The following is a 57,671-nucleotide window of genomic DNA, read 5'->3' as shown; positions in this document are numbered from 1 at the left end:
CCGGTCCTGTCGGCCGCGCGGAACGCCGCGTCCCGCACCGCGACGCGGGCCCTGGTGTGCGCCATCCAGGCCCGGGTCTGCCGGTCGGTGTCGGCGACGATGCGGTCCGTGGCCTCGGACCGCTCCGCGGTGTAGTCGTCGAGCAGCGAGGCGGGGGAGGCCCCGCAGAGCACGGCGGCCAGTTTCCACGCCAGGTTGGCGCCGTCCTGGAGGCCGTTGTTCATGCCCTGCCCGCCGGCCGGGCTGTGCACGTGCGCACTGTCCCCGGCCAGGAACACCCGGCCGCGCTGGTAGTCGGTGGCCGTGCGCGCGTGCACCCGGTAGACCGTCTGCCAGACCGTTTCGGTGATGGTCACCCCGCCGGGGCCGCGCTCGTCGAGGAGGCGCTGCATCATCGGTGCCGTGACGGCCCCCGCGCCCTGCGGCTGGACGGCGAGGATCCGGAACACGCCGTCCGGCAGCGGCGCGATCATCAGGGTGCCGGAAGCGGCCTGGTAGTAGAGCAGTTGGTCCGGGGGGAGCGCGCCCTCGACACGGGCGTCGACGAGCGCGAACGACAGCGGGTACGTGCTGCCCTGGAACCCGGCGCCGAGCGCGCCGCGCACCCCGCTCCCCGCGCCGTCGGCGCCGACGACGAAGGAGGCCCGGACGCGCCGCACCCCGGCATCGCCGTGCTCCACGACGGCGGTGACCGCGTCCGTGGCGTCGACGCGCCCGCTGTGGTCGAGGTCGTCGAAGGCGAGGAGGCGCGCCCCGCGCTCGACCTTCCCGCCGAGCTCGTGCAGGCGTTCGGTGAGCAGCCGCTCGGTCTCGTGCTGCGGCAGGTGCACGGGGCGCAGCTCAGGCGGGATGGTGAACCGCGCGAGCGGCGCACCCGCGGAGAAGTAGCTGAAGCCCGCGATGGGCACGGCGGCCGCGCGCAGGGCGGGGCCGACGCCGAGGTCGTCGAGGAGGTCGAGGGCGCGCGGCCACAGGGCGAGCGCCTTCGGCGTGGTCGAGGGAACGGCGGCCCGGTCGATCAGTCGTACGCCGACACCCCGCCGGAGCAGTTCGCACGCCGTGAACAGGCCCGTCGGGCCCGCGCCGACGACCAGTACGTCGGTGGACTCGTTCATCCGGTCCGCTCCAGGCGTTCGTGGAGGCGCCGGGTCAGCTCGATGCGCTGCACCTTCATGGTCGCCGTACGCGGCAGTTCGGACAGCGGCAGTTGGATCGGGTCGGCGAGCTGGGGGAAGTCGACGACCGCGCGGCGCCAGCGGATGGGGTCGAGCGGCACATTGTCCTTGGTGCACACCACGGGCAGGGGCTCCTTGTCCGGGCCCGGTACGAGGACGAGCTCCAGGAGTTCGTCGAGGCGGCCGAGCACGGCGTCCTCGACCTCCAGGGTGCTGTCCACGTTCGGGATGACGTCCACCGCGCGGTCGAGCACGTGCACCCGGCCGAGCCGGTCGCGGTAGCCCACGTCACCGGTGCGCCACCACGTGCCGTTCAGCTCCTTCCGGTACCGCTCGTCCTCGGCGTAGTAGGTGACGGCGCGGCCGTCGCTGAGCACCTCGATGAAGCCGGGGGTCCGCTTCGTCGGGCGCCGGCCCTCGCGCGGGACCACCCGCACATGGGTCATCCCGGGCAGCGGGTAGCCGAGGCAGCGGCCGTTGGCGGAGAGCGCGTTCTTCTTCGTGTACCAGCGGGCCACCAGGGGGCCGCACTCGCTCTGTCCGTAGAACTGGAAGAACAGCGGGTTGGTGCGCCGGGACCCGCTGAGCAGCTTGTGGATGGTGGGCGGGTGGATCGCGTCGAACGTTCCGCTGAAGTACTTGACGTTGGCCAGAGGCTTCAGCGGGTGGTCCGCCAGCTCCGCCCACTCCACGTAGGTGTTGGGGTGGGTCTCCACGATGCCCGGCCTGGTGCGGGCGAGCAGCGGGGCGACCTCGTCCGGCGCCCCATGGTCGATGACCACGACCGGCATACCGCGCTCCAGCATCACCGCGAGGGCCATGTACATCCGCGAGTGCACGAACGACACATGGACGGCGTACGTCTCGCGGCGGCGGATCAGGCCGACCAGGTAGTCCTGCGGGCGGTAGCGGCCGCGCAGCGAGAGTGCCGTGTGGACCACGAGCTTGGGGATGCCGGTGGTGCCCGAGGTGTGCGTCATCAGGGCCGGGTGGTGGCCGTCCAGGAGCACCGGCGCCCGGCGCGGCGAGCCGGCGAGCGACTCCAGGGACACCGTGCCGGGGCGGTCCCCGGACGGCACCACGACCGCCGCGGCGGCCTCGGCGAGGTCGAGTCCCGCCAGCTCGTCGGCGAGCTTGCCCTCGTCGGTGAGCAGATGCGGACGCTCCAGGCGGTCGAGGAGCGCGCCCACCGTGGGGCCGTCGAGGGCGGGGGAGAGCAGCACCGGGACCGCGCCGAGCCGGGACGCCGCGCACGCGAGGACATAGATGTCGAAGTTGTGCGCCTTGTACAGAGCCAGGTGCTCGCCCGCCCGCACCCCCGCGGCCCAGAGGCGGGCGGCCATGTCGTCGACCAGGTCGGCGAGTCCGCCCACGGTCAGCTCACGACCGGCGGCGGGCGCGGCGTCCATGTCGTGGTCGAGGACGAGGGGGGTGCCGGGGTGGCGGGCGGCGGCCTCCTCGGGGATCATGCCGAGGCGCAGCGGGCGCCTGCTTGCGGGGAGATGGAGCGGCATCATGCCTCCTGGAGGGGGGTGGGCGAGGGCTTGGGGGACTTCGAGGCCCCCTGGGACGCCAAGAACGCCAGGCGGCGGCGCAGCAGGTGCGCGTCCCGGTCGGTCAGCCGGATGGCGAAGGTGCCGCGAAGGAGGTCCACCACCTCGTCGGCGGTCAGGGCGGTCCGCTCGATGACGTCGTCGGCGTGACGCGTCGTCAGCTCGCGGTCGCGCAGGGTCTGCTGCACGTCCTCGGTGCCGCGCATCGCGACCACCTTGCCGGTGAAGGCGGAGCGCGCGTGGTGCGCCGTGTAGTGGTTGGACACCTCGAAGTCGGGCGGGAAGTGCTGCTCCACGCGGAACGCGTACAGGTCGAACCAGTCGCCGTCGCGCAGGGTCTGAAGGACCCACTGGTCCACTTCGCGCAGCACCCGCCAGCTCCAGGCACCTGCTTTCGCGACGCTCCCGGAGTGCAGCGGAACGGGCTCGATGAGGCCCTCGGCGCCGAAACCGGCGTCGGCGAGCCACAGTTCGTAGCCCGCGCCGACCGCCAGGACGGTGTGGGCCCGGTAGCGGATCTGCCGGCGGCCGAGCCGGACGCGGGCCAGGAGCCGGGTCACCGGGAATCCGAGGCGTTCGAGGACGGCCGCGAACAGCAGGTTGTGCTCGAAGCAGTATCCGCCGCGGCCCGAATCCACCAATTTGCGCTGCACATCATCGAGCTGGAGGGAAACGCCCCGCTCAAGGGCCACGTCCAGGTTTTCGAAGGCGATGGCCGCCTTGTGCATACGGTGCAGGTCGAACAGCGTTTCCACGGTTGCCGTGCGGGGTCCCTCATATCCGATGCGCCGCAGATAGGCATCGAGATCCAGCAGGTCCCCGCCCCACTGCGGATCGGGCGCGGCGGCCGAGGTACCGGGGCCGACGGCCGTAGCACCGGGGCGGGCCGCCGCTTCCGTCTCCCTTTCGAGGGCGCCATTTTCCATAGCCATGCGCCGGATACTGAAATGGCGCGGGGCGCCGGGCAACGGCCGCCCGCGCACTCCGTCAGGTCGCGTCGGTGACCTGACGGACTTCCGTGTCACTTGACGGAATGTACGCCGACGCATTGGTGGGCCCGCCGGGCCGGGCGCAGGATCGGCCAGCGACTCGTGGCGCGCCGTAGTGGCGGCGCGCCCGCCCTCTCTTCCTTCGGCCCGGCCGAGCCGACGCGATATCGGCCCCCGCACCCTCTGCCAAGGAGCTGCTATCGCGATGAGCAATCCCGCCCCAGTGGCCCGCACCCCGGCCGGCGACCTGCGCGGCACCCGGGAGACGCACCGAGGCCGCCCCCTGGCCGTGTTCCGCGGCGTCCCGTACGCCGAGCCCCCCACGGGCCCGCTGCGCTTCGCCTCGCCACGCCCGCCGCGGCCCTGGCCGGGGATGCGCGACGCCACCCGGTACGCCCCCGCCTTCGTCCAGTCGGGCAACCCCGACAGCGCGGAGGACGCGCTGTACGCCAACGTCTGGACACCCGCCACGACGGGCCGCCGTCCGGTGCTCGTCTACCTGCACGGCGGTGGCTGGCACGTGGGCGCGGGCAGCGTGCCCACCTTCGACGGTGCCAAGCCCGCCGCCCGCGGCGACATCGTCGTCATCAACTTCAACTACCGCCTCGGCGCGTTCGGCTGGGGCCTGCACGAGGACCTCGCCGACCCCGACACCGGGCACTGCGCCAACTGGGGACTACAGGACCAGCTCGCCCTGCTGCGCTGGGTGCGCGAGAACGCCGCCTGCTTCGGCGGCGACCCGGACGCCGTCACCCTCTGCGGCACCTCCGCGGGCGGCTCGTCGGCCCGGCACCTCGCCGTGCTGCCCGAGGCACGCGGGCTGTTCTCGCGGCTGATCACCCTTAGCGCGCCGTCCACCCGGGCACCGGCCTGCGCGCTCACCCCGGAGGACGCCACCGCCGTGTACGAGGCGCTGGCCAAGGAGTGCGGCACGACCGTCACCGGCCTGCGGGAGACACCGGCCGCCCGGGTGCACCGGGCCTGGCTGGACTTCTTCGCCGCACCGCCGACCCTGCGGGCGGTCACCAGCGGCCGCGAGTACCGCGGTCCCGTACGGGACGGCCGCACCGTACCGGCGTACACCGAGGACCTGCCGGTGCCGGCGGTGCCCGTGATGAGCGTCCACAACCACACCGAGGGCTCCTTCTTCACCGACCCCCTCTCGCCGTCCTTCCCCCCGGCACCGCCCGCGCCCACCGACGACGCGGAGCTGCTCGCCGCCGTCCACGACGTGCTGCTCAAGTGCGCGGCCCGGGTGCCCGATGGCCTCGCCGACGCCTGCGTACGCGCCTATCGGCAGGCCGCAGCCGACGACGGCCTGCCCGACGACCCGCGCACCCTGTGGACCGAGGTCTGGGGCGACGCCCTGTTCCGCCACGGCATCGTGCGCGCGGCCGAACGGCACGCCCGCGAAGGGAGCACGCCCCAGTACGTCATGGAGTTCGCCCACCCCGTACGCCCACCGCACTACGGCACCCCGCACGACGCCACGTCCAAGTTCCTGTTCGGCACCCACGGCCATCCGCTGAACGCCGCCCAGTTCGGGGACAGCCCGCGCGAGCGGCTGCTCTCCGACACCTTCGCCGACCTCGTGACCTCGTTCGTCCGCGGCACCGCGCCGAGCAGTCCGCACGCACCGGCCTGGCCCGTCTTCGCGCCGCAGGAGCCCACCACCATGGTCCTCGGCGGCCCCGGCACGGCGCGGCTCGCCCACACCCCCAAACTCCGCCAACTGCGCTTCTGGGACGGGCCCGGCGCCCGCTCGCAACGCTGACCCGCCCGGCGGTCCCGCGCCCCTTCGCGCAGGCAGAGCCGCGCCTTTCTAGGGAGAAATCTGTGGACAACGTTCCGCGCCTCATCCGCTCGCACCCGGCCCGCCAGCAGCCGCGGTGGGACGACGCGGCCGCGCTGCGCCGGGTGACGGACGACCTCGCCGACCGGCCCGCCGTGGTCAACGCCGCGGACGTCCGGGTCCTGTGCGGCCAGCTCGCCCAGGTGGCGGCAGGCGAGGCCCATGTGATCCAGGCCGGGGACTGCGCCGAGGACCCCGCCGAGTGCAGCAGCGGCTCCATCGCGGCCAAGACGGCGGTCCTCGACCTCCTCGCCGGCACCATGCGGATGGCGAGCCGTCGCCCGGTCCTCCGGGTCGGCCGCATCGCCGGGCAGTTCGCCAAGCCCCGCTCCCGCGACACCGAACACGTCGGCGGCCGTGAACTGCCCGTCTACCGCGGGCACATGGTGAACGGCCCCGAACCCGACGCGGACCGCCGCCGCGCCGACCCGCGCCGCATCCTGATGTGCTACCAGGCTGCCCGCGACGCCGTGAACAGCCTGGACTGGTATCTGCCCGCCGAGCGTACGCGCATCGACTCACCGGTGTGGACCAGCCACGAGGCGCTGCTCCTCGACTACGAACTGCCGCTGCTGCGCCGCGACCCCAGCGGGCGCCTCGTACTCACCTCCACGCACTGGCCGTGGGTCGGCGAGCGCACCCGCCAGCCCGACGGCGCCCATGTGAAGCTGCTTTCCCTGGTGAGCAACCCGGTCGCCTGCAAGGTCGGCCCGGGCATGACGACCGACGAACTCCTGCGCCTGTGCGCGGTGCTCGACCCCGACCGCAGGCGCGGGCGCCTCACCCTCATCGCCCGGATGGGCGCCGACCTGGCGGCCGATCGGCTGCCGCCGCTGGTGGCGGCCGTACGCGCGGCCGGGCATCCGGTGATCTGGCTGAGCGACCCCATGCACGGCAACACGGTCACCGCGGCCGACGGCCTCAAGACCCGGTTCGTGGAGACCATCCAGCGCGAACTCGTGGCCTTCCAGGAGGCGGTGCGCAGCGCGGGCGGTGTCGCAGGCGGCGTCCACCTGGAGACCACCCCCGACGAGGTGACCGAATGCGTCGCCGACGTCCGCGCCGTCGATCAGGTCGGCGACAAGTACACGACGTTCTGCGATCCGCGGCTCACCCCGCGGCAGGCGGTCGACGTGCTGTCCGTGTGGACGGGCTGAGACCCGGCGCGGGACCCGACGAGGAGAGGACCCCCACCCCATGAACGAACAGACGCAGCCCCGCACCGCGATCGTGACCGGGGCGGCGGGCGGCATCGGTGTCCAGGTCGCCCGCACGCTCGCGGCCCGCGGTCTGACCGTCGCCGCCGTCGACAAGGACGCCGCACGCCTCACCGAGACGGTGGAGAAGCTGACCGCCGACGGGCTCGCCGTGACGGCGTTCCCGGCCGATGTCACCAGCGGCGCCGCCGCCGACGACGTGGTCGAGGCCGTCGAACGCGCCCTCGGCCCGGTGGAGTACCTCGTCAACGCCGCCGGTGTGCTGCGCCTCGGCGAGGTCAGCACCTACCGCGACGCGGACTGGCACGACACCTTCGCCGTCAACGCCACCGGTGTGTTCCTGATGTCCCGCGCCGCGGTCCGGCGCATGACGGGCCGCGGCCGGGGCGCCATCGTCACCGTCGCGTCCAACGCCGCGGGCACCCCCCGTACCGAGATGGCCGCCTACGCCGCCTCCAAGGCCGCCGCGGTCATGTTCACCAAGAGCCTGGGGCTCGAAGTCGCCCGGCACGGGGTGCGCTGCAACATCGTGGCCCCCGGCTCCACCGACACCCCCATGCTCACGTCCATGTGGACCGACGAGTCGGGCCCCAGGGGCACCGTCGAGGGCCGACCCGAGGCGTTCCGCGTCGGCATCCCCCTCGGCCGGATCGGGCGCCCCGAACACGTCGCCGACGCCGTCGACTTCCTGCTCTCGGAGCGCGCGGCCCACATCACCCTGCACGAACTGACCGTGGACGGCGGAGCCGGACTCGGTGCCTAGGGAGACAGTCATGAGATTCTCGGCCGGAATTCCCGCCATCGAGCCGTACGACCCCCCGGCCACCGCCGACCTGCCGGTCAGCGTGGCCCGCTGGACACCCGACCCGCGCCGCGCGGTGCTCCTCGTCCACGACATGCAGCGCTACTTCCTGCGCCCCCTGCCCGCGCGCCCGCGGGACGCCCTCGTGCGCAACGCCGCGCACCTGCGCGAGCACTGCGCCGCCCTCGGCGTCCCCGTGGCGTACACCGCGCAGCCCGGCTCGATGACGGACGCGCAGCGCGGGCTGCTCAAGGACCTGTGGGGCCCGGGCATGCGGGCCGAGCCCGCCGACCGGCGGATCGTCGACGAGCTCGCGCCCGCCGACGGCGACTGGCACCTCACCAAGTGGCGCTACAGCGCGTTCCACGACTCGGGCCTGCTCGGCCGGATGCGCGAGGCCGGGCGCGACCAACTGATCGTCTGCGGGGTGTACGCGCACGTCGGGGTCCTGATGACGGCCCTCGACGCGTTCTCGAACGACATCGAGACCTTCCTCGCCGCGGACGCCGTCGCCGACTTCAGCCGCGCCCACCACACGCTCGCCCTGGAGTACGCGGCGGGCCGGTGCGCGGCCGTCGCCGACACCGACACCCTCCTGGAGCACCTGGAGTACGCCGGGTACGCGGCGGGGCACCGGCCCCGTACGGCCGACCACCAGCGGTGGGCCGTCGTATGAGCGGCGCGACAGGCGGGCCCGCCCCGCTCCTCGACGACGTCCTTGCCCTGCGCACCCCGGCCTTCGCGCTCCTGCACCGCCCCGAGCGGGCACCAGGGCGCCTCGATGTGCTCGCAGGGCCGGTGAGCACCCCGGGCTCGCTCGCCGAGCTGCCGCTGCCCGGGCCCGGCCCCGGTCCCGGCGCCACCGAAGGCCAAGCCGTGGAGCCGCGCCACGACACGCTCATCCTCGTGCCCTACCGTCAGTTGGCGGAGCGTGGCTTCGCCTGTGCCGACGACGGCGCCCCGCTGCTCGCGCTCAGCGCCGAGCGGCAGGAGTCACTCCCGCTGGACGAGGCCCTGACCCGCCTGCCGCGGCGGCCGATCGCGCTGTCCGGCGGGCACTTCGACACCTCCGACGACGCCTACGCCGACATCGTGCGCCGCATCGTGACGGACGAGATCGGCCAGGGCCAGGGCGCCAACTTCGTGATCAAGCGGTCCTTCGTGGCCGACGTCGGCGACTACAGCCCGTACACCGCCCTCGGCGTCTTCCGGCGCCTGGTGGAGAACGAGTCGGGTGCCTACTGGACCTTCCTCGTGCACACCGGGGAGCGCACCTTCGTCGGCGCCACCCCGGAGCGGCACGTCAGCCTGGACCGCGGCACCGCCGTGATGAACCCGATCAGCGGCACCTACCGCTACCCGCCCGGCGGCCCCACCCTCCCCGGAGTGCTCGACTTCCTGGCCGACCGCAAGGAGGCCGACGAGCTGTACATGGTGGTCGACGAAGAGCTCAAGATGATGGCCCGGATCTGCGCGGACGGCGGCCGCGTCGTCGGCCCCCGGCTCAAGGAGATGGCCCGGCTCGCGCACACCGAGTACGTCCTCACGGGCCACAGCACCCAGGACCCGCGCACCGTCCTGCGCGAGACGATGTTCGCGCCCACGGTCACCGGCAGCCCGCTGGAGAGCGCCTGCCGCGTCATCGACCGCTACGAGACCGAGGGCCGCGGCTACTACAGCGGGGTGATCGGACTCCTCGGCCGCGACGCCGAGGGCGGGCACGCCCTGGACTCGGCCATCCTCATCCGCACCGCCGACATCGACGCGGGGGGCAGGCTGCGCATCGGCGTCGGCGCCACCCTCGTACGCCACTCCGACCCCCGCTCGGAGGTCGCCGAGACCGCGGCGAAGGCCGCGGGGCTGCTCGGCGCCCTCGGCGGCACCGGCACGGCCCCCGCCGCGCACCCCGCGCGCCCGCGCGGCGGCTTCGACGCCCACCCGGACGTGCGCCGCCGACTGGAGCGCCGCAACGACTCCCTGGCGGACTTCTGGTTCGCCGACCCGCGCCGCCGCTCCGTCGCCGCCGATCCCGCGCTGGCGGGACGCCGGGTCCTGATGGTGGACGCCGAGGACACCTTCACCGCCATGATGTGCTGCCAACTGGCCGCACTCGGCCTGGAGGTGACGGTGCGCCGGTTCGACGAGCCGTACGACCCGGGGGGCAGCGACCTGGTGGTCCTCGGTCCCGGCCCCGGTGATCCGCGCGACACCGGTGACCCGCGCATCGCCCATCTGCACTCCCTCGTCGGCACTCTCCTCGACGAGGGCAGGCCGTTCTTCGCGGTCTGCCTCAGCCACCAGGTGCTCAGCCTGCGCCTCGGCCTCGACCTCGTCCGCAGAAGCACCCCCAACCAGGGCGTGCGGCGGGACATCGACCTGTTCGGGACCGCCGAACGCGTCGGCTTCTACAACACGTTCACCGCCCGCAGCGAACACGACAAGGTCGACGTCATGGACGCCGGGCCCGTGGAGGTCTGCCGGGACCCGGACGGCGACGAGGTGTACGCGTTGCGCGGCCCGCACTTCGCCTCGATCCAGTTCCACGCGGAGTCGGTCCTCACCGAGCACGGCCCCCGCGTCTTCGGAGCACTGCTGCGCGGCCTGCTGTGACCGGGGAGCCCGCGTGGCCGATCGCCGCAGGACGCAGGACACCGCCCTTCGCGCCCGTTCACCCTTCGCATTCCACTCGGGGAGCTGACCCAAGATGACCATCGCCGAACGTGTCCGCCCGCACCCGCGGGACCTCACCGCGGGCACCCTGCCCGACATGCTGAGGCTGCGCGGCCGCGTGCAGCCCGACAGGACCGCCTTCGTGTTCCTGACCGCGGGCGAGCAGCCAGGACCGCCCCTGACGTACGGGCAACTCGACCGGGCTGCCCAGGACCGGGCCGCCGCCCTTCGCGCCGCCCGCCTCTCGGACCGCCCGGTGCTGCTCGTGTACCCCGCGGGCCTGGAGTTCGTGAAGACGCTCTTCGGCTGCATGTACGCCCGCAGCGCCGCCGCCCCCGTCCAGGTGCCCAGCAGGGCCAGGGGCCTGGAGCGGCTGCGCAGGATCGCCGACGACGCCGGCACCACGACCGTCCTGACCTGCGCGGAGGTACGTGACGAACTGCTCGCCAGGTTCGGCGGCTCGCCGCACCTCGACGGGCTCACGCTCCTGGCCACCGACGAACCGGGCGCCCTCGCCCCGGAGCCGGAACCAGGACCGGCACCGGCGCCCGCGGACACCGCGCTGCTGCAGTACACCTCGGGCTCCACCGGCGGCCCCAAGGGTGTGATGGTCACCCACGCCAACTTCGTGCACAACGTCCTGGAGACCGAGGCGCTCTGGCCCACCGGGCCCGACGGCGTCTTTGTCTCCTGGCTGCCGCACTTCCACGACATGGGCATGCTGTTCAACATCGTCCTGCCGGTGTGGACGGGACGCCCCTCCCACCTGATGGCGCCCGAGGCGTTCATCCGCCGCCCGCTGCGCTGGCTGGAGGCGCTCTCCCGGCACCGCGGCACCCACTCGGCGGCACCCAGCTTCGCGTACGAGACATGTGTGCGCGACGCCGCACGGCACGGCCTGCCCGCGAACCTGGACCTGTCGTCCTGGCGGGTCGCGGTCAACGGCGCCGAACCGGTGCGCCACCAGGTCGTCGAGGACTTCAGTCGCGTCTTCGCCGCCGCCGGTTTCACGCGGCGCGCCATGTGCCCCGCCTACGGCCTCGCCGAGAACACCCTCAAGGCCACCGGCTCGCCACCGGACCGCGAGCCCACCGTGGTGTGGGCCGACCCCGAGGCGCTGCGCGAGGACACCCTGCGCGGCCGCGGCCCGCACCGCGGCGGCCGCCCGCTCGTCGGCTCCGGTGTGCCGGTGCTCGACGCCCGGGTGCGCGTCGTCGACCCCGCGACCTGCCGTGCCCGCGCCGACCGCGAGGTCGGCGAGATCTGGCTCGGCGGCCCGTGCGTCACCGGCGGCTACTACCGCAAGGCCGCGGCGACGGCCGAGGTGTTCGGCGCCCGTATCGAGGGCGACGAGGCGGCGGGCCCCTTCCTGCGCACCGGCGACCTCGGCTTCCTGCACGAGGGCGAACTGTTCGTCACCGGACGGATCAAGGACGTCATCATCCGCAAGGGACGCAACTTCTATCCGCAGGACATCGAGCTGTCCGTGGAGCGCACCGACGTCCTGCTGCGCCCCAACTGCTCCGCCGCGTTCTCCGTCGACGACGGCACGAGCGAGCGCCTCGTCGTGGTCGTGGAGGCCGACGGGCGGGTGCTGCGCGCGACGGACCCGCAGGAGTTCGGCCGGCGGATACGCGAAGCCGTGCACGACGGACAGCGCCTCCACGTCGACGACGTGGTCGTGGTGCGGCGCGGCTCACTGCCCAAGACGTCCAGCGGCAAGGTGCAGCGCCGCGCCTGCCGTACGCGGTATCTGCGGGGCACGCTGAGCCCGGCCGTGGGACGGGCGTCGTGAACCGGCCGCTGCGCGTCGCCGACCCGAGCCCCGGCTCCCGCATCCTGGGGGTGGGCTCCTACCGGCCGACCCGCGTCGTGGACAACGCCGTGATCGCCCGCGCCATCGACTCCACCGACGAGTGGATCACCCGGCGCACCGGCATCACGAGCCGCCGCCACGCGGGCCCCGACGAGACCATCGTGACGATGGCGGCCGAAGCCTGCCAGAAGGCCCTGGCCGCCGCCGGGGTGGACGCGGACGGCGTGGACATGGTGCTGCTCGCCTCCATGTCCAACCTCCAGCAGTCACCCCCGGCCGCCCCGCGCGTCGCCCACCTCGTGGGCGCCCGCAACTCCGGTGCCATGGACACCGGCGCCGCCTGCGCGGGCTTCTCCTACACCCTGGGCGTGGCCGACGCCCTCGTGCGCTCCGGCGCCGCCCGGCACGTGCTCGTCGTCGGCGCGGAGCGCATGAGCGACATCATCGACCCGCACGACCGGGGCACGGCCTTCCTGTTCGGGGACGGCGCGGGCGCCGTGGTCGTCGGCGCGTCCGACCGGCCCGGCATCGGCCCCGTCGCCTGGGGCGCGGAGGGCGAGAAGGCCGGGCTGCTCGCGCACAACAGGTCCTGGCTCGCCGTCCGCGACGCCCCGCACCCGTGGCCGACGATGCGGATGGACGGGCCCAAGGTCTTCCGCTGGGCCGTGCACAGCGTGCCCGACACCGCCCGCAGGGCCCTCGACCTGGCAGGACTGCGCCCCGCCGACCTCGACGCGTTCATCCCGCACCAGGCCAACCTCCGCATCATCGACGGCATGGTGAAGGACCTCGGCCTGCCCGACGACGTGGTCGTGGCCCGCGAGATCGTCACCCTCGGCAACACCTCGGCCGCCTCCATCCCCATGGCCATGGAGAGCGTCCTGTCCCTGGGCTCACTCCCCACCGGCAGCCGCGCCCTCCTGGTCGGCTTCGGGGCGGGCCTGCTGTACGCGGCCCAGGTGGTGGAACTGCCCTAGCCGGTAGGGCCCGTGCCCCCGTCCCGCCGCGTTCCGTGCGGCGAGGCGGGGGCACACGCACGCCCGCCGCGAACTCCTGCCCGCAACGTACGAGGGCTGCCCACCCCCGGGCGCGGGGTGGGCAGCCCTGTCCTGTGGGCGAGGGGCTCACAGGTCCTTGGCGGAGACGATCCTCGGCTCGGGCACGGGCACGATGAACCGGCCCCCGTTCTCCAGGAACGCGCGCTCCTTGCGCAGGATCTCCTCCGCGTAGTTCCAGGCCAGCAGCAGATAGACGTCCGGCGGGTGCTGCGCGCCGTACGCGGGGGAGTGGATCGGGATGTGGGCGCCCGGCTGCAGCTTGCCCTGCTTCAGGTCGGTGGTGTCGATGCAGAACTCCAGGTCGTCGGAGCCGAGGCCGCACACGCCGAGCAGGGTGTTGCCCTTGGCGGGGGCGCCGTAGCCCGCGACGCGCTTGCCGTCGGCGACCAGGCCCCGCACCAGCGGCGGCAGCGTCTCGCGGATGTGTTCCACCCGCCCCGCGAAGGCGGTGTACGTGTCGTCGTCGAAGAAGCCCGAAGCACGCTCCAGGCGCTGGAGTTCGGCCACCGCGGGCCGCTGCTCCCAGGGGGAGTCGTCACGGCAGGCGAAGACGACGATCGAACCGCCGTGCACGGCCGCGCGCTCCACGTCCACGACCCGCATGCCGTGCCGCTCGAACAGGGTCGCCAGCGTGCTCACCGCGTAGTACGAGAGGTGCTCGTGGTAGATCGTGTCGAACTCGTTGTGCTCCAGCATGTCGAGGGCGTACGGCACCTCGATCGCGAACACGCCCTCCGGTTCGAGGAGTTCGCGTACGCCACGGGCGATGTCGCCGACATCGTCGATGTGCGCGAACACATGGCGGCCGAGGACGAGCCGGGCGCGGCCGTACTCCTTCGCCACCCGCGCGGCGGTCGCCGCGGAGAAGAAGTCGGGCAGCGTCTCGATGCCGTGCTCGGTGGCGAGCGCCGCGAGGCTGCGCGCCGGGTCGACGCCCAGGATCTCCATGCCCAGGTCACGGAAGGCGGCGAGCTGCTGGCCGGTGTTGCTGCCCATCTCGACGACGAAGCCGCCTTGGGGGATTGCGAACCGCTCGACGCACAGCTCCGCGATCGTCCGCATGTGCCGGGTGATGGTGTCCGAGTCGGATGTGACGTAGAAGTACGTGCGGTACAGCACCTCCGGGTCGACGGTGTGGGTCAGCGACATCAGCCGGCAGGAGCGGCAGGAGACGACACCGAGCGGATGGCGGGGCTCGTCGTCGAAGGAGTCGGCCGGGTCGAGGTAGCTGTTGGCGAGCGGCAGCGCGCCGAAGGAGACGACCTCCTGCCAGTCGGCTCCGCCGCACACCCGGCAGGCCTCGACCGGCCGCGCGGGGTCCCTTGATTCCTCGCTCATGTTCCAACCTTTCGCAGGGGTGTCGGCCCGCCGGGCGGCCGGGCGTCTGAGTGCCCGGCGGAGCGGACGAGACGGGTGAAGGCGTTCTCCGGCCCCTGGTCGGGGCCGGGCGGCAGGGCTTCGCGGAGCATGTCCTGCCAGTGCGCGAGCGGCGCGAGGCCGGCCAGCGCCCAGCGGTCCTGTCCGAGCACCGCGTACGGGGGCCGGACGGCCGGGGTGGGAAAGTCCGCGGTGGCGCAGGGGCGGACGCGTGCGGGGTCGATGCCGAGGCGGGCGAGCAGGGCCCGGGCGAACCCGAACCAGGTCGTCCGCCCGGCGGCGGAGCCGTGGTAGATCCCGGCCGCGGCGCGGTGGCCGAGCGCCCGCCGGCCGAGCTCGACGAGGCGTACCGCGAGCGCCCTGGCGCACGTCGGCTGCCCGTACTGGTCGTCGACCACCTGGACGGTGTCCTCGGTGGCGAGCCGGTGCAGGATCTTCTTGGCGAAGTTCGTGCCGTGCAAGCTGTACAGCCAGCAGGTGCGCACCACGTACCCCGTGTCGGGCAGCACCCGGGCCACCGCCCGCTCACCGGCGAGCTTGCTGCGGCCGTAGGCGTTGAGCGGTCCGGTGGCTGCGTACTCCGCGTACGGGAACGTGCTCCGTCCCGCGAACACGTAGTCCGTCGAGACATGGATCAGGGGGACGGCGGCGGCCGCGCAGGCGGCTGCCAGGTCGCCGACCGCCTCGCCGTTGACCGCGAGGGCCTCGGCCTCGTGGGTCTCGGCGAGGTCGACGTCCGTCCACGCCGCGGTGTTGACGACGATGTCGTGCTCGGCGACCCGGGCCCACACCGCCGGTGAGTCGGTGATGTCGAGCGCCGCCCGCGTCGCGCCGGTCACCCGGGCGGTCGGGTCCTGTGCCAGGACGGTGAGCACCTCACGGGCGAGCATGCCCGCGGCCCCCGTCACCAGCCAGTGCGCGGCACACATCAGGCACCGACCACGACCTTCTCGGGTGTGCCGCCGCGGGACTGCCACCAGTGCGGGTTGTCCCGGTACCAGGCGACGGTCTCCGCGAGGCCCTCGTCGAAGGCCACGCGCGGGGTGTAGCCGAGCTCGTCGCGGATCTTGTCGATGGACAGGGCGTAGCGGTGGTCGTGGCCCTTGCGGTCCGGCACCCTGCGCACCGCGTTCCAGTCCCGGCCGCAGGCGTCGAGGAGCCGGTCGACGAGTTCGGCGTTGGACAGTTCGGTGCCGCCGCCGATGTGGTAGATCTCCCCGGAACGGCCCTTGTCCAGGGCGAGTTCGACGCCCCGGCAGTGGTCGGTGACGTGCAGCCACTCCCGGACGTTGTCGCCCTTGCCGTACAGCGGCACCTGCTTGCCCCGCAGCAATCGGGTCACGAACAGCGGGATCAGCTTCTCCCAGTACTGGTAGGGGCCGTAGTTGTTGGAGCAGCGGGTGATCACCACGTCCAGGCCGTGCGTGCGGTGGTAGGAGAGCGCGAGCAGGTCGGATGCCGCCTTGGACGCCGAGTACGGCGAACTGGGGTCGAGCACCTGGTCCTCCGACCACGCGCCGCTGTCGATGGAGCCGTACACCTCGTCCGTGGAGACATGGACGAACCTGCCCACGCCGTGCTTGAGCGCGGCGTCCAGGAGTACCTGGGTGCCGTGCACGTTCGTGGTGACGAAGGGCGTGGCACTGGTGATCGACCGGTCGACGTGCGACTCGGCCGCGAAGTGGACGACGGCGTCGTGGCCGGGCATGATCCGGTCGACGGCGTCGGCGTCGCGGATGTCGGCCCGGACGAAGCCGTAGGCGGGCAGGTGTGCGACCGGCGCCAGATTGGCCTGATCGCCCGAGTAGGTGAGGGCGTCGAGCACGGTCACCTGGTCCGTGCGGCGGGACAGGAGCCCGCGCACGAACTCGGAGCCGATGAAGCCCGCGCCGCCGGTGACGAGAATGCGCATGGTCTACCGCTCTCAGATCGGTCGGTGGTGTGCCGGCCGGGTGCCGGCCGGACGGTTCCTGGCGGTCGCGGGCCGTTCAGCCCTTGACGGTGGTGACCAGGCGTTCCGCGACCGCGGCCGGCAGCGGCATGGCGTGGATCTCCTCGCGGACCTCCGTGGCGGACTTCCGCAGCGCGTCGTCGTTCAGGAGCGCGGCGATGTGCTCCTCGGAGATCTCGTCGTGGCGTACGTTCAGTCCCGCGCCCCGGGCCGCGACCCGCTCGGCGCTCTCCGCGCGCTCGCCCTGGTCGGGCATGAGGATCTGCGGCAGGCCCGCTTCGAGGGCGGCCAGTGTGGTGCCGGAGCCGCCGTGGTGGATGAGCCCCGCGCTCTTGTCGAGCAGCAGGCCGAGCGGGACCCAGCCGGCCAGGCGGGCGTTGTCGGGGAGCTTCGGCAGCGAGGAGGTGTCGATGTCACCGAGCGCGAGCACGAACTCGGCGTCCGTGCCCGCGGCAAGCTCGATGACCCGGTCGAGCGGGCCGAGCCCGCCGAAGCCGGGCGCCGTGGTGCCGAGGGTCACCGTGATCCGCGGCCGCCCGGACGGCGTGTGCAGCCACTCCGGCACCACACCGCCGCCGTTGTAGGGCAGATGGCGCAGCGGCCAGCCCGCGCTGCCGCCCGCGACGCTCGGTGGGGCGATGTCGATGGTGTGCAGGACCTCGGGCAGTTCGGCGTCGTGCCGCTCGAAGCACTCGGCGTTCCACTCGCGCAGGTCACGGGTGTAGCGGCCGGTGTGCACGAAGCCGTAGCCGTGCTCGAAGGCGGGGACACCGACCTTGCCCGCGGCCAGCAGACCGCCGATGCCGAGGGAGGAGAAGACCACCGCGTCGGGCTTCCACTCCTGCGCGACGGACACATAGCGGTCCATCATGGCCGTCTGCTGGTTGAGCAGCACGGCGTAGAAGCGCTGGGTGGACTCGAAGGACGAGTGGTCCACCTCCGCGTAATCGGCCGCGAGGTCGGGGCGTGCCGCGAAGGTCTCCTGGACCATGCTGACCACGGTCTGGCCGGGGCACACGTCCTCGACGGGCAGCCCCGCGTCACGGATCGCGAGCGCGTCGCCGCCGGTGGCGTACAGCACCTCGTGACCGGCGAGACGCAGCGCCCAGGCGAGCGGCACGGTGGGAAAGGAATGACCGATCCCCGGGGTCGTCGCAAAAAGAATCCTCATGATTTCTGTCTCCCTTCTGGTCCTCCATTTCCGCATGCAGGCAAAGGCGGGTCCATTGCCTTGCGGATAGTAAGTCAGGTCCGTCAGCGAGTTGTCGGCGAGTTGTCAGCGAGGTGTTCCCGAAGTGTTCGGGACGCGTCAGTCGACCATCAGCGGCATGCCCCATGTTGGGGACACCACCTGATTCCGGGTGGCACGCCTCTTTCCGGGCGCCGTGCCGAGTACAGGAGTTCCCATGAAAGGACTTGTTCTGGCCGGGGGGTCGGGCACCCGGCTGCGCCCGATCACCCACACCTCCGCCAAGCAGCTCGTTCCCGTCGCCAACCGGCCGGTTCTCTTCTATGGCCTGGAGTCCCTCGCCGAGGCCGGGATCACCGAGGTCGGCGTGGTCGTCGGTGACACGGAACAGGAGATCAGGGAGGCCGTCGGCGACGGCTCGCGGTTCGGTCTCGACGTGACCTACATTCGCCAGGACGCTCCCCGCGGCCTGGCCCACGGAGTGCTCATCGCCCAGGAATTCCTCGGTGACTCCGACTTCGTCATGTATCTCGGCGACAACTTCATCATCGACGGCATCGTTCCCTTCGTCGAGCAATTCCGCAGCCAGCCCGCGGACGCGCAGATCCTGTTGACCCGGGTCTCCGACCCCAGCGCCTTCGGTGTGGCCGAGCTCGACGACCGCGGCGAGGTGCGACGGCTCGTGGAGAAACCGGAGTTCCCCAAGAGCGACCTGGCGCTCGTCGGTGTCTATCTCTTCACGCCCGCGATCCACACGGCGATCAGCGGTCTCGCCCCGTCCGCGCGCGGGGAGCTGGAGATCACCGACGCCATCCAGCGGCTCATCGAGGACGGCCGTTCGGTCCGCTCGTCCGAGATCACCGGCTACTGGAAGGACACCGGGAACGTCGCGGACATGCTGGAGGTCAACCGGGAGGTCCTGGAGCGGGTCGAGCCCCTCATCGAGGGGGACGTGGACGAGGCCAGCGAGATCGTCGGCCGCGTGGTCGTCGCGCGCGGAGCCGTGGTGCGCAACTCGCGGATCATCGGGCCCGCCGCGATCGGCGCCGACTGCGAGCTGACGGACTCCTACATCGGCCCCTTCACCTCCGTCTCCGACGGCTGCCGCGTTGCCCACAGCGAGATCGAGTTCTCCATCGTGCTGCCGGAGGCCACCATCGAGGGCGTCGGCCGGCTCCAGTCCTCGCTGATCGGCCGCCGCGCCACGGTGACCGCCGCCCCCCGGGTACCCAACAGCACCCGTCTGGTACTCGGCGACCACAGTTCCGTACGGCTCCCGCTCTGACCGCGGCTCCCGCTCTGACCGCGGCATCCGCTTTCGACTGCGGCCCCCGCTTTCGACCGCCAGGAAGGACGACACGCATGGAGATCCGGCCGCTGGCCCTGGAAGGCGCCTGGGAGATCGTCCCGCAGGTGCACGCGGACGAACGGGGCGCCTTCCTCGAGTACTTCAGGCCGGACCTGCTCGCCGAGGTGACGGGACGTCACTTCGATGTGGCCCAGTCGAGCCTGTCGTCGTCCGCGCCGGGGGTCGTCAGGGGCATCCACTTCGCCGACGTCCCGCCCGGCCAGGCCAAGTACGTCACCTGTGTACGCGGCGCGGTGTTCGATGTCGTCGTCGACATCAGGACGGGGTCGCCCACCTACGGCCGCTGGCAGGCGGTGCGGCTCGACGACACCGGGCGCTCGGCGCTGCTGATCGAGGAGGGGCTCGGGCACGCGTTCTGCGCCCTCACCGACGACGCGCTGATGCTGTACCTGTGCTCCGAGACGTACGCCCCGCAGCGGGAGCACGTCGTCCAGGCCCTCGACGACGAGCTGGGCATTCCGTGGCCGGTCGACACGCCGGTGCAGTCGCCACGCGACGCCGCGGCGCCGCTCTTGGCCGACGCCCTGGCGAAGGGGCTGCTGCCCTCGTACGAGATGGCCCGCAAGCACAGCGCCTGACCGTGCCGGGCCCGTCAGGCGACGAACGGCACCGGCGCGCCCGGACCGGGCGGCGCGAGCAGCGGGTCGTGCCGCAGGATGGCCCGCTCGGTCCGGCGCAGCAGGGGCGAGGGCTCGATGCCGAGCTCCTCGGTCAGCCTCGACCGGAGCTGCCGGTAGGTCTCCAGGGCCTCGGCCTGGCGGCCCGAGCGGTACAGGGCGAGCATGAGCTGCTCGCAGAAGCGCTCGCGCAGCGGGTTCCCGGCGCAGGCCTCGCGCAGTTCGCCGAGGATGTGGGTGTGGTTGCCGAGCGCGAGCTCACTGTCGAAGAGCAGTTCGAGGGCCTGGATGCGGTTCTCGTCGTAGCGTGCCGCGGCCGAGCGGCACAGCACCCCGCCCACGTCGGTGAGGGCCGGACCACGCCAGCGGCGCAGGGCCGCGCGCAGGGTGTCGCGGGCGTGGTGGGGCGATTCCGGCACGGCGGCGCGGGCCTCGCGCACCGAGCGGGCGAAGACGCCCGCGTCCAGGGTGGCGCCGTCGAGGAGGAGTTGGTAACCGTGCGGGTCGCCCACCAGGCGGGTGCGGGTCCGCTCGGGCTCCAGGGCGTCGAGCTTCTTGCGCAGCCGGCTGACGTGCGCCTGCAGGGCGTTGCCCACACCGCCCGGCAGGGCCTCCCCCCACACCTCCTGGACCAGGGCCTCCGACGAGACCATCCGTCCTTCGCTGACGAGCAGGGTCAGCAGGAGGCTGCGCTGGAAGCTTCCGCGCAGGGTGGTCCCGCCGTGGCCGGAGCGGGCCTCAAGGCGTCCGAGCACAAAGAATTCGAGCACGACAATCTCCCCACTCCCGGGCGGGCCGGTATTCCGGCGGGCCGGTTTCTCTGGGCGGCCGGTTCCTCTGGGTGGGGCGGCGCGCAGCCGGACCCCTGGACACCCCGGACCCCCGGCCCGCGCCGCGGCCGCGCCGAGGTCCTTCGGCTCGCCCGCCCGACGCTAGCCGAGGGCCCACCGGCGCGTCGCCCACACCCCGGTGACTGTGTCAGGTGCCCGGCGCGTGCCCGCCGCGGCCGCGGTTGTCGGCGTACGACCGGAAGGCCTGGGGGAAGTCCGCGGCGTCGCAGTCCATCGCGTTCCCCAGCAGGATCGCGTCGTCGACGGCCACGAAGGCGGCGGGCAGGGAGTACTGGAAAGCGGGCCTGACGGCGGCGCCGGTGAGCGCCACCCGGCCTTCGTGCCAGCGGGTCACCCGCTCCTGGTCGCACCACAGCCACATGCGCCAGTCGGAGCCGTGCGCCAGCAACTCGGCCGCGGGCCCGGCGAGTCCGGGGAGCCGGTCGAGTATCCGTGCGGCAGGTGTCCGGGCGCCGTGGACCGGGGAGCGGGCGTCGTGCGCGCAGGTGACGACGATGCCCAGGCGGTCGCCGCCGGCCGGATAGTGGACGAGCTGCCAGTCGGGGCCCGCCCACAGGGTCACCGCGGAGGGGGCCGAGAGGCGCCCGAGCAGGGGTTCCGGCAGGCTGTCGAGGGCGACGGCCGTGTGGAACGTGGCGTGCGGCGAGAGCCGTGCCGTGCCGCCGGTCAGGCGCAGCCTGACCGGCGAGCAGACGCCGTCCGCGCCGATCAGGGCGTCGCTGGTGTGCCGTTCGCCCGAGGACAGGAACACCGTCAGGCGCTCACCCGACTGTTCGTAGTGCACCACGGAGACGTCGTCGCGGATACAGATCAACGGGTCGTCGCCGCAGGCCTTCCGCAGCAGGTCCCGAAGGTCACGGTCCGGTATGACGGCGTGCGGCCGCCCGTGCCGGGACCCGGCGGTCACCGAGGCGAGGTGCTTGCCCGTCACCCCGTCGAGGAGTCTCAACTCCCGTACGGAGACGGCCCTGCCGTGGACCGGGAGGCCGACCCCGAGCTGGCCGAGGGCCCACAGGTCGCCGGGTCTCAGGTGGACCCCCGCGTCCGGCGGGACGAAGGAGCAGCGTTCCCGGAGCACCGTGACCCGGTGCCGCTGCCGTGCGATGGCGAGCGCCGCGGCGAGGCCGCCGACGCTGCTCCCCGCCACCACGACCTCGCCCATGAGGAGGGGCATCGTCACCTTTCGGGCGGACTCGGCGGCGGGGTCCTCCGGCGCGCTCGGCCGCACCTCACGCGGCGGGCGTGGTCCAGCGCGGAACCGCCCGGTACTCCGGTTCGAACTTCTGCCGGTAGGCGGTCCGCACCGGCGCAGGGAGCATGCCGAGGACCTTGTCCAGGGTGGTCTCGGGGACGTCGTCGAGCAGCCAGGCCAGATAGGAGCCCACCCGGTCGGGACCATTGGTGCCGATCATGAACTGGTGGTACTCGGCCCATCCCTCGGGGCCGAGGTGCTGCTCGACGAGGGGCAGCGCCTGGTCCTCCTCGTGCTCCATGTGGGAGGCCATGGCCGTGGCGAACTCCTTGACCGCGACCTCCAGTTCCTGGCCGCCGGACGCGAACGCGGCGTCCACGCGGGTCTGGAGCGGGTCGATCCGGCCGTGCTCCTCCTCCATCAGGTCGAGTACGGCGATGTCGGCCCTGACGGCGATGTCCGCCGAGGCGGCGAGTTTCTCCCGCAGCGGGGGCCAGATCGCCTCGTCCTCCCCGACGTGGTGGATGTGCAGCTCTTGCTTGATGGTCCGCCAGCCGTTGCGGACGGCCTCCTCGTCGCCCCTGCCCGCCGCCACCGCGGTCTCCAGACGGCGCAGGTCGCGCAGGAACGCGTCGTGGGTCAGGAACATCATCGTGAAGTCGACCCGGCCCGGAGGCTGGTCGCGTAAGCGCGGGCCAGTGCCGCTCAATGCGCTGTCGGTGCTGCTCATGGGGCTCCCTAGGGGGTTTCGGAGGCTACGGCGTCAGGGGACGCGCACGCCTGGGTGGATCGCATCGTAGGTCGATATATCTTAGTGAACAAGTATCTCATCAGAAAAGCACCTTCCTTCCGAAGACTTGCCCGGGCACCTGACAGAGTCGGACACGGCCCCTATGGCCTCGGATCGGGGGCCCTGCACAGTCGCTGTGGACCCGCACGTGCCGCTTCCGGCTCGCCACGATCCACGGGCGAGTCCGCGCAGAGGAGGAACGCGACTGTTGACCACCAACCACGGAACTCGCCAGGCAGGCCCGGCCGTCGGCATCCTCGGCATCGGCTCCTACGTTCCGACCCACGTCATCACCAACAAAGAAGTCGCGGGCCCCGCGGGGGTCACGGAGGAGTGGATCGTCCGCGCGACCGGAATCCACACCCGCCGCCGCGCCGCCCCCGACCAGGCCACATCGGATCTCGCCGCCATCGCCGCGCGACAGGCCCTGGGGCGTTCGGGCCTGCGGGCCGCCGACCTCTCCCTGGTCGTCGTCGGCACCACGACCCCGGACGAACTCGTGTCCGCCGTTGCCTGCCGGGTCGCGGACGAACTCAAGTGCTCGGTCGACACCGCGGCCTTCGACGTGAGCGCCGCGTGCAGCGGATTCCTCACCGGCATCGCCACGGCCGAGAAGTTCCTGCGCGGCACCGATGAGCACGCCCTGGTGATCGGCGCCGACGTCTATACGCGCTTCCTCGACCCCGCCGACCGGCGCACCGTCGTCCTGTGGGGCGACGGAGCGGGCGCGGCGGTGCTCGGCCCGGCCGCGCACGGGCACGAGATCCTCGCCACGAAGCTCCTCAGCGACGGGTCCCGGGCCGACCTTGCGACGATCCCCGCGGGTGGCAGCCGCTCCCCGGCGACCCACGAGACGGTCGAGACGATGGCGCACCACGTCCACATGGACGGGCGCGCCATCTCGCGGGCGCTCATCGAGTGGGTGCCCGGCATGCTCGACGAGTTCCTCAAGGAGAACGACGTCGACAAGTCCGACGTGGCACACGCCGTGCTGCACCAGGGCAACGCGAAGCTCGTCGCCCACCTCGGCGGCATGCTCGGACTCGACAACGCGCATCTGCACGCGACCGCCCCCGTCTACGGCAACACGGGCTCGGCATCCGTCCCGGTCACCCTGCACCAGGCGGAGCGCGAGGGCGCCCTCAAGCCGGGCGACCTCGTGCTGATGGTGGCCTACGGGGGCGGCATGACGTACGCCTTCACCCTGCTGCGCTGGTGACCGCCGCCCCGCCCATAGCCACCGCATCGCCATCACGGAGGAAAGACGAGGATGACGTACACCGACAGTGACATCGACATCGACGCCTATCTCGACCGGATCGGGGCCGAGAGGCCGCAGAAACCGGACTTCGAGGCTCTCTGCCACTTGCAGGAACGCCATCTCATGGCGGTTCCCTTCGAGACGCTGTCCTTCGCGGAGCGCGAGATACCCAACATGACGGACGCGTTCGTCTACGACAAGATCGTGCGGCGTCACCGGGGCGGCGGCTGCGGCGAGTTGAACGCCGGCTTCGCGCTGCTCCTGAAGTCCCTCGGGTTCCGGGTCACCGCCCTCGGCGGGCGCGTCCTGCACAACGGCCACGCGCCGTTCCGGGGCGTCCACAACGGCCATGTGCTGCTGCGGGTCGAACTGGAGCAGTCGTACCTGGTGGACGTCGGCTTCCGCTGGGCGAGCCGCAGGCCGCTGCGGCTCACCGACCGCGGGGTGCAGAAGGACGAGCACGGCGAGTACCGGCTCGTCCACACCCCGGAGGGTGATGTGGAGATGTTCCACGACGGGGTGCTGCGCTGGCGCGTGGAGCCGCACCCGCGCGACCTCGACGACTTCGAGCCCATCATGTGGTACTTCGCCACGTCGCCCGACGTGCACAGCGCGGGCCAGTTGTGGGCGTCCATCATCACGGAGTCGGGCCGCGTCTCGCTGTTCAACCGGGTGCTCACCCACCACGGCGGGGGCGGCAAGGAGTCGCGGGTCCTCACGGACGACGACGAGTTCAAGGCCGAGTTCGAGAAGTGGTTCGGGATCAGTCTGACCTCCGTCCCCGACCTGCCGGATTCCGTCCAGGGCATTTGAGGCCGCCGGGGCGTCCGCGGACCCCACAGCGGCCGAAGGGAGATACGTCATGAGCAGAAAGGTGCGGTGGGGGCTCCTCGTCACGGGGGCCTACGCCGACGTCGCGATGCGTGCGAACGCGGGGTCCCGGACGACGGAGTTCGTCGCGGTGGCGCACGACGACGCCGCCGCGGCTCGCGCCTACGCCGACCGGCACGGCCTGGCGCGGGCGTACGGCACGTACGAGGAACTCCTCGCCGACGACGAGGTGGAGGCCGTCTTTGTCGCCCTCGACCCCGTAGGGCACGCCCCTGCGGCGATCCGTGCCCTGCGGGCCGGCAAGCACGTGGTGGTCGAGAAGCCGCTGGCGCTGAGCGCCAAGGACGCCGAAGACGTCTTCCGCGCCGCCGAGGAGGCCGGACGCCTGTGCATGGAGGGCATCTTCTTCCGGCACCATCCGCGGACCCTGCTGGCGAAGCGGCTCGTGGACGAGGGCCGGATCGGTGAACTCCGGTACATCTACGCCGCCTGCACGGCCAATCTGCCGCCCGACTACTTCCGCCGCCACCGGGACCTCGGCGGTGGCGGCCTGCTCGACCTGGGCGCCTTCACCCTGTCCGCCGTCCGCTTCTTCGGGGGGTGCCCCGAGCGCGTGTACGCGGAGGAGGTGCGCCGCGACGGCGGGGCCGATCTGAACTTCTCGGCCCAACTGCGGCTGCCGGGCGATGTGCTCGCCCAGTTCGAGGTGGGCCAGGAGGTGTGCCGCGGCGACGCGCTGCACGTCGTCGGCACCACCGGGCGACTCGTGCTCGACGACCCGTGGTTCAGCCGCGACGCCACCCGGCTCGAACTCCAGCGTCAGGGGCCGCCGCCGCACGCCGACCCGGTGAGCGAGTACCTTCCCGTCGATCCCGAGGGCGCGTACGGGTGCGGCGACGTCTACGCCGTCTCGCGCATGCAGTTCGACGACGTCTCGCGGGCGGTGCTGGACGGCACCGAGGCGCCCTTCGGCCGCGCCGACGCGGTGGAGCAGGCGGCGGTGATGGACGCGCTCCTGGAGTCGAGCGCGCACGCCAGGGTGGTGACGCTCGGACGCTGAGCGCCGACCCGGCAGAGCCGGTCCTTCAGGACGCCCGGCTGTCCGGCCCAAGGGGGCCCGGACAGCCGGGCGTCCTCGTTCCCCGGGCTGCGCCTGGCGCCAGCCGGGCGTTCTCGTTTCCCGGGCTGCGCCAGGTACCAGCCGGGCGTTCTCGTTTCCCGGGCTGCGCCAGGTACCAGCCGGGCGTTCTCGTTTCCCGGGCTGCGCCTGGCGCCAGCCGGGTTTGCCGGGGCTGTGCCTGGTACCAGCCGGGCGTGCCGGGGCTGCACCTGGTACTACCTGCCCGCGTGCCGGGGCTGCGCCTGGTGCTGCCCGTTGTCGCCCGTTGCGCTTCGGGGCGTGTGCTGCTGCTTGCTGTGGCCCGTGGCTGCCTGCGGCTATCCGGGTGTGCCCGTATTGCTGCCCGGCGCGGCCGCTACTGCCGGGTTGGCGACCGGGGGCTTCCGCCACTGCCGGGTTTGTGCCCGGGCGCCTCCGTCGCTGCCCGGGTTGCCATCCGGGCGCGCTCATTACTCCCGGTTGTTACCCGGGTGCACCCGGCACCACCTGGGCATGCCTGGGTGGTGCCTACCGCGCTGCCCGTTGTTGCCCGTTGCGCTCCGGGGGCGTCTGCTGCTGCTTGCTGTGGCCCGTGGCTGCCTGCGGCTATCCGGGTGTGACCGTATTGCTGCCCGGCGCGGCTGCCGCTGCCGGGTTGGCGACCGGGGGCTTCCGCCACTGCCGGGTTGTCACTCGGGTGTGCCCATCGCTGCCGGGGTGCTGCCCGGGCGCGCCCATAACTGCCCGGTTGGCACCTGGGTGCGCCTGTCCCTGCCCGATTGCCACTCGGGTGTTTCCGTCCCTGCCGGGTTGCCACTGGAGTGCGCCCGTCCCTGCCGGGTCGCCCCTCGGGCGCACCCGTAGCTGCCCGGTTGGCAACCGGGTGCTTCCGTCACTGCCCGGTCGGCAACCGGGTGCTTCCGTCACTGCCCGGTTGCCAACCGCGCGCACCCGTCACTGCCGGGGCGCCCCCCCCCGGGTCGCACCGCACTGCCTGGGCGCCCCCCGGGCCCACCGCACTGCCCGGGCGTCCCCCGGAGCACACCGCACTGCCCGGTTGCCCCCCCGGAGCACACCGCACTGCCCGGTTGCCCCCCCCCGGAGCACACCGCACTGCCCGGTTGCCCCCCGGGCGTGACCGTTTTCGCCCGGGTGCCGCACGCGGTACCCGTGGCGCGCCGACTTGTGCGGGCAGGTGTCATGCGCTCCGCCGGGCCGTGGCGGGCGGGTGGCATGGTCGTGCGGCACCCATGGAATTGACGGAATCTTTGCCACCGGTGTTGCCCGGGCACCACCCCCCGCCGAAAAGCCGGGCCCGCGGATCCGGAGGGCTTCGGTCAGCACCTGCCCGGAAGTGGAGGCGGGGGGTCCCCCTCGCTTCCGGGAGCCGGGAGGGTGTCCTGCCTACCTTGGCGCCCGGGTGCCGAAAAGGCAGTGTGGACACCGGAGTTCGGGAGCCGCCGCATCGATCGGCCCGCCGCTCCCCCCTCCCCTCTCTCCTTCTCTCCTCTCCTTCTCTCCTCACCCCTCTCCATCCCTCCATCCCTCCATCTCTCCTCTTTCAACGGTCAACGGGGGACCCATGAGTGCTGTCGGTCATAGGCCTGTCCACGGTGCCGTCCAGTTCGGGAGCCGGGTGCCCGCACCCGCCGCCTGGGACGAGCGCGTGTTCGACGAGATGAGCGCGGTGCTCTTCACCTCGTTACGCCGCAGCGATCAGCGCCGCAAGGGCGTCGACTACCTGCGCGGACTGCTCGGGGCGCAAGGGCGCAGGTCGATCCGTAACATGGCGGCCATGCTCGGGGGTTCGGCCACCGAGCAGAGCCTGCACCACTTCGTGTGCAACTCCGGCTGGGACTGGATGACGGTGCGCGGGGCGCTCGCCCGCCACCTCGCCGAACAGGCACCTCCACTGGCGTACGTGGTGCGGCCGATGGTCATCCCGAAGGCCGGTGAGAACTCCGTCGGCGTGGACCGCAGCTATGTGTCCGAGCGGGGCCAGCTCGTCAACGCCCAGCAGGCGACCGGGGTCTGGTTCGCCACCGAGGAGATGAGCGCCCCCGTCAACTGGCGCCTGCACCTGTCGGCCGCCTGGCTCAACGACCGCACCCGGCGCCGCCAGGCCTGCATCCCCGACGACGTGGAGGAGCCGGCGCTCGGCGGCTCGGCGGTCGAGGCGGCGGTGGAGACGGTGCGCGGTTGGGGGCTGCGGCGGCGCCCCGTGGTCCTGGACGCCAGACACATCGACCTGGCGTCCGCCGTCGCACGCTTCCGGGCCTGCGGCGTGCCGTTCCTGGCCAGGATCGGCGGCTCCCTGCAACTGGAGGCGACGGACCCGGTGCTGCGCGGCCGACGGCCCGAGACCCGGTCGGCGGCTCAGATCATGACGTCCGCGCGCGGCCAGGTGCGGCCCGTTCCGCTGCCCGCGTCCGGCCTCGACGGCGCGCGGGGACTGAACCTGGCGGCCCTGGTCCGGGTGCGGCCCACGCAGGCCGTACGGCGGCTCACCGGGCCCGGCGAACTGACGCTGCTCGGCGTGGGGGAGGGGCGCGGGCAGTGGCCCATGGAACTGTGGCTGACCGACGCGACTGAGGCGCGGGCGCACTCCCTGGTCCGGCTGACCAAGCTCACGCGGCGCGTGGAGCACGACTTCCACGAGACCGCAGACCGCCTCGGCATCCGCGACTTCACCGGCCGCTCCTACGGCGGCTGGCACCGCCACATCACCCTGGCGTCCGCGGCCCACGCCGTGCGCGTGCTCGGCGCGGATCCGGCCCACGGCACGGCCGCCGGACCGGAGGTGCACGCCGCGGCCAGCTAAGGCCCGCGACAGCGCCCGGCGTTCAGGGCCGGTGAGACAGTGCCCGGCGTTCAGGACCGGCGAGAAAGCCCCCCGGCGTTCAGGACCGGCGAGAAAGCCCCCTGCGTTCAGGGCCGGTGAGAAAGCCCCCGGCCCTGAGCCGCCGGGCAGGTACGGAGACGGCCCGTCCGGGCGGGACGGGCCGTCGGTCTTTCCTGGCGTGCGGATCGCTCACAGGTCGCGCAGGCGCGTGATGGTCCGCTCCGTGATCGCCTTGCTCTCGTGCAAGTACCTGGTGATGATGCGGAGTTCCGCCGTGCTGTAAGCAAGACCGAGCTCGACGGCGTCCTCGATCGTCGGCCGGAACGCCTCAGCGATCTTCTTGCTCTTCTTGGCGGGACGGATGATGACCTTGCGGCGGTCATGGGGGTCACGCTCGCGCGTCACGTACCCGTTGGCCTCCAGGCGGTCGATCACTCCTGTGACCGCGCCCGTGGTCAGATCGGTCACCTTGGCGATGTCCCCGGGGGAGACCGGGGAGTCGGCGGGCACGCTCTGCAGATAGGACATGATCCAGGCGTCCGTCGGGTGCATGGTGAGCGCGCGTGCTGTCGCCGCGTTGAGCGACAGGAAGGAAAGCCCCAGCTCGCGGCCCGCGACCATCACCTCCTTCAGTACCTCGTCCCGCTCCGCGTCCCCCGTGCTCTTGCCGGCGCTCTCGTGGTAGCTGCGCGGCGCCGAACTCATCGGTGTGGATTCACTGCTTGACATGACTCACGACCCAACTTACTTTCCTTAAGTCTTTGCGACCGAGATATTCTGCCCCTGAGATTCTTTACGGGTGAGGCTACAGGACGTCAGGAAAGGCTGGGAAGCTCCCATGACCGCCCCCACTGAGCAAGCCACGGAAGAAGCCCCGAACGGCACGCGGACCGAGGCGCAGCAGGAGTCGCCACCGGACCCCAAGCGCTGGTACGCGCTGGCTGTGATCCTTTGTGCGGCCTTCATGGATCTGCTCGACGTGACCATCGTCAACGTCGCGATCACCAGCATCCAGAAGGACATCGACGCCGGCTACTCCGCGATCGCCTGGATCACGGCCGGCTACACACTCGCCTTCGCCGCCCTGCTCATCACCGGCGGTCGCCTCGGCGACATTTACGGACGCAAGCGCATGCTGCTCATCGGTCTCGGCGGTTTCACGGTCGCCTCCGTGCTGTGCGGCATCGCGCCCGACCCGGCCCTGCTGACCGGGGCGCGGGTCGCCCAGGGCGCGACCGCGGGGCTGATGATCCCCCAGGTCCTGTCCATCATCCACGTCACGTTCCCCAGACAGGAGCGCGGCAAGGTCCTCGGCACCTACGGCGGCATCGCGGGCCTCGCGCTCGTCCTCGGCCCGGTCATCGGCGGCGTACTCGTCAGCGCCGACCTCTTCGGCCTCGCCTGGCGGCCCATCTTCCTCGTCAACATCCCTCTCGGCATCGTCACGTTCGTCGCGGCGCTGCTGTACGTCCGTGAGTCCAGGTCGCCCGAGGCGCCGCGGCTCGACCTGGTGGGCGTCGTCCTCGCCACGGCCGCCGTGCTGATGCTCGTCTACCCCCTGAACCAGGGGCGCGACCTCGGCTGGCCGGTGTGGACGTTCGTGATGATGGCGGGCTCGGTCGTCGTCCTGGTCGTCTTCGTCGGCTACGAGAGCCGGCTGATCGCCCGCGGCGGCACTCCGCTGATCCCGTTGAGCCTGTTCCGCACCCGCAGCTTCGCGAGCGGCTTCAGCGTCAACCTGCTGTACAGCATCGCCTACGGCACCTTCTTCCTGATGTGGTCCCTGTACATGCAGTCGGGGCTCGGCTGGTCGCCCCTGCGCTCCGGGCTCACCGCGCTGCCCATGTTCCTCGGCCTGATGATCACGGCCGCACTCGCGGGCGGCCTGCTGACCCCGAGGTTCGGGCGCAAGGTCCTCTTCGCCGGTGGTGTACTGCTCGTCACGGGGGCGCTGTTCTTCGTCCTGGTCAGCGGCCACTACGGCCCGGACATCAGCTCCTGGCACATGGTGGCCCCGCTGTTCGTGTTCGGCCTCGGCATGGGCGCGGTGGTCGCCCCGGTGGTCGACTTCGCCCTCACCGACGTACCGCACAAGGACGCGGGCTCCGCGTCGGGCGTGCTCAACACCTCCGGCCAACTGGGCCTCGCCATCGGCATCGCCATGGTGGCCGTCGTCTTCCTCGCCGTGCTGCCCGGCCAGTCCGGCAAGGGCATCGACGCCGCCGAGTCGAGGATCCGGCAGGACCTCACGGCGGCCGGCGTCACCGGCCGCGGCGCCCAGGACGACATCCTGGCGGACCACCGCTCCTGCACGAAGGACCGCCTGGCCGAGCCCGACGCGGACGCCGTGCCCGAGAGCTGCCGGGGCCTGCCCGCCGGTGTCACGGCGGAGCAGTCCGCAGCGGTCGAGCGGGCGCTCACGGACGCCACCCCCGAAGTCCGGGCCGAGACCTTCTCCCGGTCCTTCGGACGCGGGCTGCTCTACTCCGCCGCGCTGTTCGTGATCATGACCGTCATCATGGTCGCGCTGCCACGGACCGCCAGGCCCCAGGAGACCTGACCGCGTCTCAGGAAACCTGACCGCACCGCCTGGGGTTGATCGTCGCTCTGTAGACTTGCCCGATCACCGTTGCACGGCCCCAGCGACCCTCGCTCTGTCGCGTCGCCGCAACCTGCCGACGGAGCGTCCACTGCGCACAGCACGGAGTGTGATGTCTCAAGTCACGGCCACGTTAAGTGGTGTCCATACCTATCTGGAACTTCTGGCGGCCAGAGCGCCCCGCAGCGCGTTCAGCCGGCCCACGACGGACGCGCGGCGCGGCGGTGCTCCGCCGCACGTCCTCGACGAACTGGAGCGTGCCAAGGAAGTCGCCCTCGGGATCGAACAGCGCACGACCGATATGGACCGCCGCAAGAACGAGCTGGCCGTCCTCATCGACACCGCCCGCGACCTGGCCGAGCAGGAGGACCTGGACGCGCTCCTGACGGCCATGGTGCGCCGCTCGCGGCTGCTCCTGCACTTCGACATGGCGTGGGTGATGCTCCTCGACCTCTACGGCCAGGACAGTGTCTGCGTCCGGGCCAACGACGGGGCCATAGCGGACCGCAACGGCACGGCCCGCATCCCCGCCTGGCAGGGCCTCAGCGCCATCGGCTCGGTCGCCAAGTCCGCCCTGTGGACCGGCGACTATCTTCGCGACGACACCATCCAGCGCTCCGAACAGGTCGAGTCCATCGTCCTGGAGGAAGGCCTCACCGCCGTCCTCGCGGTGCCGCTGCGCGTCGGGGACAGCGTCGTCGGCGTCCTCTTCGGCGGTGACCGCGGTCCGCGCTCCTACACGGCCGACGAGGTGGCCCTGATGTCCACCCTCGCCGACTACGGCTCCGCCGCCGTGAAGTGGGTGCGCGCCGTGGCGTACACCCACAGCCGGATAGCCGACCTCACCGCTGAGGTCGACCGGCTGCGGGCCCGCGACCGGAACCGGCAGCAGACCGCCGACCGCGGCGGCAGGCTCCTCGAACTCGCCACCGAGGGCATCGACACGGACGCCTTCGCCTCCGCCGTGAGCGAGGCGCTCGGCGGCTCGGTGTGGCTGCGCGGCGAGAACGACGACGTCGTCGCCCACTCGGGGCGGCCCTGGGAGGGCGACGAGGAGGAACTCGCCGCCGCCACCTTCACCGCCCGCTCCGAGCACCGCACCGTCGAGCTGCCCGGCGGCGTCACCGTCGCCCCCGTACGCGTCAACGAGCAGGACCTGGGGGCGCTCGTACTGCGCTGCCACGAGGCGTACCGCAAGCCCGACCCGGCCCTGGTCCGGTACGCCGTACGGGCCGCGGGCATCCTCGCCGTACTGAACCGCAGCGGTGAGTCCGCCGACCGCAAGGTCCGCGACGAGGCCCTGGAGGACCTGATCAACGGGTCGCCCTTCAGCCGCCGTTGGCAGCGGCGGCTGCAGCGCCTGGGGATCGATCTGAGCACCCGGCACGCGGTGATCGTCACACGGGTGCAGGTCGGCGACCGGCACCGGCTCTCGACCTGGGCGTCCACCTTCGTCTGGCTCCGCGGGGGCGCCAAGACGATCCACGACGGGCACCTGATCCTGCTGCTGCCGCACGCCGACCCCAGGGAGGCCGCCCGTGACGTGATGCAGCGGCTCGGCGAGATGCTCGGCAGGCCGGCGCCCGCGGGCGCCGCCTCGGCCCACGGCGGCCCCAAGGAGCTGATCGCGGCCTATCAGGAGGCGGTGCTGTGCCTGGACGTCCTGACGGGCCTCGGCAAGGAGGACATGGAGACGCCCGCCACGGTCGACGAGCTCGGCTTCGTCGGCATGCTCCTCGGCGGCAACCGCGACATCGGGGCGTTCATCGAGCAGACGCTCGGCCCGATCATCAGCTACGACCAGCAGCGCTCCACCACCCTGGCCGCCACCCTGGAGGCCTACTTCGCCGCGGGTGCGAGCCCCACCCACGCCGCCGAGGCGCTACAGGTGCACCCGAACACGGTGGGCCGCCGCCTGGAGCGCATCGGGCAGCTCCTCGGCCCCGACTGGCAGCAGCCGGGGCCGTCCCTCGAACTCCAGTTGGCGCTGCGGCTGCACAAGGTGGGCAAGTCACTGCACGGGCGCGCGGTGCCCGGCGAAGAGACCGTCTGAACCACCCACCGTACGCACGAAGGGGCCCGGTCCCCGGCGGACTTCCCGCCGGGGACCGGGCCCCTTCCGTACGGTCTTCCGTACGGTCAGTGCTTCTCGAGGTCGACCCTGGGCAGGATCTTCGCGAGCGGCGCGGGCAGCCACCAGGCCCGCTTGCCGAGCAACTGCATCACCGCGGGCACGATCAGGCACCGGATGACGAGGACGTCCACGAAGATCGCCACCGCCATGCCGAAGCCCAGTTGCTGGAGCATCCGCTCCGGACTCAGCATGAAGGAGCCGAACACCACGACCATGATGGCGCCCGCGGCGATGATGACCGACCCGGTGTGCCCGAGCCCCTCACGGACCGCGACCGTCGGATCCTTCGCGCGCTGCCACTCCTCCTGGATCCGCGACACCAGGAAGATCTCGTAGTCCATGGACAGACCGAAGACGATGGCGAAGATGACGACCGGCAGATACGCCTCGATCGGTCCCGGCTCGACGCCGAACATCCCGTGCTGGAACACCAGCGAGATGGCGCCGAGCGCGGCCCCGATGCTCAGCAGGTTCAGGAGCGCCGCCTTCAGGGGGATGAGGACCGAGCGGAAGACCACCATCAGGAGTACGAGGGAGAGCCCGACCACGATGGCCATAAAGACCGGCATCCGGTCGGCGACCTTGGCGGAGTAGTCCTCGCTCGCCGCGGTGGCGCCACCGACCAGATAGCGGGCGCCGGTGTCCTCAGCCACCTTGGGCAGGACGTCGTCGCGCAGCCTGTCCACGAGGTCGGAGGTGCCCTCGTCCTGCGGCGAGCTCGTGGGGAACGCCATCACCGTGGCCACGTTCGCGTCGTCCGTGGGGACGGGCCCGGTGGCGGCGGCGACGCCCTTGGTGCCGTTGAGGGTCTCGGCGATGGCCGCGGCGGGCTTCTCGGCGCCGTTCTCACCCTCGACGACCACGTACAGGGGGCCGTTGAAGCCCGGGCCGAAGCCCTGGGACAGCAGGTCGTACGCCTGACGGCTGGTCGAGTCGGGCTTGTCGTTGCCCGCGTCCGTGAACCCCAGACGCAGGCTGAGCGCCGGGAACGCCAGCGCACAGGTCACCACGAGCCCGGCGATCAGGACGGCCAGCGGCTTGCGCTGCACCCGCGTGGCGAACGCGCGCCAGCCCGTGCCGGCCGCCGGGCGCTGCTTGGCGGCCCGCTTGGCGTCACGCGCGGCGAACTGCCGGGCGAAGCGCTTGCCGAAGATGCCGAGCAGCGCGGGCAGCAGCGTGAGCGAGGCCAGCAGGGTCACCAGGACCGTGAGGGCCACCGAGAGCGCCATGCCCTGGAGCGAGCCGAGGCCGAGCGCGACCAGGCCGAGCAGCGCGAGGATGACCGTGGAGCCCGCGAAGAACGCGGTGCGCCCGGCGGAGTCGAGGGCCTTGACCGTGGCGTCCTCGTGGGTGGCGCCCCGCGCGAGCTCGCTGCGGAAGCGGGCGAAGATCAGCAGTGCGTAGTCGATGCCGACGCCAAGGCCGACCAGCATCATCACGTACGGCGTGTAGTCGGCGATGGTGACGAAGTGCGAGGCGACCACGATCACCGCGAGCGTCGAACCGACGGCGAACAGCGCGGTGATGATGGGCAGTCCCGCGGCGATCAGGGTGCCGAACATGAACACCAGGATGACGAGCGCGAACACCAGGCCGATCATCTCGCCCATGCCGCCCTCGCCGGCGGCGAGTTTGCGGGCGGCGCCACCGCCGAGTTCGGCCTGCAGCCCCTGTCCCTCCACCGTCTTGACGGCTTCCAGGATGCGTTCGGTGTCCCCGCGCGGCATGTTGGCCGACGTGACGTCGAGGACCACCGTCGCGTAGCCGATCTTTCCGTCGGCGGCGATGGCGGACTTGTCCGCGTAGAGGCTGCGTACCTGGGTGACCTTGGGCAGCTTCGCGACCTCGGCCAGCATCTTGTCGACGCGGTCCTTGACCGCGGGCTCCCGAAGCCCGTCCTTGTCGTGGAGGACGACCTGGAGGCTGTCGCCCGTCTTGGTCTTGCTGCTGCGGTCGAGGAGGTCGGATGCGGCCTGTGACTCGGTGCCGGGCAGTGTGTAGTTCTCGCGGTAGTCGTCGCCGCCCGACGCGGCGCCCCAGACGCCGACGAGGACGACGACCCACAGGGTCAGGGCCAGCCAGCGGCGGCGGTGCGCGAACCGGGCGGTCCGGGCGAACACGCCGGGCTTCCCGGGCGGCGCGGCACCCGCCTCCCGGCTGTCGGGGGACTTCTCGGTCAGGGTCATGTGACTCACTTCCGTACGGGTGATGGATGGTCGAGGTGTGCGGGGCAACAGGGGCGGGGCAGTGCGCTAGAGCAGCGAAGTCGGCTGCATGCCGCCGCGGCGCACCAGGCGCCACAGCCACAGGTGGGCGGCTGTCAGCAGCGGCAGGACCACCACGGACACCGGCACCAGGAGCTTCAGGGAGGTGTCGCTCGCCGCGTGCTCGGACAGCGGCAGCCGCCCGCCGGCCAGGATCGCCAGGGTGGCGATCACCACCGAGGTGAGCGCGAAGGAGTACCGGGCGCGCCCGGTGAGGCGCAGCGCGCGTTGCAGCGGCGCGCCGGTCAGCCGCAGCGTGGCGAACGCCAGGCCGTGGGCGAGGAAGAGCAGCAGGACGAACAGCGTGGTGAGCGCCCCGAGTCCGGGGGAGATCGGTTCGGTCGGGGAGTCGTTGAGCAGTGAGGCGAGCACCCAGCCCCAGCTTCCCGCCGCGACCCAGCTTCCGCCGGTGACCAGCCAGTCGGCGGCCTGCGGGCCACCGGCGACGCGCCACCACAGACCGGCGTCGCGCACCATCCAGCCGGCGACGAGCGGCACGAAGACCGGCAGCAGGCCGCTGAGGACATCGCCCTCCAGTTCCGGGAACGCGCCGATGAAGACTCCCACGGAGGCGACGAGCCAGACCTCGTTGGCCAGGAACATGGGTGCCATCGTGGAGGTGACGTGCTGTCTCTCGTCACGGCCCCGGCCCAGGTAGGGCGCGAGCATGCCGAGCCCGATGTCGGCTCCGCCGAGGACGAAGTAACCGGCGAAGAAGAAGCCGAGCAGGGCGGTTGCGAGCGTTTCCATGAGCGTGGTCCCTCCTCAGTACGCGGTGACAGCGGGCACGGGTTCGGTGGTCTCGGCGGGCTTGTGCTGCTGCTCCCGCGGCCCCTCACGGACCGCCCGCAGGAGCACCCACCAGTGGCCGACGACCAGCGCCATGAACAGCGGCACGAAGACGATCAGGGACAGCCACATGCGGCCCGTCGAGACCTGGGAGACGGCGTCGTCGGTGCGCAACAGGCCGTAGACGACCCAGGGTTGACGTCCCGCCTCACGGAAGACCCAGCCCGCGATCATCGCCACGTACGGCAGCGGCACCAGGATCATCAGGAACAGGTGCCAGCGCCGCGACTTCACGGCGAGGCGCCGGAAGGAGGCGAGAACCACACCGGCGACGGCCGCGACGAGGAGCACGACGAAGACAAGGACCATCAGCAGTCCCGCGCCGCGGGTCAGGGCCTCGGGCGGCACATAGTCGCCGGGGCCGAAGCGCTCCACCATCTCGGCCTGAAGCTTGGCTATCTCGGCCTTGTTGTCGTCGAAGACGGCGGCCTTCATCGGCTGCCACTCCTCCGTCTCACCGAACTGCATGCCGCCGAAGGCCACCGTGACAAGGAGCGCGGGCACGCCCGTGAAGACACCGATGCGCAGCGACCGCCGCAGCAGGCCGTCGTCGTCGGCGGTGCCCTTGCGGTAGTGGTAGGCGCTCACACCGGCCATGAAGACGGCGGCGGTCAGCAGGGAGCCACCGAGGATGTGGCCGAACGCGAGGAGGGTGCTGGGGTTGGTGAGCAGCTCGGCGGTGTCGGCGAGTTCGAGGGTGCCGTCGGCCCGCTCGGCGTAGCCGGTGGGGCGGCTCAGGAAGCCGTTGGTCACCAGGACCCAGTAGGCCGACATGTAGGCGGTGAGCGTGACCACCCACAGCACCCCGAGGTGCACCCACTTGTTGAAGCGGCCCCAGCCGAGCATCCACAGGGCCAGGAAGGTCGATTCGATGAAGAACGCCAGGACGGTCTCAAGGGCGAGGGAGAAGCCGAACACGTCCCCGGCGAACTTGCCGAGGCCGCTCCACGCCATCCCGAACTGGAACTCCATCACGAGGCCCGTGATGATGCCCACGGCGTAGTTGATGACATAGAGCCGTCCCCAGAAACGCACCATGCGCAAGTGGACGGGTTGCCCGCCGCGGAGGGTCGCGCGGGTCTGGAGCACGGCCAGGACGGTGGCGAGGCCGATGGTCAGGGATACGAAGAGGAAGTGGCCGCCGGCGGTGAGAGCGAACTGCCAGCGGGCGAGGTCGACGGTCTGAGATTCCACGCTCCTACCATCCGGGGGAGGTTCGCCCCGCCGCGTCGGCCGCCGGTGGACACCTCGCGTACTCCCCGGGTGGCGGCCCGGCGGGCCGTTACACCCCTGGTAGTGCCCGGTAGTGCCCGGTCCGGCCGAAGGGGGCCGGGCATGACGCCGCCCTCCCGCGCACGGGGAGCGCGGGAGGGCGGCGTGGGGCCGGCATCCGGGGGATTGATGCCGGGGTCTTCGACCGGGCCGGGCCGGACCGGGCTGGTGCTGCGGCGCGCCGCGGCCGGATCAGTCCTTCTCGATGACGTACTTGATGTGCTCGACGGTGGCGCGGACGTCGGCGGCCAGCTTCGCGTTCCACTCGCGGACGAAGCGCTCGCGGCCGTCCTCGTCGAGGCCCGCCGAGAAGATCTTGGACAGGCCCTCGGTCAGCCTGCCGAGGCGGTAGTGGTGGGTCAGCAGGGAACCGCCGTCCACCGCCTCGATCTCGAAGGACCAGGTGCTCTCCTGGCGGTTCCGCGCGCTGTCGAGGACGACCCAGCGGAACACCTTGCCGGGCACGGCCTCGACGACCTCGGCCTCGGTCTGCCAGGTGCCGCGGATCACCGGTGCCCAGGCGACGGGCTCCGCCGCGCGCTCGTTGTCGCCGCGGAAGACGGAGCCCACCTCGCGGGGCGCTCCGCGCACCCAGGTGCCGCCCCGGCACTCGACGCTCCACTCGGCGCTGCGAGCGAGGTCGCTCACCGTGTCGTAGACCTTCTCGGGCCCGGCCGCCACGAACGTCCGCGCGCGCACGTCGAACGTCGTGACACCTTCACGTGTGTAGTCAGTCATGCCGGAATCCTGTCCGTTGTGCCGGTGACCGCGCCGAAAGGCGCTGTGTTTGTGTCAGGTCGCCGCAGGGCGCAGGGCGCAGGGCGCAGGGCGCGGGGCGCGGTGCCGGGAAGGGCCATGCCCGGACCCGCGACCCGCGTTCAGACGCGGGCGTAATCGCGCGCTCCGTGCAACCAGTCGACTTTTTCGTACAGTTGCTCGCTGGACAGCGCGGAGAGCGCCGCGTTGCGCTCCTTCGCGGCCACGCCGTCCGGGTGGTACACCTGGCGGCCCAGTTCCCTGGCCACCCGCTGGGCCTTGGCGGTCCGCGGGCGGCGCCGTACGTTGTACGCCGTCAGGGCCCGCGCGATCGAGTCGCCGGAGCCGTGCGCCGCGTCCCCCAGCAGATCGCCGATGAGCACCGCGTCCTCCAGGGCCTGGCAGGCGCCCTGAGCCGCGTACTGGAGCATGGGATGCGCCGCGTCGCCGAGCAGCGCGACGCGCCCGTCCACCCAGTTGTCCACCGGGTCCCGGTCGCACAGCACCCACCGGCGCCAGTCGTCACCGAGGCCGAGAAGCCGCTGGGCCTGCGGACTCAGCCCCGGGAACTGGGCGAGGACGTGGCCCCGCGCGGTCGGGACGCCGGTGACGGCCTCGGTGGCTCCGTCGTCGCGGGTGGCGGCCAGGTTGAGCTGCCGTCCGCCGCTGATCGGGTAGTGCACGAAGTGCCACTTGGGGCCCGCCCACAGGGACACGGCGTTGGCACGCAGCTCGGCGGGGACGCGCTCCATGGGGATCACGGAGCGGTAGATGGTGTGGCCCGACACCCGTGGCTCGCCGTCGCCGACCAGGTGGGTGCGGACGGCGGAGCGCAGCCCGTCGGCGCCGAGCACCGCGTCGGCGGTCAGCCGCAGGTCCCCGGCAAGGAGCACGGTCGCGCCCGCGGTGTCCTGCTCGTACCCGACGACATGGCACCCCGTGAGCAGTTCCACGTTGGGCAGCGGGCGGCAGGCGTCGAGCAGCGGCAGATAGAGGTCCGTGCGGTGCACCACGGCGTACGGGTTGCCGTAGCGGTCGCGGTAGGAGTCGGTGAGCGGCATGGAATTGACGCGCTCGCCGGTGGTGCCGTCGAACAGGCGCAGTGCGTCGATGAACACCGAGCGGGCGCGCACCGGGTCGCCCACGCCGAGCCGGTCGAGGGCGTGGAAGGCGTTCGGCGCCAACTGGATGCCCGCGCCCAGCTCGGAGAACTCCTCGCGGCGCTCCAGGACCGTGACCCGGTGCCCGCGCCGGGCCAGGGCCAGCGTGGCGGCCAGGCCGCCTATCCCGCCGCCGACTACCACTGTGTGCGACATCGCGCTCCTCCCGCGGGCGGTCCCGCTAGCGGTCGTGGGGTCTGTCCGGTGGTCCCGGGCGCGGCGCCGTCCGCCGCCGCGGTCCTGGCGGTCATGGGTGTACGACGAGTCGCATGCCGCGCAGTTCGCCCCGCTCCATCCGGTGGTGCGCCTCGGCGAGGGCGCCGAGCGGGACGTGCTCCGTGCGGCGGGGGCGCAGCCCACCGGAGGCGAGGAGCCGGTTGATCGTGTGGGCGGCGGCGGCCAGTTGGGCGGTCGTGGCGTGCGAGATGACGAAGCCGAGCACGGACGCGTCCTTCATGTAGAACGGCCCCACCGGGAACACCGGCCGCGCCGTGACCCCGGCGAGCAGGACGATCCTGCCGCGCGGGGCGAGCAGTTCGACGGCGCCGGTGAGGTCGTTGGTCCCGAAGGAGTCCACGTACACGTCGACCCCGGCCGGGCAGGCCGCGCGCAGCCGCCCGGCGAGTTCCGGGTCCCGGTAGTCGAGCACCTCGGCGGCGCCCAGGGAGCGCACGTACGCCGCGTCACCCGCCGACGCCGTGCCCACCACGCGGGCACCCGCGTCCACGGCCAGGGCGACCAGGGCGCCGCCCACGTTGCCCGCGGCCCCGGCCACGAGCACCGTCTCACCCGGCCGCACCCGGGCGTGTGTGCCGAGGGCCAGATACGCGGTGCCCGCCGGGTGCAGGACGGTCACCGCGGTCTCGGCGTCCACCCCGGGCGGCAGGTGGTACAGCCGGTCGCCGGGGACGGCGGCCCGCTCGGCGGCGGCGCCCTGCCGCCCGCCGTGCCCGAGGCTGTTGCACCACACCCGGTCGCCCGGCGCGAAGCCCGGCGCGCCGGGACCCGCCTCCAGGACGGTGCCGACCAGGTCGCGGCCCACCACGAAGGGCAGCGGGAGCGGTGTGCGGAACACACCGGACCGTACGAAGGTGTCGACGGGGTTGACGGTGGTGGCGGTGACCTCGACCAGTACGTCGGTCGGTCCGGGGCGGGGGTCGGGGAAATCGGCGCAGCGAATCTCGTCCGGTGCGCCGAGTCGCTCGATGAAGGCGGCACGCATGGTTCGCAGCATGCAGCGGAACAACCCGGGGCGGGGCGGCGGGCACGCGAATGCGTCAGGTTCCGGCAGGGGATTTCCTTGTGCCGCGCCGCGTACACGCGGTCAACTTGCTTGTCGCGGCGCCAAGTTGCCGCGTAGGGCGCCGACTTGACGGACCCGCCCGTGCCGCGTTGACCGCTGCCCGCCGCCGCTTGCGATGATCCGGAGAAATTCCGGCCCGCATTGGAGTATCCATGAGCAGCAGATGCGTGGAGGTCTGCATTGTCGGCGGCGGTCCGAGGGGATTGTCCGTCCTGGAACGGATGTGCGCGAACGAACGGCACTCTCCGACCTGCGCCTCGGTCGTCGTGCACATCGTCGACCCCGCCGCGCCGGGCGCGGGCGGCGTGTGGCGCACCGACCAGTCCAGGCACCTGCTGATGAACACGGTCGCCTCGCAGGTCACGGTGTTCACCGATCCGAGCGCCCGGATCGAGGGACCGATCGAGCCGGGGCCGAGCCTGTACGAATGGGCCCGGCAACTGGCACTGCTCGGTGCCGGGGGCGGCGACCACGAGGAGTGGGCGCTCGCCGAGGCGCGTTCGCTCGGCCCCGACTCCTATCCGACGAGGGCCTTCTACGGTCACTACCTGCACGACTGCTTCCGGCGGGTGGTGGCCCGCGCGCCGGCGCACGTCCGGGTGCTTGTCCACCCCTCGCGGGCCGTCGCCATGGCCGACATCCACGGGATCACCGGCGGCCCCCAGGGCGTACGCCTCGCCGACGGCACCCGTCTCAACGGCCTCGACGCGATCGTGCTGACCCAGGGGCATGTGCCCACCAGGCTGACGCCACGTCAGGAGCGGACGGCGGCCCTCGCCCGCATCCACTACCTCACCTACATCACCCCCTCGAACCCCGCCGACGTCGACCTGGAGGCGATCGGTCCCGGCGAGCCGGTGCTCGTCCGCGGTCTTGGGCTCAACTTCTTCGACTACATGGCCCTGTTCACGCACGGCCGCGGCGGCACGTTCGTGCGCGACGGGGACGGTGGGCTCCGCTACCGCCCTTCGGGCCGTGAGCCCCGGCTCTTCGCCAGCTCGCGACGCGGCGTTCCCTACCACGCCCGCGGCGAGAACCAGAAGGGGGCCCACGGCCGTTATCACCCCCGGCTGCTGACCCCCGAGTACATCGAAGGGCTGCGGCAGCGCTCGGCGAACGGCGAGCGGCTGCGGTTCACCGCCGATCTGTGGCCCCTGATCCGCCGGGAGACCGAGAGCGTCTACTACGCCACCCTGTTGACGTCCCGGGGCCGCGCGGCCGAGGCCGAGACGTTCACCGACCGGTACTTGGCGGCGGGCCCGACCGGTGACACGGACCCGACTGAGGGCCCGTCCGGTGGGGCGGCGACGGACGTGCTGCTCGACGAGTACGGCATCGCGCCCGAGGACCGCTGGGACTGGGAGCGGGTGGCCACACCGCTGGCCCGCACCCGGTTCGCCGACCGGGCCGAGTTCCGCACGTGGCTGCGCGCCCACCTGGTGCGCGACGTGGCGGCCGCCCACGCCGGCAACGTCGAGGGCCCGCTCAAGGCCGCCCTCGACGTGCTGCGCGACCTGCGCAACGAGATCCGCCTCGCCGTCGACCACGGCGGCCTGGAGGGCAACTCCCACCGCGACGACCTGGAAGGCTGGTACACGCCGCTCAACGCCTTCCTGTCCATCGGCCCGCCCACCTCCCGCATCGAGGAGATGATCGCGCTCATCGACGCGGGGATACTCGAACTCACCGGGCCCGGCACGGAGATACGCTTCGACGCCGCGGAACCGTCCTTCGTGGCGGAGTCGAGCACGGTGCCGGGACCGGCGATCCGCGCCAAGGCGCTGATCGAGGCCCGGCTGCCCGACCCCGACCTGCGCCGCACCGACGACCCCTTGCTGCGCCACCTCCTCGCCACCGAGCAGGCCGCGCCCTACCGCGTCCTCGGCGAGTGCGGCACCAGCTACGAGACGGGCGGCCTCGCCGTCAGCGAGCGCCCGTACCACCTCCTTGACTCGCGCGGACGCAGCCACCCGCGGCGCTTCGCCTTCGGCGTCCCCACCGAGTCCGTGCACTGGGTGACGGCGGCCGGTATCCGCCCCGGCGTGGATTCGGTGACCCTCGGCGACTCCGACGCCGTCGCCCGTGCGGCCCTTGGCCTGCCGCCCGCGACCCGCGTTCCGAGCGAGGTACGCCCGGCCGCGGCCGACACCGACCTGATCGGGGTGATCGTGTGACAGGGGTGGAGGGTGTGGACCGTCCGGCCGAGGCCCAGGACGACACCGGTCTGCTCTCGCCGGTGCGCGCGGGCACCCCCGCGGAGGCGGCCGTCGGTGACGCTGCCTGGGTGCGGGCCATGCTGGACGCGGAGGTCGCGCTGGCACGTGCCCAGGCCGGGCTCGGCGCCGTCCCGGTGTGGGCCGCGGACGCCATCGCGCGGGCCGCGGCGCGTAGTCCGCTCGATGTGCGCGCCCTGGCCCTCGCCTCGCGGGAGACCGCCAACCCGGTGGTCGGCCTGGTGCAGGCGTTCACCCGGGTGGTCGCCGACATCGACCCCGCCGCCGCGGACTATGTGCACCGGGGCTCCACCAGCCAGGACGTGTTCGACACCGGCGCCATGCTGGTGGCCGCCCGCACGCTGCGGATCGTCCGCGCGGACCTGGAACGCTCCGTGGCCGCCCTGGGAGCACTGGCCCGCGCCCACCGGGACACCCCGATGGCCGGCCGTACGCTCGGCCTGCACGCCGTGCCCACCACCTTCGGACTGAAGGCGGCGGGCTGGCGTGAGCTGCTGCGGGACGCGATCCTGCGCGTCGACCGGCTGCTCGACGGCGGCCTGCCGGTGTCCCTGGGCGGCGCGGCCGGGACGCTCGCCGGGTATCTGGAGTACGCCCGCGTCGACGGGGCGGCGGTCCCCGGCGACGACTACCACGACCGGCTCGTCGCCGCCTTCGCCGCCGAGACGGGGCTCGCCGTGCCGGTCCTGCCCTGGCACTCGCTGCGCGCTCCCCTCGCCGACCTCGCCTCGGTACTCGCCTTCACCTGCGGTGCGCTCGGACGTCTCGCCGTGGACGTACAGTCCCTCGCGCGGACCGAGGTCGGTGAGGTGGCGGAGGCCGCGGTCGCCGGACGGGGCGGCTCCTCGGCCATGCCGCACAAGCGGAACCCGGTCCTCGCCACGATGATCCGCTCTGCCGCGCTCCAAGTTCCCGCCCTGGCGGGCGCGCTGACCCAGTGCCTTGTCACCGAGGACGAGCGGTCGGCGGGCGTCTGGCACGCGGAGTGGCTGCTCCTGCGCGAGTGCCTGCGCCTTGTCGGCGGCGCCGCGCACACCGCCACGGAGCTGACCGAGGGGCTCCAGGTGGACCCGGCCCGTATGCGCGCCAACCTGGACCTCACCGGCAGCCGCCTGGTCTCCGAGCGGATCGCGGCCCGCCTCGCACCCCACGTGGGCAAGGCCGCAGCGAAGCACCTGCTCACCGAGGCCACATCGGCCGCCGCCAGGACGGGCCGCCCGCTCGCCGAGACCCTCGCGGAACTCCCCGCCCTGGCCGACCACTTCGACGCCGCGGAACTTGCCGCACTGTGCGACCCGACCGCCTACCCCGGCGCCGCGGGCCCACTGGTGAACCGCGCCCTGACGCCCTGACGTCCTGACGCCCCGGCCCCACCCCTCGCCGTATCCCCGGAGGCAGCGCATGACCACACGTACGACAACACGTACGACCACACGCATGACCGCGAGACCGACCACCCCACCGTCCCGCGCGGGAGGCCCCGTATGACCCGGACCGAGAACGAGAAGACGGGCTTCCCCTGGGGGCCCGGGCCGAGTATCTCCTTCGAGTTCTTTCCGCCCGCCGACGCCAAGGGCCACCGCGCCCTGTGGAAGGCGCTGCGGCAGGTGGAGGCGGTGTCGCCCGCGTTCGTGTCCGTGACGTACGGCGCCGGCGGCTCCTCCCGTGACGGAACCATCGACCTGAGCGCGCGGATCGCGGCCGAGACGACGATGCGCCCCGTGACGCACCTGGCGGCGGTCGGGCACTCCACCGCCGAACTGCGGCGCGTCGTCTCCCGGTTCGCCGACGCGGGCGTCCGCGACATCCTGGCACTGCGCGGTGATCCCCCGGCGAACCCGCGCGGCCCCTGGACCCGGCATCCCGAAGGCGTCGAGTACGCCGGTGAACTCGTCTCCCTGATCAAGGAGTGGGGCGACTTCACGGTCGGCGTCGCCGCGTTCCCCGAGCGGCACCCGCGCTCACCGGACTGGGACAGCGACATCGAGCACTTCGTCGCCAAGTGCCGGGCAGGCGCCGACTACGCCATCACGCAGATGTTCTTCCACGTCGAGGACTATCTGCGGCTGCGTGACCGGGTCGCCGCGGCCAACTGCGAGACCCGGATCATCCCGGAGATCATGCCCGCCACCGATGTCCGCCAGATCAGCCGCTTCGCCGAACTGAGCAACGCGGCGTTCCCCGAGGACCTCGCCCACCGCCTGGAGGCCGCCCGCGACAACCCCTCCGAAGGCCGCCGCATCGGTGTCGAGTTCGCCACCGCGATGGCCGACCGCCTGCTCGCCGAAGGCGCCCCCGGCCTCCACTACTGCACCCTCAACCGGCCGCGCGCCGCCCTGGACATCCACCGCAACGTCATGGGGTCGGCCCGAGCAGTACGGTGACATAACCCGTGACCTGCATGTTTCCCGGCGTTGGGCGGCTCGATGTGCGACGGGCCAAGAGGAGGGGGACAGTGAGGAGGGTCGGCCGTCCAGAGGCCGACGCCGAGGGAGCGTGGGGCAGGAAGGAACGACACGTGAACGGGTCTGCCGGGCCGGACGGGCCGGACGGGTCGGCGGCAGGAGCTGCGGGGCCCGCCCCGGGTGAGCCGGAGCAGCAGGCGCTCTTCGCGTGGGCGGACACGGACACCCCGGCGGCACGGGTCCCGCACGGGGCGTTCCGTGACAGCCCGCAGGCACGCCGGATGCTCGATGTGCGGGAGGTGTACGCGGAGCCCGCGGCCCTCGACTCCCCGCGCGGGCAGCAGATCATGGCCGGGCTGCCCGGGGTGCGTGTCACCGAGGTCGCCGGGCACTGGCGCATCCCGTCCCTGCACGGCAACGACGGCAACATCGCCCGCTGGGTCCGCATCAAGACCGAGACGCTCGTCCTCGGGGTCAAGCACAGCCTGGTGACGCGCCCCAACGGCAGGTCCGCCGACTGGATCGCGCCGGGCCCCTCCAACGGGTGCGCGATGGCCTGCGCCTACTGCTACGTCCCCCGCCGCAAGGGCTACGCCAACCCCATCACGCTGTTCACCAACATCGAGGCGATCGTGGCCCACATCCGGCGCCACGTACGGGCACAGGGCCCCAAGACCACACCCAACCAATGTGACCCCGAGGCGTGGGTCTACGACATCGGCGAGAACGGTGACTGCTCCGTCGACGCCCTGGTCTGCGACAACACGGCCGACCTCGTCGCCGCGTTCCGCGGCCTGCCGACCGCCAAGGCCTCCTTCGCGACCAAGTTCGTCAACCCCGATCTGCTCGACCTCGACCCGCGGGGACGCACCCGGGTCCGCTTCTCCGTCATGCCCGCCGACGACGCCCGGCTCCTCGACATCCGCACGAGCCCGGTCCCGGAGCGCATCGCCGCAGCCGCCGACTTCCTCGACGCCGGGTACGAGGTCCACTTCAACCTCTCGCCCGTCGTGCTGCGCCCCGGGTGGCAGCGGGACTGGGCCGAGCTGTTCACCCACCTCGACGACGTGCTGCCCGCCCGGGTGAAGGAGCAGGCGGCCGCCGAGATCATCATGCTCACCCACAACCAGTCGCTCCACGAGGTCAACCTGGGCTGGCACCCCCGCGCCGAGGAGGTGCTGTGGCAGCCGGACGCGCAGGAGACCAAGCGCTCCCAGAACGGTGCCCTGAATGTGCGCTATGCGCTGGATGTGAAACAGCGGTCCCTGACGCGGATCAAGGAAATGCTCACCGCGCACACGCCGTGGCTGCGGGTCAGATACGCCTTCTGAGGGCGCCCCCGGCCGGGGAAATGGTCGGCTTGCTTCCTGTCATGTCGGCAGGACGTCCGGCCCGCGGAATCGCTGTTTTCGGGACGTACTGAGAACGGTTGCGGCATGGTTGAAATCCGCTGGCCGCCACGGTTGGGGAGCCGTTGCGGCGCCAGCCTGAACAGGACCGCTGAGAACGGTAATTCTCGGTCCTTCAGGCCTGGTCAGGGAACTTCTGCGGCCGACGGACCGGTGTTACGGTCGCTGGCGACGAGCGGCTCTTGAAGGGGAAGCGCCTCGGCACCTTGGGGAATTGCGCGAATTGGGGAGGGTGGGCCCCCGGGTCTGCTCCGCGTGACGAATAGGAGCAGATCCCGGTGACCTCTTTGTCTTCCGGTTTGTCTTCCGGTGCGGAGGAGATCGAGTTCCGGCTCGACCGTGAACTCTGCGGCTCCGTCGAGGAACTCGCCCGTTCCTGCGGTGTCACCGTGCCCGTCGTCCTGCGGGCGGCGTTCACGGTGCTCGGGCACCGGCTCGGCGCGGGGACCGGAGGCGATCCGTCCTTCGCCGTGGTGGTGGCGCGGACGCGGGACGGCGACGAGGGGACCCGGGACGGCGACGAGGGTGCGTACGCGGTCCCGGAGTTGCCGTACGAGTTGTTGCTGCCGCCCGTCGAGGCTGCCGGTCAGGGGGTGACCGGCAGGCTTCGGTACGCCGGTGACTCCGTCGCACGGGGGGTGGCGGAGTCACTGGCACAGCAGTACGTACGCGTCGTCAGGCAGGTGGTCGCCGACCCCGGCCGGCGGGTCGGCGCCGTGGGCGTGTCGCTGGTACCGGCGCCCGCCCACGAGATCGAGGCCTGGGAGCGTGCCTGCCCGGGACTCGTGGAGGTGTGGCCGCTGACGCCCCTGCAGTCGGGGCTGCTCTTCCACGCACTCCTGGACGACGCACCGGAGAACGGGAGCGGCACCTCACGGGACTCCTACCGGATGCAGTTCGTCGTCCAACTGCGGGGACGCGTGGACGCCGCACGCATGCGGGCGGCCGGACAGGCACTCCTGGACCGGCACGCCAATCTGCGCGTGGCCTTCGTGGCGGACGCCGACGGGGACCTGGTGCAGGCCGTGGTGGACGGGGTCGAACTGCCGTGGCGTGAGCTCGATCCGGGGGAATCGGGGGGAGCTGAGGAAGCGGGGGGTGCGGGGGGCTCGGTGGCCCGGGAGTTCCGCGCCGCCGAGCTGCGTGCGCCCTTCGACCTGCGCGTGCCGCCCCTGCTGCGGATGGCGCTCGTGCGGGTCGGCGCCGAGCGGTACGAGCTGGTCCTCACCGCCCACCATGTGCTGTTCGACGGGCGGTCGCTGCCCGTGCTGATCCGCGATCTGCTGCGCCTTTACGAAGCGGGCGGGGACGGCTCCGAGGTGCCCGCGGGGCCGGAGTTCCGTGACTTCGTGGTGTGGCTCTCGGGCCAGGACCGGGAGGCGGCCGCCCGGGTGTGGGCCGAGGAGTTGGCGGGGTTCGACGAGCCGACCCTGCTCGTCCCCGTCATCGCCCCTGCCGTCGCCCCCGTCAGCGGACCCGGCGCCGCGACGGTGGCGGACCCACGCACCGAAGCCGAAGCCGAAGCCGGAGCCGACGCCGAAGCCGACGCCGGAGCCGGAGCCGAAGCCGACGCCGAAGCCGACGCCGGAGCCGAAGCCGAAGCCGGAGCCGGAGCCGGAGCCGAAGCCGACGCCGACACCGGAGCCGAAGCCGACGCCGGAGCCGAAGCCGAAGCCGACACCGACACCGACACCGGAGCCGGAGCCGGAGCCGACGCCGGAGTCATCGACGTCCCCCTCCCTCCGCACACCCTCCGCGACCTCTCCCACCGTGCCGCCCGGTACGGCGTCCCCCTGGACACCCTCGTCCAGGCCGCCTGGGCCCTGCTGCTCGGCGGCCTCACCGGGCGGCAGGACGTGGTGTTCGGCGTGACCGTGCCGGGGCGCCCGGACGCGGTGCCCGGCGCGGACGCGATGGTCGGGCTCTTCGTCAACACGCTCCCCGTACGGGTACGACTCGCCCCCACGGACACCGTGGCCGACCTCCTGCACCGGATGCGGGACCGGCAGGCGGAACTCCTCGGCCACTACTGCGGCCTCGCCGACATCCATCGCGCGACTGGGTCGAGCGTTCTCTTCGACACGTTGGTGACGTCGGAGCCGTACGCGACCGACGCGGCGTACGCGACCGACGCGGCGTACGCGGCGGATCCGGCGTACGCGACCGACTCGGCGTACGCGGCGACCCACCCGGATACGGCGACCCACCCGGACGCGGGCGACACCCCCGACCCCGCCCCCGGCCTCACCCTCACCGGCATCCGCCCCGACGCCCGCACCCACTACCCCCTCACCCTCGCCGTCACCACCGGCCCCCGCCCCCGTCTCGCCCTCCAGTACCGCACGCACCTCGTCGGCCGGGCGGCGGCGGAAGGTGTCGCCGCGCGGCTCGCCCGGCTCGTCGAGCAGGTGGCCGCCGAGACCCCTGTGACCGTGGGCCGTCTCGATCTGCTCGCCCGCGCCGAGCGGCAGGCGCTCCTGTACGACTGCGACGACACCGCAGTGCCGGTCACCCGCGGCACGATTCCCGGGCTCTTCGCGGAGCGGGTCGCCGCCGTGCCCGACGTGGTGACGCTGGTGTGCGGCGACGAGTCGTTCACGTACCGCGAACTGGACGCCCGTGCGAACCGCCTCGCGCGGGAGCTGATCCGGCGTGGGGTGGGCACGGAGACCGTCGTGGCGGTGTCGCTGCCGCGCTCGCCGGACCTGGTCGTCGCGATGCTCGCGGTGATGAAGGCAGGGGGCGCCTATCTGCCGGTGGACTCCGCGTACCCGGCGGACCGGATCGCCTACATGCTGGCGGACTCCGGCGCCCTGCTCATCGTCGCGGACGCCGCGACCGCCGCGAGCCTGCCCGCGGGGACGGTGCCCGTGCTGCGCACGGACGCCCCGGCCGACCTCCCCGGCCCGGCCACCGACCCCGCGCCCCCCGACCACGCCCCCGTGACCGACGACGACCGCGGCGGCCGCCCCCTGTCCCTCGCGAACACCGCCTACGTGATCTACACGTCCGGTTCCACCGGCCGCCCCAAGGGCGTGGCCGTCACACACTTCGGTGTGGCCGACCTGGTGGCGACGCAACGGACGCGCCTTGGTCTGTCCGGTGCCCACCGAGTGCTCCAGTTCGCGTCACCGAGCTTCGACGTGTCGGTGTACGAGGTGTGCATGGCGCTGTTCACGGACGCCACGCTGGTAATCGCCCCGAGGGAGCGCCTCGCTCCGGGGCGGCCGCTGATCGAGACCGTCGCCGCGCAGCGGGTCACCCATGTCTTCCTGCCGCCCGCGGTCCTCGGGGCGCTGCCGCCCGGGTCGCTGCCGGGCGTGACCTCCCTCGCGGTGGGCGGGGACGCGGCGACGCCGGAGCTGGTGACCGGATGGGCGCGGGGCCGGGACCTGGTCAACGCCTACGGGCCGACGGAGACCACGGCGATCGTGACGTTCAGCGACCCGCTGACCGCCGACGGCCGCACCCCGCCCATCGGCCGCCCGATCGCGGGCACCCGCGTGTACGTCCTGGACGCCATGCTGCGGCCGGTGCCCGCCGGGGTCGCGGGCGAGCTGTACGTGGCCGGCGCGGCCCTGGCGCGCGGCTACCTCGGCCGCCCCGGCCTGACCGCGGGACGCTTCGTGGCCTGCCCCTACGGGGACAGGCCCGGCGAGCGCATGTACCGCACCGGCGACATCGTCACCTGGAACGCCGACGGCCACCTCGTGCACCACGGACGCGCCGACGACCAGGTCAAGATACGGGGCTTCCGCATCGAACCCGGCGAGGTGCAGGCGGTGCTGCGCGCACACACCGGGGTGGCGCAGGCCGTCGTCGTCAGCGACACCCGGGACGGCGACAGGCGCCTGGTGGGCTATGTGGTGCCGACGACGCCATCCGCGGACGGCGGCACCCCGCCCACCTCGGCCGAACTGCGTGCCTTCGTCGCCGAGCGGCTGCCCGAGTACATGGTGCCTTCGGTCGTCGTCACCCTCGACGAGGTGCCGCTGAGCCCGAACGGAAAGCTGGACCGGCGCGCCCTGCCCGCCCCCGACCTGGCTGCCACGACACCCTTCCGGGCACCGCGCACCCCGCAGGAGACGGCGCTCGCCGCCCTGTTCGCGGACGTACTGGGCGTCGGCGAGGTCGGCGTCGACGACAGCTTCTTCGACCTGGGCGGGCATTCGCTGCTCGTGACGCGCCTGGTGAACCGGGTGCGTGCCGAGCTGGGGGTGGAGGTTCCCGTACGGGTGGTGTTCGAGGCGGCGACGGTGGCCGGGCTCGCGGAGCGACTGGGGGCGGGGGCGCGCTCGTCGCGCCCGGCGCTGCGGGCGGCGGGGGCGCGCCCGGAGCGGGTGCCGCTGTCCTTCGCGCAGCGGCGACTGTGGTTCCTGCACCGGTACGAGGGCCCTTCGGCCACGTACAACCTCTCCTACGTGCTGCCCCTGAAGGGCAAGCTCGCGGCGGACGCCCTCGCGGCGGCGCTGCGGGACGTGGTGGTGCGGCACGAGAGCCTGCGGACGCTGTTCGTCGCGGACGGCGCCGGGGTGGCCGCGCAGATCGTCCTCGCTGCCGAGGACATCGCCCTGGACGTGCCGGTGCGGGACGTGGCACCGGACGCGGTGTCCGCCGAGGTGTCACGGGAGGTCGCCCACCCGTTCGACCTGTCGGTGGAGATACCGGTGCGGGCCTGTCTGCTGCGGTCCGCGCCGGACGAGCACGTACTGGTGCTCCTGATGCACCACATCGCCGCCGACGGCGAGTCGATGGGACCGCTGGCCCGCGACCTGGCCACGGCGTACGCGGCGCGCCTTCGGGGCGAGGCGCCGCGGTGGGACCGGCCGCTCGCGGTGCAGTACGCGGACTACGCGCTGTGGCAGCGCGAGCTGCTGGGGGACGAAGGGGACCCGGACAGTCTGCTCGCGGCACAGTTGGACTACTGGCGCGGGGAGTTGGCGGACGTCCCGCAGCCCTTGCGGCTGCCCCTGGACCGGCCGCGGCCGCCGGTGGCCGCGCACCGCGGTGACACGGTCGAGTTCGTCATCGAACCCCAACTCCTGGCCGCCGTCGAGGAGGTGGCGCGCGCCCAGGGGGCCACGGTGCCGATGGTGCTCCAGTCCGCGCTCGTGGTCCGTGGTGCGGCAGGTGCGGGGCAAGGCGGTGGCGGCGTACGACCATCAGGACGTGCCGTTCGAGCGCCTTGTGGAGTCCTTGAACCCGGAGCGGTCCACCGCCCACCACCCCCTGTTCCAGGTCATGTTCGGCTGGCGGACCACGGAACACGAGGCCTTCGAGGCGCCCGGGCTGCGGTCGGCCTTCGCGCTCGTCCCGACCAGGACCGCGAAGTTCGACCTCGTGTTCGCGCTCGCCGAGACGCCGGGGCGCGGGATCGTCGGCGGGGTCGAGTACACCACCGACCTGTTCGACCGCGGTACGGCGCGGGCACTCGCGGCGCGCTATGTACGGCTCGTGCGGCAGTTGGCGGCCGACCCGCGGCTGCGCGTCGACGAGGTGGACGTACTGGGGTCGGGGGAGCGGGACCGGATCCTTCGCGGCTTCAACGACACGCACGTGACGACGCCGGACCTGACGGTGCCCGCGCTCTTCGCACGCCGGGTCGCCAAGACGCCGGACGCGGTGGCGGTCGTGTGCGGCGAGGAGGAAGTGACGTACGCGGACCTTGACGCGCGGGCCGAACGCGTCGCCCGGCAGCTCGTGCGGCACGGCGCCCGCCCCGACGCGCTGGTGGGCGTCGCGCTGCCACGCTCGGCCGAACTGGTCGTCGGGCTCCTTGGCGTCCTCAAGGCGGGGGCGGGCTATGTGCCGATCGACCCGCGGTACCCGAGCGCCCGCGTCGGCCTCGTACTCGCCGACGCGGACCCGGTGTGCGTCCTGACCGACGCGGAGCACGCGCCGGTGCTTGCCGCGGGCGGGGCGCCACTGCTGCTCTTGGAGGAACTGGAGGCGGACCCGGGGGAGGGTGTGGACGTCGGGTGCGCGGCGGCGCTGTCGCCGCGGCAGCTCGCGTACGTCATGCACACCTCCGGCTCCACCGGCACCCCCAAGGGGGTCGGCGTCACCCACGCGGGAGTGGTGCGTCTCGCCCTGGACCGCTGTTTCGAGGGCGGCGGCCACGAGCGGGTCCTGATGCACTCGACGCAGGCCTTCGACGCGTCCACCTACGAGGTGTGGGTGCCCCTGCTCCGCGGCGGCACCGTCGTCGTGGCCCCGCCCGGCCCCCTGGACGCGGCGACCCTCGCCGACGTCGTGGCCGCGCACCGGGTGACCGGGCTCCTGGTCACCGCCGGACTCTTCCGGGTGGTGGCCGAGGACCTGCCCGAGGCGTTCGCCGGCGTCCGTGAGGTCTGGTCGGGCGGCGACGTGGTGCCCGCGGCGGCGGTGCGGCGGGTCCTCGCGGCCTGCCCGGGGATCTCCGTCGTCGACGTCTACGGCCCCACCGAGGCGACCGTGGCGGTGTCCGCGCACCCGATGCGCGAGGCGGCCGACGCCGGTGAGACCGTGCCGATCGGGCGCCCGCTGGACAGCACCCGCCTGTACGTCCTCGACGCGGCGCTGCGCCCGGTGCCGCCGCGGGTGCCCGGCGAGCTGTACATCGCCGGGGACCGCCTTGCCCGCGGCTACCTGGGCCGCCCGGCGCTGACCTCCGAGCGGTTCGTGGCCTGCCCTTACGGGGACAGGCCCGGCGAGCGCATGTACCGCACCGGCGACATCGTGGCGTGGACGCCGCAGGGCCGACTCGTCTACCAGGGCCGTGCGGACGCTCAGGTGAAGGTGCGCGGGTTCCGGATCGAGCCGGGTGAGGTGGAGGCCGCGCTGACGGCACACCCCGGTGTGGCGCAAACCGTGGTGGCCGCCCATGAGGAGCGCGGCGGCGGCAAGCAGCTCGTCGCGTACGTCGTCCCCGTCGCCGGGGGCGGCATCGCGGGCGTCGGCGACATCGACTTCGGCGTCGGCGTCTCGGCGCGGGAGCTGCGCAGGTTCGCCGCGGAGCGGCTGCCGGAGTTCATGGTCCCCGCGGCGTACGTGATGCTCGACCAACTGCCGCTGACACCGAGCGGGAAGCTTGACCGGTCGGCGCTGCCGCGGCCCGAGTTCGCCGCGGGCGCGTACCGGGCACCCGGGTCGCCCGCCGAGCAGGTCCTCGCCGACGTGTACGCCGAGGTGCTCGGCCTGGACCGGGTCGGCGTCGACGACGACTTCTTCGCGGCGGGCGGCGACAGCATCCGCTCCATCCAGGTGGTCTCCCGCGCCCGGGCGCACGGCGTCGAGGTCAGCCCACGCCAGATCTTCGAGCGCCGCACGGTCGCCGAGCTGGCCCGCACCGTGGACACCCCGAGGCCCACCGGCGCGGGCACGGCCCTGCGGGAGCTGGACGGCGGCGGTACGGGGGCGCTGCCCCTGACGCCCATCGCCCGCCACATACGCGGACGCGGCGGCAGCGCGGGACGGTTTTCCATGTCGATGCTGCTCGAACTGCCCGAGGGCATCGACAGGGCCGGGCTGCTCGCCACACTGAACGCGGTCGTCGACCGCCACGATGTGCTGCGGGCACGCCTGGTGAGCGGTGTCGGTGGCGGCGCGACCTCTGGCGGGACGGCCGGGGAAGGCCTGTTCGTCGGGGCGCCGGGCTCGGTGGACACCGCCGCGCTGCTGCACCGGGTGGAGTGCGGTGACCTCTGGGACGAGGCGTGGCTACGGGCCGCCGAGGCGGAACGGGACGCGGCGGCGGCCCGCCTCGACCCGGAGGCGGGGGTGATGGCGCAGTTCGTGTGGTTCGACGCGGGTGCGGGCGGGGGTGCCGCGGCTGGGGGACCGGCGGCGGCCGGGTCGGTCGCAGGGGCGGCGGCGGGCGAACCGGTGACGGGCAGCGCTGCGGCTGCGGGTGCTGCGGCAGCGAGTGCGGGTGCGGCGGCGGCAGGGGGTGTGGCGGCGCAGTGGTCGGCGGCGACGGGCGCGACAGCGGCGGCCGGTGCGGCGGCGGGGGACGCAGGGTGTGGTGAAGGCGGTGTGCGGGCGGGGCGGTTGCTTGTGGTGGTGCATCATCTCGTGGTCGACGGGGTGTCCTGGCGCATCCTGCTGCCGGACCTCGCCGCGGCGTGGGCCCACGTGCGCGCGGGCCGGACGCCGGAGCTGCCCGCGGTGGGCACGTCCTTCCGGCGGTGGACGCACGCCCTCGTCGCGGAGGCGGCCTCGGACCGCAGGGTGGCCGAGCTGCCGCGGTGGCTGGCGATCGTGGAAGGACCGGACCCCGTCATCGGCACCCGGCGCCTCGACCCCGCGGTCGACGTCCGGTCCACCGTGGACACCGTGCGCCTGCGGCTGCCCGCGCAGATCACCGAGGCCCTGCTCACGGCGGTGCCCGCGGCCTACCGCTGCGGGGTCAACGACGGGCTCCTGGCCGGGCTCGCCCTGGCGGTCGCCCGCCTGCGCGGGGCCCGCGGCGTCGACGAGCCCGCACTCCTGGTCGGCCTCGAAGGGCACGGGCGCGAGGAAGCCGCCGTCCCCGGCGCGGACCTGTCGCGCACGGTGGGCTGGTTCACCAGCATGTTCCCGGTCCGCCTGGACGTGAGCGGATGCGACATCGAGGAGGCCTTCGCCGGGGGTGCCGCGGCGGGCGGCGCCGTCAAGGCCGTCAAGGAACAACTGCGCGCCGTGCCCGACGGCGGCATCGGCTACGGCCTGCTGCGTGAGCTGAACCCCTACACCGCCGCCGCCCTGCGCCCGTACGCCACCGGCCAGATCGGCTTCAACTACCTGGGCCGCTTCGCCGCCACCGACATGCCGGAACACTTGCGGGGCCTCGGCTTCGGCCAGGTGCGGGGCGTGCGCTGGCCGCTCGCCGAGATGGACCCCGGCATGCCCGCCCTCGCCGCGGTGCAGATCAACTCGATGGTCGTCGACACCGGGGAAGGCCCCTGCCTGGAAGCGGAGTTCGAGTTCGCCACGGGCGCCGTCCCCCGCGCGCGGGTGCGGGAACTCGCGGACCTGTGGGCCGCCGCCCTCGACGGTCTCGCCCGGCACACCGACGCCCCGGACGCGGGCGGGCTGACCCCCTCGGACGTGCCGCTGGTGCCGGTGGGCCAGCGGGAGATCGACGCGTGGGAGCGCCGCTACCCGGGGCTCGCCGAGGTGTGGCCGCTCACCGCACTCCAGTCGGGCCTGCTGTTCCACGCCATGCTGTCCGACGGTGAACCGGACGCCTACCACGTCCAGTTCGTCCTTCATCTGCGCGGCCCGGTGGACGCCACCCGGATGCGGGCGGCCGGGCAGGCACTCCTGGACCGGCACGCCAACCTGCGGACCGCCTTCGTGCCGGGGGCCGAAGGGGACCCGGTGCAGGTGGTGGTCGCCGGGGTGCGGCTGCCGTGGCGCGACCTCGACCTCACGCAGACACCGGAAGCGTTCGAGGCGCTGGTCGCCGACGATCTGCGGCACCCCTTCGACCCGGCGGAGCCACCCCTGCTGCGGATGGCGCTCGCGCGGCTCGCCGCCGACCGCCACGAGTTGGTGCTCACCGCCCACCACCTGCTGTTCGACGGCTGGTCACTGCCGCTGCTCGTGCAGGACCTGATGCGGCTCTACGGCACGGGCGGGGACGCGTCGGCGCTGCCGAGGGTGCCCGAGTACCGGGACTTCCTGGTGTGGCTCTCCGCGCAGGACCGGGAGGCGGCGGCCCGCGCCTGGGCCGGGGAGCTGGCGGGCGTGACCGAACCGACGCTGCTCGCCCCGGCCGTCCCCGCGACGACACCGCCGCGGCCGGAGTCGCGGCCTCAGCCCCAGTTGGAGTCACCGCCGGAGTCACCGCCGGAGTCACCGCAGGAGTCGCAGTCGGAGCCGGACCCCCAGGGCTTCGGTCAGGTCGAGGTGCCGCTCCCCGCGGACGTGGCCCACGAACTGTCCCGGCGCGCCGCCGAGTTGGGGGTCACCCTGAACACCGTGGTGCAGGGCGCCTGGGCGCTGCTGCTCGGGGCGCTCACCGGGCGCCAGGACGTGGTGTTCGGCGCGACGGTCTCGGGCCGCCCGGCCGCGGTGCCCGACGTGGACGCGATGACCGGCATGTTCATCAACACCCTTCCCGTACGGGTACGTTGTGCGCCCGCCGACAGCCTCACCGAGGTCCTCACCACGCTCCAGGACCGCCAGGCGGCCCTCCTCGACCATCACCACCACGGCCTGACCGAGATCCACCGCGCCACCGGCACGGGCGTCCTGTTCGACACCCTCGTCGCCTTCGAGTCCTACCCGGTGGACCGCGCCGGTCTGGGCGAGGCCGGTGCCGCCGCGGGCATCGAGGTCACCGGCATCCGCCCCCTTTCGGGCTCGCACTACCCGCTGACCGTGATGGCCGCGGCCGACCCCCATCTGCGGGTGACGCTGCAACACCAGCGGAACGTACTCGACCGCGGCACGACACAAGTGATCGCCGACCGGTTCCTGCGGATACTCGGCCGGCTCGCCGCGGACCCGGGGCTCCTGGTCGGCCGCGTGGACGTGCTGGGCCCCGGCGAGCGCGAGGCGGTGCTGCGGGGCGGTGTCGACGCGACGGCACCGACGGCGGCGGGTCCCGGGGTGACCGTGGGTGAGCTGTTCGCGCGGCGGGTGGCGGAGGCTCCGGACGCGGTGGCCGTGGTGTGCGGGGAACAGCGGTTCACGTACGCGGAGCTGGATGCCCGGGCGGAACGGCTCGCGGTCGAGCTCGTCGGGCGTGGGGTGGGTCCGGAGAGCGTGGTGGCCGTGGTGCTGCCGCGCACGGCGGACCTGGTGGCGGCCCTGCTGGGC

At 72.8% G+C, this 57,671-nt stretch carries 37 protein-coding genes and 1 pseudogene (1 of these 38 running past the window's edge); 21 read left to right on the top strand and 17 right to left on the bottom strand.

Annotated features, from left to right (window positions below):
• The 3 genes in view from IG78_RS0124465 to IG78_RS0124455 are tightly spaced (each overlapping or abutting the next) and all read right to left on the bottom strand, a layout consistent with a single transcriptional unit that may run on beyond the window.
• On the bottom strand, nucleotides 1–1,115 hold the 5' portion of the coding sequence (locus tag IG78_RS0124465) for an FAD-dependent monooxygenase (protein ID WP_030566765.1). 451 nt of this gene lie to the left of the window's left edge; 1,115 of the gene's 1,566 nt are visible here — the first part of the coding sequence; it begins with the start codon at nucleotides 1,113–1,115; its stop codon lies off the left edge, out of view.
• Complete coding sequence (locus IG78_RS0124460) at nucleotides 1,112–2,689, bottom strand: class I adenylate-forming enzyme family protein (RefSeq protein WP_030566764.1); 1,578 nt, start codon at nucleotides 2,687–2,689, stop codon at nucleotides 1,112–1,114. Before IG78_RS0124460 ends, IG78_RS0124465 begins: the two co-directional genes overlap by 4 nt.
• On the bottom strand, nucleotides 2,689–3,660 hold the full coding sequence (locus IG78_RS0124455; protein ID WP_225882186.1) for an arylamine N-acetyltransferase family protein: 972 nt from the start codon (nucleotides 3,658–3,660) through the stop codon (nucleotides 2,689–2,691). Before IG78_RS0124455 ends, IG78_RS0124460 begins: the two co-directional genes overlap by 1 nt.
• Nucleotides 3,661–3,922: 262 nt before the next feature.
• Between IG78_RS0124455 and IG78_RS0124450 the strand changes: the two genes are divergently transcribed.
• The 7 genes from IG78_RS0124450 to IG78_RS48315 all read left to right on the top strand — a co-directional run bounded on the left by IG78_RS0124450 (nucleotide 3,923) and on the right by IG78_RS48315 (nucleotide 13,051).
• Entirely contained in the window at nucleotides 3,923–5,491 is a 1,569-nt protein-coding gene (locus IG78_RS0124450) for a carboxylesterase/lipase family protein (RefSeq protein ID WP_037685998.1), read from the top strand.
• Between the two features lie 62 nt (nucleotides 5,492–5,553).
• Nucleotides 5,554–6,726 carry a 3-deoxy-7-phosphoheptulonate synthase gene (locus IG78_RS0124445; protein WP_030566760.1) on the top strand — a complete coding sequence of 391 codons (1,173 nt, stop codon included), beginning with the start codon at nucleotides 5,554–5,556 and terminating at the stop codon, nucleotides 6,724–6,726.
• A 40-nt stretch (nucleotides 6,727–6,766) separates the two neighbouring features.
• Nucleotides 6,767–7,549 (top strand): 2,3-dihydro-2,3-dihydroxybenzoate dehydrogenase, encoded by a 783-nt coding sequence (locus IG78_RS0124440; RefSeq protein WP_030566758.1) that lies wholly within the window; start codon nucleotides 6,767–6,769, stop codon nucleotides 7,547–7,549.
• A gap of 10 nt (nucleotides 7,550–7,559) precedes the next feature.
• Complete coding sequence (locus IG78_RS0124435; RefSeq protein ID WP_078965420.1) at nucleotides 7,560–8,264, top strand: isochorismatase family protein; 705 nt, start codon at nucleotides 7,560–7,562, stop codon at nucleotides 8,262–8,264.
• The gene (locus IG78_RS0124430) at nucleotides 8,261–10,198 is read left to right on the top strand and encodes an anthranilate synthase family protein (RefSeq protein ID WP_030566754.1); all 1,938 of its coding nucleotides are present in this window, start codon (nucleotides 8,261–8,263) and stop codon (nucleotides 10,196–10,198) included. Before IG78_RS0124435 ends, IG78_RS0124430 begins: the two co-directional genes overlap by 4 nt.
• Nucleotides 10,199–10,292: 94 nt before the next feature.
• Nucleotides 10,293–12,053: a fatty acyl-AMP ligase gene (locus tag IG78_RS48320; protein ID WP_225882185.1), complete on the top strand. Its 1,761-nt coding sequence runs from the start codon at nucleotides 10,293–10,295 to the stop codon at nucleotides 12,051–12,053.
• Entirely contained in the window at nucleotides 12,050–13,051 is a 1,002-nt protein-coding gene (locus IG78_RS48315) for a beta-ketoacyl-ACP synthase III (RefSeq protein WP_037685997.1), read from the top strand. The genes IG78_RS48320 and IG78_RS48315 overlap by 4 nt, the downstream gene beginning before the upstream one ends.
• 147 nt (nucleotides 13,052–13,198) lie before the next feature.
• On the opposite strand, the gene IG78_RS0124415 is transcribed toward IG78_RS48315, so the two are convergent.
• The 4 genes from IG78_RS0124415 to IG78_RS0124400 all read right to left on the bottom strand — a co-directional run bounded on the left by IG78_RS0124415 (nucleotide 13,199) and on the right by IG78_RS0124400 (nucleotide 17,631).
• Nucleotides 13,199–14,470 carry a class I SAM-dependent methyltransferase gene (locus IG78_RS0124415; protein ID WP_030566749.1) on the bottom strand — a complete coding sequence of 424 codons (1,272 nt, stop codon included), beginning with the start codon at nucleotides 14,468–14,470 and terminating at the stop codon, nucleotides 13,199–13,201.
• Nucleotides 14,467–15,438 (bottom strand): dTDP-4-dehydrorhamnose reductase, encoded by a 972-nt coding sequence (gene rfbD, locus IG78_RS0124410; RefSeq protein ID WP_063760795.1) that lies wholly within the window; start codon nucleotides 15,436–15,438, stop codon nucleotides 14,467–14,469. Before rfbD ends, IG78_RS0124415 begins: the two co-directional genes overlap by 4 nt.
• A complete protein-coding gene (rfbB, locus tag IG78_RS0124405) occupies nucleotides 15,438–16,421 on the bottom strand; it encodes a dTDP-glucose 4,6-dehydratase (protein WP_051852935.1) in 984 nt (327 codons plus the stop codon). The genes rfbD and rfbB overlap by 1 nt, the downstream gene beginning before the upstream one ends.
• A gap of 76 nt (nucleotides 16,422–16,497) precedes the next feature.
• On the bottom strand, nucleotides 16,498–17,631 hold the full coding sequence (locus IG78_RS0124400) for a nucleotide disphospho-sugar-binding domain-containing protein (RefSeq protein ID WP_030566743.1): 1,134 nt from the start codon (nucleotides 17,629–17,631) through the stop codon (nucleotides 16,498–16,500).
• 235 nt (nucleotides 17,632–17,866) lie between these two features.
• Here IG78_RS0124400 and IG78_RS0124395 point away from each other — a divergent pair, with 235 nt between their 5' ends.
• A complete protein-coding gene (locus tag IG78_RS0124395; RefSeq protein WP_030566740.1) occupies nucleotides 17,867–18,934 on the top strand; it encodes a glucose-1-phosphate thymidylyltransferase in 1,068 nt (355 codons plus the stop codon).
• Between the two features lie 83 nt (nucleotides 18,935–19,017).
• A complete protein-coding gene (locus IG78_RS0124390; RefSeq protein WP_199813292.1) occupies nucleotides 19,018–19,596 on the top strand; it encodes a dTDP-4-dehydrorhamnose 3,5-epimerase family protein in 579 nt (192 codons plus the stop codon).
• 14 nt (nucleotides 19,597–19,610) lie between these two features.
• On the opposite strand, the gene IG78_RS0124385 is transcribed toward IG78_RS0124390, so the two are convergent.
• From IG78_RS0124385 to IG78_RS0124375, 3 genes are all read right to left on the bottom strand, one after another.
• Nucleotides 19,611–20,405 carry an AfsR/SARP family transcriptional regulator gene (locus IG78_RS0124385; protein WP_030566736.1) on the bottom strand — a complete coding sequence of 265 codons (795 nt, stop codon included), beginning with the start codon at nucleotides 20,403–20,405 and terminating at the stop codon, nucleotides 19,611–19,613.
• A gap of 208 nt (nucleotides 20,406–20,613) precedes the next feature.
• On the bottom strand, nucleotides 20,614–21,660 hold the full coding sequence (locus tag IG78_RS0124380) for an FAD-dependent monooxygenase (RefSeq protein ID WP_157855870.1): 1,047 nt from the start codon (nucleotides 21,658–21,660) through the stop codon (nucleotides 20,614–20,616).
• Nucleotides 21,661–21,715: 55 nt separating this feature from the next.
• Nucleotides 21,716–22,408, bottom strand: coding sequence for a hemerythrin domain-containing protein (locus IG78_RS0124375; protein WP_051852932.1), 693 nt, complete (start codon nucleotides 22,406–22,408; stop codon nucleotides 21,716–21,718).
• Nucleotides 22,409–22,676: 268 nt separating this feature from the next.
• Between IG78_RS0124375 and IG78_RS0124370 the strand changes: the two genes are divergently transcribed.
• The 4 genes from IG78_RS0124370 to IG78_RS0124355 all read left to right on the top strand — a co-directional run bounded on the left by IG78_RS0124370 (nucleotide 22,677) and on the right by IG78_RS0124355 (nucleotide 28,480).
• Nucleotides 22,677–23,687: a 3-oxoacyl-ACP synthase III family protein gene (locus tag IG78_RS0124370; protein WP_051852931.1), complete on the top strand. Its 1,011-nt coding sequence runs from the start codon at nucleotides 22,677–22,679 to the stop codon at nucleotides 23,685–23,687.
• 51 nt (nucleotides 23,688–23,738) lie between these two features.
• Entirely contained in the window at nucleotides 23,739–24,542 is an 804-nt protein-coding gene (locus IG78_RS0124365; RefSeq protein ID WP_030566728.1) for an arylamine N-acetyltransferase family protein, read from the top strand.
• Between the two features lie 49 nt (nucleotides 24,543–24,591).
• Complete coding sequence (locus IG78_RS0124360; RefSeq protein ID WP_030566726.1) at nucleotides 24,592–25,620, top strand: Gfo/Idh/MocA family protein; 1,029 nt, start codon at nucleotides 24,592–24,594, stop codon at nucleotides 25,618–25,620.
• A gap of 1,621 nt (nucleotides 25,621–27,241) precedes the next feature.
• A complete protein-coding gene (locus IG78_RS0124355; protein ID WP_430739060.1) occupies nucleotides 27,242–28,480 on the top strand; it encodes an IS701 family transposase in 1,239 nt (412 codons plus the stop codon).
• Between the two features lie 210 nt (nucleotides 28,481–28,690).
• Here IG78_RS0124355 and IG78_RS44265 read toward each other — a convergent pair whose 3' ends face one another.
• Complete coding sequence (locus IG78_RS44265; protein WP_051852929.1) at nucleotides 28,691–29,206, bottom strand: MarR family winged helix-turn-helix transcriptional regulator; 516 nt, start codon at nucleotides 29,204–29,206, stop codon at nucleotides 28,691–28,693.
• Nucleotides 29,207–29,339: 133 nt separating this feature from the next.
• Between IG78_RS44265 and IG78_RS42625 the strand changes: the two genes are divergently transcribed.
• Both IG78_RS42625 and IG78_RS0124340 read left to right on the top strand, forming a co-directional pair.
• Complete coding sequence (locus IG78_RS42625; protein ID WP_063760793.1) at nucleotides 29,340–31,061, top strand: MFS transporter; 1,722 nt, start codon at nucleotides 29,340–29,342, stop codon at nucleotides 31,059–31,061.
• A gap of 151 nt (nucleotides 31,062–31,212) precedes the next feature.
• The gene (locus IG78_RS0124340) at nucleotides 31,213–33,153 is read left to right on the top strand and encodes a helix-turn-helix domain-containing protein (RefSeq protein WP_078965413.1); all 1,941 of its coding nucleotides are present in this window, start codon (nucleotides 31,213–31,215) and stop codon (nucleotides 33,151–33,153) included.
• Between the two features lie 86 nt (nucleotides 33,154–33,239).
• Here the strand turns inward: IG78_RS0124340 and IG78_RS0124335 are convergent, their stop codons facing one another.
• The 6 genes from IG78_RS0124335 to IG78_RS0124310 form a co-directional block, all read right to left on the bottom strand.
• Complete coding sequence (locus IG78_RS0124335) at nucleotides 33,240–35,420, bottom strand: MMPL family transporter (RefSeq protein ID WP_107054996.1); 2,181 nt, start codon at nucleotides 35,418–35,420, stop codon at nucleotides 33,240–33,242.
• 66 nt (nucleotides 35,421–35,486) lie between these two features.
• Nucleotides 35,487–36,248 (bottom strand): cytochrome d ubiquinol oxidase subunit II, encoded by a 762-nt coding sequence (locus tag IG78_RS0124330; protein ID WP_037685996.1) that lies wholly within the window; start codon nucleotides 36,246–36,248, stop codon nucleotides 35,487–35,489.
• A 15-nt stretch (nucleotides 36,249–36,263) separates the two neighbouring features.
• Nucleotides 36,264–37,541, bottom strand: a complete 1,278-nt coding sequence (locus tag IG78_RS0124325; protein WP_037685995.1) for a cytochrome ubiquinol oxidase subunit I — start codon at nucleotides 37,539–37,541, stop codon at nucleotides 36,264–36,266.
• A 270-nt stretch (nucleotides 37,542–37,811) separates the two neighbouring features.
• Nucleotides 37,812–38,357, bottom strand: coding sequence for an SRPBCC family protein (locus IG78_RS0124320; protein WP_030566712.1), 546 nt, complete (start codon nucleotides 38,355–38,357; stop codon nucleotides 37,812–37,814).
• Nucleotides 38,358–38,497: 140 nt separating this feature from the next.
• Nucleotides 38,498–39,691, bottom strand: coding sequence for a 3-hydroxybenzoate 6-monooxygenase (locus tag IG78_RS0124315; protein ID WP_030566710.1), 1,194 nt, complete (start codon nucleotides 39,689–39,691; stop codon nucleotides 38,498–38,500).
• Nucleotides 39,692–39,782: 91 nt separating this feature from the next.
• A complete protein-coding gene (locus tag IG78_RS0124310) occupies nucleotides 39,783–40,757 on the bottom strand; it encodes an NADPH:quinone reductase (protein ID WP_030566708.1) in 975 nt (324 codons plus the stop codon).
• A gap of 233 nt (nucleotides 40,758–40,990) precedes the next feature.
• Here IG78_RS0124310 and IG78_RS0124305 point away from each other — a divergent pair, with 233 nt between their 5' ends.
• The 6 genes and pseudogenes from IG78_RS0124305 to IG78_RS51590 all read left to right on the top strand — a co-directional run.
• Nucleotides 40,991–43,012, top strand: a complete 2,022-nt coding sequence (locus tag IG78_RS0124305) for an FAD/NAD(P)-binding protein (RefSeq protein WP_030566706.1) — start codon at nucleotides 40,991–40,993, stop codon at nucleotides 43,010–43,012.
• Nucleotides 43,009–44,424, top strand: coding sequence for a nitrosuccinate lyase (locus IG78_RS0124300; protein ID WP_030566704.1), 1,416 nt, complete (start codon nucleotides 43,009–43,011; stop codon nucleotides 44,422–44,424). The genes IG78_RS0124305 and IG78_RS0124300 overlap by 4 nt, the downstream gene beginning before the upstream one ends.
• Before the next feature lie 132 nt (nucleotides 44,425–44,556).
• Nucleotides 44,557–45,456: a methylenetetrahydrofolate reductase [NAD(P)H] gene (metF, locus tag IG78_RS0124295; protein WP_051852927.1), complete on the top strand. Its 900-nt coding sequence runs from the start codon at nucleotides 44,557–44,559 to the stop codon at nucleotides 45,454–45,456.
• 134 nt (nucleotides 45,457–45,590) lie between these two features.
• Nucleotides 45,591–46,808, top strand: a complete 1,218-nt coding sequence (locus IG78_RS0124290; protein ID WP_051852926.1) for a spore photoproduct lyase family protein — start codon at nucleotides 45,591–45,593, stop codon at nucleotides 46,806–46,808.
• 356 nt (nucleotides 46,809–47,164) lie between these two features.
• Nucleotides 47,165–51,988: pseudogene (locus IG78_RS42615) on the top strand (amino acid adenylation domain-containing protein); the annotation flags it as partial.
• Between the two features lie 67 nt (nucleotides 51,989–52,055).
• Nucleotides 52,056–57,671 (top strand): non-ribosomal peptide synthetase (locus tag IG78_RS51590; protein WP_249926136.1); only part of this gene is annotated, 5,616 nt, incomplete at its 3' end.

It is taken from the genome of Streptomyces aureocirculatus, from assembly GCF_000720475.1.
GTDB lineage: Bacteria > Actinomycetota > Actinomycetes > Streptomycetales > Streptomycetaceae > Streptomyces > Streptomyces aureocirculatus.
The sequence above is the reverse complement of the archived record's forward strand: the minus strand, read 5'-3'. Positions and strand labels throughout refer to the sequence as shown.

Coding starts and splice junctions, on each gene's coding strand:
- IG78_RS0124460 (WP_030566764.1), bottom strand. CDS start 2,689: ATGCCGCTCCATCTCCCCGCAAGCAGGCGCCCGCTGCGCCTCGGCATG.
- IG78_RS0124455 (WP_225882186.1), bottom strand. CDS start 3,660: ATGGCTATGGAAAATGGCGCCCTCGAAAGGGAGACGGAAGCGGCGGCC.
- IG78_RS0124450 (WP_037685998.1), top strand. CDS start 3,923: ATGAGCAATCCCGCCCCAGTGGCCCGCACCCCGGCCGGCGACCTGCGC.
- IG78_RS0124440 (WP_030566758.1), top strand. CDS start 6,767: ATGAACGAACAGACGCAGCCCCGCACCGCGATCGTGACCGGGGCGGCG.
- IG78_RS0124435 (WP_078965420.1), top strand. CDS start 7,560: ATGAGATTCTCGGCCGGAATTCCCGCCATCGAGCCGTACGACCCCCCG.
- IG78_RS0124430 (WP_030566754.1), top strand. CDS start 8,261: ATGAGCGGCGCGACAGGCGGGCCCGCCCCGCTCCTCGACGACGTCCTT.
- IG78_RS48320 (WP_225882185.1), top strand. CDS start 10,293: ATGACCATCGCCGAACGTGTCCGCCCGCACCCGCGGGACCTCACCGCG.
- IG78_RS0124415 (WP_030566749.1), bottom strand. CDS start 14,470: ATGAGCGAGGAATCAAGGGACCCCGCGCGGCCGGTCGAGGCCTGCCGG.
- rfbD (WP_063760795.1), bottom strand. CDS start 15,438: ATGTGTGCCGCGCACTGGCTGGTGACGGGGGCCGCGGGCATGCTCGCC.
- rfbB (WP_051852935.1), bottom strand. CDS start 16,421: ATGCGCATTCTCGTCACCGGCGGCGCGGGCTTCATCGGCTCCGAGTTC.
- IG78_RS0124400 (WP_030566743.1), bottom strand. CDS start 17,631: ATGAGGATTCTTTTTGCGACGACCCCGGGGATCGGTCATTCCTTTCCC.
- IG78_RS0124395 (WP_030566740.1), top strand. CDS start 17,867: ATGAAAGGACTTGTTCTGGCCGGGGGGTCGGGCACCCGGCTGCGCCCG.
- IG78_RS0124380 (WP_157855870.1), bottom strand. CDS start 21,660: ATGCCCCTCCTCATGGGCGAGGTCGTGGTGGCGGGGAGCAGCGTCGGC.
- IG78_RS0124375 (WP_051852932.1), bottom strand. CDS start 22,408: ATGAGCAGCACCGACAGCGCATTGAGCGGCACTGGCCCGCGCTTACGC.
- IG78_RS0124365 (WP_030566728.1), top strand. CDS start 23,739: ATGACGTACACCGACAGTGACATCGACATCGACGCCTATCTCGACCGG.
- IG78_RS0124360 (WP_030566726.1), top strand. CDS start 24,592: ATGAGCAGAAAGGTGCGGTGGGGGCTCCTCGTCACGGGGGCCTACGCC.
- IG78_RS0124355 (WP_430739060.1), top strand. CDS start 27,242: ATGAGTGCTGTCGGTCATAGGCCTGTCCACGGTGCCGTCCAGTTCGGG.
- IG78_RS44265 (WP_051852929.1), bottom strand. CDS start 29,206: ATGAGTTCGGCGCCGCGCAGCTACCACGAGAGCGCCGGCAAGAGCACG.
- IG78_RS42625 (WP_063760793.1), top strand. CDS start 29,340: ATGACCGCCCCCACTGAGCAAGCCACGGAAGAAGCCCCGAACGGCACG.
- IG78_RS0124340 (WP_078965413.1), top strand. CDS start 31,213: ATGTCTCAAGTCACGGCCACGTTAAGTGGTGTCCATACCTATCTGGAA.
- IG78_RS0124335 (WP_107054996.1), bottom strand. CDS start 35,420: ATGACCCTGACCGAGAAGTCCCCCGACAGCCGGGAGGCGGGTGCCGCG.
- IG78_RS0124330 (WP_037685996.1), bottom strand. CDS start 36,248: ATGGAAACGCTCGCAACCGCCCTGCTCGGCTTCTTCTTCGCCGGTTAC.
- IG78_RS0124320 (WP_030566712.1), bottom strand. CDS start 38,357: ATGACTGACTACACACGTGAAGGTGTCACGACGTTCGACGTGCGCGCG.
- IG78_RS0124315 (WP_030566710.1), bottom strand. CDS start 39,691: ATGTCGCACACAGTGGTAGTCGGCGGCGGGATAGGCGGCCTGGCCGCC.
- IG78_RS0124310 (WP_030566708.1), bottom strand. CDS start 40,757: ATGCGTGCCGCCTTCATCGAGCGACTCGGCGCACCGGACGAGATTCGC.
- IG78_RS0124305 (WP_030566706.1), top strand. CDS start 40,991: ATGAGCAGCAGATGCGTGGAGGTCTGCATTGTCGGCGGCGGTCCGAGG.
- metF (WP_051852927.1), top strand. CDS start 44,557: ATGACCCGGACCGAGAACGAGAAGACGGGCTTCCCCTGGGGGCCCGGG.